Source organism: Streptococcus handemini, assembly GCF_040984445.1.
Taxonomy (GTDB): domain Bacteria; phylum Bacillota; class Bacilli; order Lactobacillales; family Streptococcaceae; genus Streptococcus; species Streptococcus handemini.
In genome coordinates, this window is sequence record NZ_JBFRYH010000005.1 from 1 (window position 1) to 57,671 (window position 57,671).

46 protein-coding genes and 2 pseudogenes are annotated in these 57,671 nt (G+C 41.7%); 10 read left to right on the forward strand and 38 right to left on the reverse strand.

Features of this window, described 5'->3' with window-relative positions; all coding sequences use genetic code 11:
• Positions 1-354: 354 nt before the first annotated feature.
• The 10 genes and pseudogenes from recA to ABPH35_RS01330 all read right to left on the reverse strand — a co-directional run.
• Positions 355-1,405: pseudogene (gene recA, locus ABPH35_RS01285) on the reverse strand (recombinase RecA); the annotation flags it as partial.
• Between the two features lie 33 nt (positions 1,406-1,438).
• Positions 1,439-2,641, reverse strand: coding sequence for a competence/damage-inducible protein A (locus ABPH35_RS01290; protein WP_349987758.1), 1,203 nt, complete (start codon positions 2,639-2,641; stop codon positions 1,439-1,441).
• An 80-nt stretch (positions 2,642-2,721) separates the two neighbouring features.
• Positions 2,722-3,393 (reverse strand): CPBP family intramembrane glutamic endopeptidase, encoded by a 672-nt coding sequence (locus ABPH35_RS01295; RefSeq protein WP_349987759.1) that lies wholly within the window; start codon positions 3,391-3,393, stop codon positions 2,722-2,724.
• Positions 3,366-3,767, reverse strand: a complete 402-nt coding sequence (locus tag ABPH35_RS01300) for a helix-turn-helix domain-containing protein (RefSeq protein WP_349987760.1) — start codon at positions 3,765-3,767, stop codon at positions 3,366-3,368. Before ABPH35_RS01300 ends, ABPH35_RS01295 begins: the two co-directional genes overlap by 28 nt.
• A gap of 87 nt (positions 3,768-3,854) precedes the next feature.
• Positions 3,855-4,406 (reverse strand): DNA-3-methyladenine glycosylase I, encoded by a 552-nt coding sequence (locus tag ABPH35_RS01305; RefSeq protein WP_349987761.1) that lies wholly within the window; start codon positions 4,404-4,406, stop codon positions 3,855-3,857.
• Between the two features lie 9 nt (positions 4,407-4,415).
• Entirely contained in the window at positions 4,416-5,006 is a 591-nt protein-coding gene (ruvA, locus tag ABPH35_RS01310) for a Holliday junction branch migration protein RuvA (protein WP_349987762.1), read from the reverse strand.
• 13 nt (positions 5,007-5,019) lie between these two features.
• On the reverse strand, positions 5,020-6,948 hold the full coding sequence (mutL, locus tag ABPH35_RS01315) for a DNA mismatch repair endonuclease MutL (protein WP_349987763.1): 1,929 nt from the start codon (positions 6,946-6,948) through the stop codon (positions 5,020-5,022).
• Between the two features lie 211 nt (positions 6,949-7,159).
• A complete protein-coding gene (locus ABPH35_RS01320) occupies positions 7,160-7,381 on the reverse strand; it encodes a hypothetical protein (RefSeq protein WP_349987764.1) in 222 nt (73 codons plus the stop codon).
• Between the two features lie 61 nt (positions 7,382-7,442).
• On the reverse strand, positions 7,443-7,889 hold the full coding sequence (locus tag ABPH35_RS01325) for a DUF3021 domain-containing protein (protein WP_349987765.1): 447 nt from the start codon (positions 7,887-7,889) through the stop codon (positions 7,443-7,445).
• Positions 7,886-8,329: a LytTR family DNA-binding domain-containing protein gene (locus ABPH35_RS01330; protein ID WP_349987766.1), complete on the reverse strand. Its 444-nt coding sequence runs from the start codon at positions 8,327-8,329 to the stop codon at positions 7,886-7,888. The genes ABPH35_RS01325 and ABPH35_RS01330 overlap by 4 nt, the downstream gene beginning before the upstream one ends.
• A 223-nt stretch (positions 8,330-8,552) precedes the next feature.
• Here ABPH35_RS01330 and ABPH35_RS01335 point away from each other — a divergent pair, with 223 nt between their 5' ends.
• Positions 8,553-9,125: a hypothetical protein gene (locus tag ABPH35_RS01335; protein WP_349987767.1), complete on the forward strand. Its 573-nt coding sequence runs from the start codon at positions 8,553-8,555 to the stop codon at positions 9,123-9,125.
• Positions 9,126-9,169: 44 nt separating this feature from the next.
• Here the strand turns inward: ABPH35_RS01335 and mutS are convergent, their stop codons facing one another.
• Both mutS and argR read right to left on the reverse strand, forming a co-directional pair.
• Complete coding sequence (mutS, locus tag ABPH35_RS01340) at positions 9,170-11,701, reverse strand: DNA mismatch repair protein MutS (RefSeq protein ID WP_349987768.1); 2,532 nt, start codon at positions 11,699-11,701, stop codon at positions 9,170-9,172.
• 10 nt (positions 11,702-11,711) lie between these two features.
• Positions 11,712-12,152 carry an arginine repressor gene (argR, locus tag ABPH35_RS01345; protein ID WP_349987769.1) on the reverse strand — a complete coding sequence of 147 codons (441 nt, stop codon included), beginning with the start codon at positions 12,150-12,152 and terminating at the stop codon, positions 11,712-11,714.
• Between the two features lie 112 nt (positions 12,153-12,264).
• On the opposite strand from argR, the gene argS reads away from it, so the two are divergent.
• Entirely contained in the window at positions 12,265-13,953 is a 1,689-nt protein-coding gene (gene argS / locus ABPH35_RS01350; protein ID WP_349987770.1) for an arginine--tRNA ligase, read from the forward strand.
• 41 nt (positions 13,954-13,994) lie between these two features.
• Here the strand turns inward: argS and ABPH35_RS01355 are convergent, their stop codons facing one another.
• Together ABPH35_RS01355 and malQ are read right to left on the reverse strand one after the other, a co-directional pair.
• Positions 13,995-14,441, reverse strand: a complete 447-nt coding sequence (locus tag ABPH35_RS01355) for a hypothetical protein (protein ID WP_349987771.1) — start codon at positions 14,439-14,441, stop codon at positions 13,995-13,997.
• Between the two features lie 119 nt (positions 14,442-14,560).
• Entirely contained in the window at positions 14,561-16,060 is a 1,500-nt protein-coding gene (malQ, locus tag ABPH35_RS01360; RefSeq protein ID WP_349987772.1) for a 4-alpha-glucanotransferase, read from the reverse strand.
• A gap of 298 nt (positions 16,061-16,358) precedes the next feature.
• Here malQ and ABPH35_RS01365 point away from each other — a divergent pair, with 298 nt between their 5' ends.
• The 6 genes from ABPH35_RS01365 (at position 16,359) to pulA (ending at position 23,884) form a co-directional block, all read left to right on the forward strand.
• Positions 16,359-17,612 carry an extracellular solute-binding protein gene (locus ABPH35_RS01365; RefSeq protein ID WP_349987773.1) on the forward strand — a complete coding sequence of 418 codons (1,254 nt, stop codon included), beginning with the start codon at positions 16,359-16,361 and terminating at the stop codon, positions 17,610-17,612.
• A 94-nt stretch (positions 17,613-17,706) separates the two neighbouring features.
• Positions 17,707-18,999 carry a carbohydrate ABC transporter permease gene (locus ABPH35_RS01370; RefSeq protein ID WP_349987774.1) on the forward strand — a complete coding sequence of 431 codons (1,293 nt, stop codon included), beginning with the start codon at positions 17,707-17,709 and terminating at the stop codon, positions 18,997-18,999.
• A 1-nt stretch (position 19,000) separates the two neighbouring features.
• On the forward strand, positions 19,001-19,843 hold the full coding sequence (locus tag ABPH35_RS01375; protein ID WP_349987775.1) for a sugar ABC transporter permease: 843 nt from the start codon (positions 19,001-19,003) through the stop codon (positions 19,841-19,843).
• Between the two features lie 199 nt (positions 19,844-20,042).
• On the forward strand, positions 20,043-20,825 hold the full coding sequence (locus ABPH35_RS01380; protein WP_349987776.1) for a hypothetical protein: 783 nt from the start codon (positions 20,043-20,045) through the stop codon (positions 20,823-20,825).
• Between the two features lie 9 nt (positions 20,826-20,834).
• Complete coding sequence (locus ABPH35_RS01385) at positions 20,835-21,818, forward strand: LacI family DNA-binding transcriptional regulator (RefSeq protein ID WP_349987777.1); 984 nt, start codon at positions 20,835-20,837, stop codon at positions 21,816-21,818.
• 17 nt (positions 21,819-21,835) lie between these two features.
• Complete coding sequence (pulA, locus tag ABPH35_RS01390; protein ID WP_349987778.1) at positions 21,836-23,884, forward strand: type I pullulanase; 2,049 nt, start codon at positions 21,836-21,838, stop codon at positions 23,882-23,884.
• A gap of 129 nt (positions 23,885-24,013) precedes the next feature.
• On the opposite strand, the gene ABPH35_RS01395 is transcribed toward pulA, so the two are convergent.
• From ABPH35_RS01395 to ABPH35_RS01440, 10 genes are all read right to left on the reverse strand, one after another.
• On the reverse strand, positions 24,014-24,949 hold the full coding sequence (locus tag ABPH35_RS01395) for a DUF6287 domain-containing protein (RefSeq protein WP_349987779.1): 936 nt from the start codon (positions 24,947-24,949) through the stop codon (positions 24,014-24,016).
• Between the two features lie 17 nt (positions 24,950-24,966).
• Positions 24,967-28,212, reverse strand: a complete 3,246-nt coding sequence (locus ABPH35_RS01400) for an InlB B-repeat-containing protein (RefSeq protein ID WP_349987780.1) — start codon at positions 28,210-28,212, stop codon at positions 24,967-24,969.
• A 279-nt stretch (positions 28,213-28,491) separates the two neighbouring features.
• Positions 28,492-28,941: a class Ib ribonucleoside-diphosphate reductase assembly flavoprotein NrdI gene (gene nrdI / locus ABPH35_RS01405; protein ID WP_349987781.1), complete on the reverse strand. Its 450-nt coding sequence runs from the start codon at positions 28,939-28,941 to the stop codon at positions 28,492-28,494.
• A gap of 94 nt (positions 28,942-29,035) precedes the next feature.
• On the reverse strand, positions 29,036-29,971 hold the full coding sequence (locus ABPH35_RS01410) for a YitT family protein (protein WP_349987782.1): 936 nt from the start codon (positions 29,969-29,971) through the stop codon (positions 29,036-29,038).
• Positions 29,964-31,715: an aspartate--tRNA ligase gene (gene aspS, locus ABPH35_RS01415; protein WP_349987783.1), complete on the reverse strand. Its 1,752-nt coding sequence runs from the start codon at positions 31,713-31,715 to the stop codon at positions 29,964-29,966. The genes ABPH35_RS01410 and aspS overlap by 8 nt, the downstream gene beginning before the upstream one ends.
• A 366-nt stretch (positions 31,716-32,081) precedes the next feature.
• Positions 32,082-32,993, reverse strand: coding sequence for an aldo/keto reductase (locus tag ABPH35_RS01420; RefSeq protein ID WP_349987784.1), 912 nt, complete (start codon positions 32,991-32,993; stop codon positions 32,082-32,084).
• A gap of 12 nt (positions 32,994-33,005) precedes the next feature.
• The gene (locus ABPH35_RS01425; RefSeq protein ID WP_349987785.1) at positions 33,006-34,019 is read right to left on the reverse strand and encodes a glycosyltransferase family 2 protein; all 1,014 of its coding nucleotides are present in this window, start codon (positions 34,017-34,019) and stop codon (positions 33,006-33,008) included.
• Positions 34,020-34,089: 70 nt separating this feature from the next.
• The gene (locus ABPH35_RS01430; protein ID WP_349987786.1) at positions 34,090-36,489 is read right to left on the reverse strand and encodes a glycoside hydrolase family 3 C-terminal domain-containing protein; all 2,400 of its coding nucleotides are present in this window, start codon (positions 36,487-36,489) and stop codon (positions 34,090-34,092) included.
• Between the two features lie 170 nt (positions 36,490-36,659).
• Positions 36,660-37,142, reverse strand: a complete 483-nt coding sequence (locus tag ABPH35_RS01435; RefSeq protein WP_349987787.1) for a GtrA family protein — start codon at positions 37,140-37,142, stop codon at positions 36,660-36,662.
• A gap of 53 nt (positions 37,143-37,195) precedes the next feature.
• The gene (locus tag ABPH35_RS01440; protein ID WP_349987788.1) at positions 37,196-40,093 is read right to left on the reverse strand and encodes a glycoside hydrolase family 3 C-terminal domain-containing protein; all 2,898 of its coding nucleotides are present in this window, start codon (positions 40,091-40,093) and stop codon (positions 37,196-37,198) included.
• A gap of 191 nt (positions 40,094-40,284) precedes the next feature.
• Between ABPH35_RS01440 and ABPH35_RS01445 the strand changes: the two genes are divergently transcribed.
• Positions 40,285-40,998: a LytR/AlgR family response regulator transcription factor gene (locus ABPH35_RS01445; RefSeq protein ID WP_349987789.1), complete on the forward strand. Its 714-nt coding sequence runs from the start codon at positions 40,285-40,287 to the stop codon at positions 40,996-40,998.
• Positions 40,995-42,311: a sensor histidine kinase gene (locus ABPH35_RS01450; RefSeq protein ID WP_349987790.1), complete on the forward strand. Its 1,317-nt coding sequence runs from the start codon at positions 40,995-40,997 to the stop codon at positions 42,309-42,311. Before ABPH35_RS01445 ends, ABPH35_RS01450 begins: the two co-directional genes overlap by 4 nt.
• 21 nt (positions 42,312-42,332) lie before the next feature.
• Here the strand turns inward: ABPH35_RS01450 and ABPH35_RS01455 are convergent, their stop codons facing one another.
• The 14 genes and pseudogenes from ABPH35_RS01455 to ABPH35_RS01520 all read right to left on the reverse strand — a co-directional run bounded on the left by ABPH35_RS01455 (position 42,333) and on the right by ABPH35_RS01520 (position 57,536).
• Entirely contained in the window at positions 42,333-43,676 is a 1,344-nt protein-coding gene (locus ABPH35_RS01455; protein WP_349987791.1) for a metallophosphoesterase, read from the reverse strand.
• A gap of 80 nt (positions 43,677-43,756) precedes the next feature.
• On the reverse strand, positions 43,757-45,271 hold the full coding sequence (locus tag ABPH35_RS01460) for a flavocytochrome c (protein ID WP_349987792.1): 1,515 nt from the start codon (positions 45,269-45,271) through the stop codon (positions 43,757-43,759).
• Between the two features lie 210 nt (positions 45,272-45,481).
• Positions 45,482-46,093 carry a 30S ribosomal protein S4 gene (gene rpsD, locus ABPH35_RS01465; RefSeq protein WP_067087439.1) on the reverse strand — a complete coding sequence of 204 codons (612 nt, stop codon included), beginning with the start codon at positions 46,091-46,093 and terminating at the stop codon, positions 45,482-45,484.
• 210 nt (positions 46,094-46,303) lie between these two features.
• Positions 46,304-46,555 carry a Veg family protein gene (locus tag ABPH35_RS01470; RefSeq protein ID WP_067087450.1) on the reverse strand — a complete coding sequence of 84 codons (252 nt, stop codon included), beginning with the start codon at positions 46,553-46,555 and terminating at the stop codon, positions 46,304-46,306.
• A gap of 2 nt (positions 46,556-46,557) precedes the next feature.
• Positions 46,558-47,913: a replicative DNA helicase gene (gene dnaB, locus ABPH35_RS01475; RefSeq protein ID WP_349987793.1), complete on the reverse strand. Its 1,356-nt coding sequence runs from the start codon at positions 47,911-47,913 to the stop codon at positions 46,558-46,560.
• A gap of 32 nt (positions 47,914-47,945) precedes the next feature.
• The gene (rplI, locus tag ABPH35_RS01480; protein ID WP_349987794.1) at positions 47,946-48,398 is read right to left on the reverse strand and encodes a 50S ribosomal protein L9; all 453 of its coding nucleotides are present in this window, start codon (positions 48,396-48,398) and stop codon (positions 47,946-47,948) included.
• An 11-nt stretch (positions 48,399-48,409) separates the two neighbouring features.
• The gene (locus ABPH35_RS01485; protein ID WP_349987795.1) at positions 48,410-50,368 is read right to left on the reverse strand and encodes a DHH family phosphoesterase; all 1,959 of its coding nucleotides are present in this window, start codon (positions 50,366-50,368) and stop codon (positions 48,410-48,412) included.
• A 98-nt stretch (positions 50,369-50,466) separates the two neighbouring features.
• A complete protein-coding gene (mnmG, locus tag ABPH35_RS01490; RefSeq protein ID WP_349987796.1) occupies positions 50,467-52,383 on the reverse strand; it encodes a tRNA uridine-5-carboxymethylaminomethyl(34) synthesis enzyme MnmG in 1,917 nt (638 codons plus the stop codon).
• A complete protein-coding gene (locus ABPH35_RS01495; protein ID WP_405054550.1) occupies positions 52,380-52,853 on the reverse strand; it encodes an NUDIX hydrolase in 474 nt (157 codons plus the stop codon). Before ABPH35_RS01495 ends, mnmG begins: the two co-directional genes overlap by 4 nt.
• A 129-nt stretch (positions 52,854-52,982) precedes the next feature.
• Positions 52,983-53,615, reverse strand: a complete 633-nt coding sequence (locus ABPH35_RS01500) for an RpiB/LacA/LacB family sugar-phosphate isomerase (protein WP_349987797.1) — start codon at positions 53,613-53,615, stop codon at positions 52,983-52,985.
• 35 nt (positions 53,616-53,650) lie between these two features.
• Positions 53,651-54,772, reverse strand: a complete 1,122-nt coding sequence (gene mnmA, locus ABPH35_RS01505; protein WP_349987798.1) for a tRNA 2-thiouridine(34) synthase MnmA — start codon at positions 54,770-54,772, stop codon at positions 53,651-53,653.
• Positions 54,773-55,238: 466 nt separating this feature from the next.
• A pseudogene (locus ABPH35_RS01510) lies at positions 55,239-56,671 on the reverse strand (IS1182 family transposase).
• Positions 56,672-56,863: 192 nt separating this feature from the next.
• Positions 56,864-57,319: a type II toxin-antitoxin system HicB family antitoxin gene (locus ABPH35_RS01515; protein WP_368849498.1), complete on the reverse strand. Its 456-nt coding sequence runs from the start codon at positions 57,317-57,319 to the stop codon at positions 56,864-56,866.
• 37 nt (positions 57,320-57,356) lie between these two features.
• Positions 57,357-57,536: a type II toxin-antitoxin system HicA family toxin gene (locus ABPH35_RS01520; RefSeq protein ID WP_368849499.1), complete on the reverse strand. Its 180-nt coding sequence runs from the start codon at positions 57,534-57,536 to the stop codon at positions 57,357-57,359.
• Positions 57,537-57,671 lie beyond the last annotated feature (135 nt).

Sequence of the window (57,671 nt, forward strand, 5' to 3'; positions counted from 1 at the left end):
TTCTTTTTGGTGTATAATAGTGTTGCATCTCAGAGTCTTTCTAATTGTTGTTGTGGTGATTACAATTATATCTCTCTGAGATGTTTTTTAATACCCTTGACTGGCTAACTTCATTTTAGAACTTTCGTATTTTTCAGTAAAAAGCAATAAATCATCAGGCATTTGGAGAATAAGACCATTTGATCCTAGCAAAAAAATGAACAACTAGGAATGTTCCTAGCTGTTCACCTTAATCTTCTAACTCAATGCCGCCATCTAAATCAAGAACAACATCTTGGATTTCTGCGATTTCGTCCTTATTCTCTTCGGCTTTCTCTTCTTTATCTGCCATTTCGACTACCTCTATTTTCTCTGAGTCTTCAATCAAACCATAGTGAACACGAATTTTTCGGTCGATTTCTGCAAAAATTTCTGGATGTTCTCCTAAGTATTTTTTTGCATTTTCTGAACCTTGTCCGATTTTCTCATCATTGTAAGAATACCAAGCGCCAGCCTTTTTGATAATACCAAGATTGCTACCAATTTCAACTAACTCACCGGTCTGTGAAATACCGTGACCATACATGATTTCAACAACTGCTTCCTTAAATGGCGGAGCCACCTTATTTTTGACAATTTTAACCTTGGTTTCTTTTCCGACGTTGGTATCCTTTTGGTCTCCGCTCCCCTTAATTTGAGTATTTCCACGAACATCCATCCGAACAGAGGCATAGAATTTTAGAGCGCGTCCACCAGGAGTTGTCTCAGGGCTGCCAAACATCACACCGACTTTTTCACGCAATTGGTTGATGAAAATAGCAATGGTCTTGGTTTTATTGATTGAAGCAGATAGTTTGCGCATCGCCTGACTCATCATCCGAGCTTGCAAACCAACATGGCTATCTCCCATTTCACCGTCAATCTCAGCACGAGGAACAAGAGCTGCAACCGAATCAACTACCACTAGGTCAACAGCACCAGAATCAATCAACTTCCCTGCAATTTCAAGTCCCTGCTCACCAGAGTCTGGTTGTGATAAGAGCAATTCATCAATGTTAACACCTAGCGCTTGAGCATAGGTTGGATCAAGGGCATGCTCAGCATCAATAAAGGCTGCAATCCCACCTTCTTTTTGCGCTTGAGCAACTGCATGAAGAGCTACCGTCGTCTTACCAGAGCTCTCAGGACCATAAATTTCAATAATCCGCCCTTTCGGATAACCACCAGCACCCAAAGCAATATCAATAGATAGACTTCCTGAACTCATCACCTGTACTTTTTGTTCAGCGCGCTCTCCCAACCGCATGATAGCACCCTTACCAAAGTCTTTTTCAATGGTCTTAAGGGCATCATCTAAGGCTTTTTTGCGTTCATCACCAAACTTTTTAGTAATATCTTCTAATTTTTTACTTGGTTTTTTCGCCAATTTCTTTCTCCTCTATTTCTAATTCTCAGCTCATTATAGCAAATTTTTATGCTTTAACAAAATCTTACGCACAACACTCAACGCATGCAAACACGCAATTTTTCGCATATGTTGTTCAGTATATCCACCCAATTCAACCTCCGTCACTATCGTTCGATTGTCGAAACAGATGGCTATGTAAAAACGCGCCATGATATTATCAATTTGCGACTCGGGATCTATCTTGCCAAGTAGCGCCAAACCTAAATCGGCCCCCAAGTTTTTACAGACGCTATTTGCCATCTCTTCTGCTTTTGCACCATTACAAGTTGAATCTGATACTACAACACCACCTTTAAATCGTTGACGATCCTGTAAAGAAATTGTCAAGTCAGCTTGAAGCAAACCTGCGGTTAGATTTTCTACAATAGCGAAGGTGATGTCTTGTTTTTCCAATTCATCAGCTAGAATCCTAGCTAGACTGTTGTCTTCTCCATACCCATAAAGGCATGAAGCAAGATTTTCTCGCGCAAGAATCTCTTTTTCCATTTGATCTAGTTTTTCATTGGCTAAAATAATGTTATCTGCTTTCGTAGACAGGCGTAGGGTAACCTCTCCTGTCTTGGCGTATGGAGCTAGGGTCGGATCACATTGAGAGTCAATTAAATCCTCTAAAATAGTCACTAGATGGCTTTCACCGATGCCAAAAAAGCGCAAAACACGAGAGTATAGCTTTTCATTGGAATGCACCAATAGAGGTTGTAAACTTTCTGTAAACATAGCCTTTAACTCACTTGGGGGACCAGGCAATACAACATAGGTCACGCCGTTCTGTTCGATTAAGCCGCCAACCGCTAAACCTGCTGGATTTTGAAGTGCCGTACTACCGTCTACCAACTGAGCTTGCCGTTCGTTATTCGCTGTCCGAACACGACCTTTTCTACTTGCAAAAAAACGGTCTAACTTTACCAAGGCTGTTTGATCAAAGACTAGGTCTCGACCTAAAAACTTTGCTAGTGTCTGCTTGGTCAAGTCATCTTCTGTTGGCCCTAGTCCACCACAAAGAACGACTAATTCGCTTCTCCTACTCGCCACATCTAGGACAGACAAGAGCCGTTTTTCATTATCGCCAACTGCTGTATGAAAAAAGACGTCAATACCTAATTCTGCACATTTTTCCGATAAAAATTGAGTATTTGTATTCACGATTTGTCCGGTCAGAATTTCGGTACCTACCGCAATCAACTCTGCTTTCATCTGAACCTCCTTATCTTATTATTCGTAAAAGATTTTCTTAATGATACCATCATAACACAAAAAAGAACCAAGCGGTTCTTTTAAATGTTTTGCACTATCGTTAACAAGCCCATAAGATTATTTAGGACGTGCAGCGAGATTGGAAAATAGATATTTTTATTGGTTTTTAAATAAGCAAGAGCAAAGACTAGTCCATCACCAAAATGACCGATAACACCAATAAATTCTGTCAGCTGAAGATGATGAACATGTAAAACCGCAAATAAGACCGAAGAGATAAGAACAGCTATACTTTGAGACATATAATTTGGCAGAAAATCAAGCAAAAATTGACGGTAAATCAATTCTTCGACAATTGGACCTAGGACGCCCATTACACCAAGAATCAGAAATACTGGATACTGTTTGACCGCAGTATATATTGCCGTATCATTGCTCAATTCTGCTCTTTCATGAACGAACTGTCTCAACACATCTTCAATAATTGAAAAGAGAATAGCAGCTACAAAAAAGAAAAGTAAGCTTAACAATACGATTCCGAGTGCCTTCAAAGGGTGTTTTTTCAACCACTTTGCCTTTTCAACAAATCTATCCCGATAAACATAGACACCTATAATACATAAAGCGGTATAAACTGCAAATGTAATAGGACCTTTGAGTGTTGCTGACAAGAGCCAATCTCCCAAACGTCCCCAAAACATCACACTATACAAGATTACAAAAACTACAACTGACTTTCTTTGTCTTTCCATAAAGCCACCTTTTTCCTGATGAATTTTGAAATATCCGCTAGAAAAAGGATAAAAATAGCGCCGACTGTCAAATAGGCATAGAAGACCAGACTCTTCTCGCTTGTTATGAGCAACAAAGTAGAAATTAGAATTAGTAAGCCATATTTAAAAAATAACTTCTTCTTATTGTAAATCGGCATTTCAAGCCCAATCAAGGCATCAAAGGAGAAGCCGTAGAGTTGACTCAGTTCTTTTAGGTAATCAGCTGCTGGAATGGTTCGCTCGTTTTCCCAATTGGAAATCGTTTGGCGACTGACACCTAATTTTGTAGCGAGATACTCCTGTGAATGACCCGCTTTTAGTCGCTCGTTTTTTATCACTTGTCCTATTGTCATATTTCCTCCTCAGTTTACAGTAGCGAATGAAACCTGTCGAGACCAAATCCTTTGACGAGATATGCCAAAATGCTTTTCCATAGGATTTTAATGAAAATCGCAATCCACTTCATGATCATTAACAAGACCCGCCGCCTGAAGATAGGAATAGACACAGACTGGACCAACAAAGGTAAAACCTCGTTTTTTCAAGTTCTTAGATAATTTCTCTGATAAACTTGTCTTACTCGGTACTTCTCGGAAGTCCTTTACACGATTGTCAATCGGTGTAAAGTTAACCCAAGACCAGAGATAAGCTGCAAAGGTGCCATATTCTTTCTGAACTCTGAGAAGAGCCTGCGCATTCTGGCGTGTTGCAAAAATCTTTGCCCTATGCCGTATAATATTTGGATTGTCTAGCAAACTTTCCAATTCACTATCGGACATCTGCGCAACTACTTGCACATCATACCCATGGAAGGCTTGGCGAAAAGCTTCCCGTTTATTGAGAATAGTTTCCCATGATAGACCAGCTTGATAGCTTTCAAGGCATAGCAGTTCAAAAAGGACTTGATCTTCTTTGACAGATCGTCCCCATTCCTCATCATGGTAGGCTACATACAGAGGATTGTTTTCTTTTACCCAACCACATCGTTTCATCCGCAGTTCCTACTTCATGAGCATTTTAAGAGCTGACTTGATATAATTTTCAGCAGTATCAGTCGTTCCTTCAAAGAATTTCTTGATTTTCTTCAACTCAGCTGGACGATAGCCTAAGGCTTCCATCGCTTCCATCGCTTCATTAAGGGCGGTATTATTAGATTCCTCAACAGACAGGCTTGGAACTTCAGCTTGTTCTGATAAGACAAATTTGCCCTCTAAATCAAGAACCATTTGCTGAGCCGTTTTCTTCCCAATCTTAGGAAATTTGGTCAAATAGGTGATGTTCTTTTGTTCAATGGCACGCACTAAACCGTCATTGTCATCTACTGCTATAATCGCAAGGGCTGTTGTAGGGCCAATTCCTGATACAGAAATTAGGTTCAGAAAGACAGATTTTTCTGCCTCTGTCCGAAAGCCATACAAGAGGTGGGCATCTTCGCGAATAACCTGATGAGTGTAAATTGTCACCTGTTGATCCATGTTACCTGAGTAGGCATAGGGATTCGCAACCTGTAAGATGAAGCCAACTCCTGCAACTTCAACTACAATATATTTAGCTGTTATTTTTGTTAAAATTCCTTTGAGATAATCGTACATCGTCTCTTTCTTTCTAATATTTTCCTAGTTCCCGCAAGCTAGTATGATTTTCCTGAATGCGTCGGAACATTTTTTCCATATCGGATGTTGTAAAATGAACCAATACCGGTCGCCCATGTGGACAATTATAGGGATTTTTACAGGTCGCTAATTGGCGCAATAAGTGCCGAGCTGAGTAGTCATCTAAGGCATGATTAGCCTTAATTGAGCGTTTACAAGACATCATAATCGCCAATTCTGCTCGATATCGCTTGATAGATACCTCATCTGTGAGTAAGAGCATATCACACATCTCATAGACAGCAGATTCAATCTCATCCTCTTTCATCCAAATGGGGTGTTCGCGTAAAATGAATTGGTTGACACCATATTCCTCTAAGTTGACACTAACTTGACGTAAGGAATCTAGTTTTTGTTTAAGCGATAAAGCATCATTTGCTGGAAAATCAAAGATATAGGGCACTAATAGCTGCTGAGAAGAAGCATCTACATCAGCAATGCTCTCACGATATTCTTCATACTTAACACGCTCTTGAGCTGCGTGCTGGTCAATAATATACAGTCCTGATTTTCCTTGTGCAAAAAGATAGGTACCGTGCATTTGACCAAAATATTCCAACTCTGGAAAAGTCGATGTTTCTTCGTTTTCTAAGCGATCTGCTAACTTGGCTAATTCTTTTCTTTCAAGACTTGGATGCTCTGGATTAGCTGAGAAAACTTCCTTTCTATGAGCAAATTTAATATTGACAGACTTGTCAAGTTTGTTGTCAACTTTTTTGACAGGTTCCAATTCTTTGATTTCTTCTGAAACCGTTTCTGATTTGAGAAAGAAATCTTGCCGAACAGTATCGTAGTAAAGGTTGCTCTCTTTTAGCGGAAGTGTGACTTGTTCTGTTTTTACCGCTTTCCTAGTGCTAGACTTGGCGAGATTCTCCAATGCATCTGGAATCAAATCTTGCTCCTTGAGCGCAGCTGCAATCGCCTCATGAATAAGGCTCATCAGTTCCTTTTCCTTCGAAATCCGCACTTCCTGCTTGGTCGGATGCACATTGACATCTGCCAAATAAGGATCAATCTGAATAGCAATCACAGCGAGCGGAAAACGACCGACCATGAGCTTGCTACCATAACCATCTAAAATCGCACGATTGAGCAAGAAATTCTTAATGTAGCGCCCATTGATAAAGATGCTGATGTAATTGCGATTTGCCCTTGTCAGCTCTGGTAACGAGACATAGCCAGACACCTGAAAATCCAAGTTCTCTGCTGTAATCTCAACCATTTTTTTAGCCGATGCGATGCCGTAGACACCTGAAATGGCTTGGCGCAAATTGCCCGTTCCTGCCGTTTGAATCAACTCTCGCCCTTCATTGACCAAGCTAAAGGCAATTTCCGGATGAGCAAGGCTCAATCGATTGACCACGTCCACAATATGGGATAATTCCGCCTGCTGGCTTTTGACATACTTGAGCCGTGCAGGAGTATTATAGAACAAGTCTTCCACAGAGATGCGTGTGCCAACAGGGCGGCTCATGACTTCTTCTCTCGTCACTTGCCCAGCTTCTGCTTCAAGGACAAGTCCGTGAGCGGTAGATTCTGTTGCGGTCTCAATTTGAATCCGACTGACGGACGCGATAGACGGCAGGGCCTCTCCACGAAATCCCAAGGTCCGAATGCGGAACAAGTCTGACTGACTTTTGATTTTACTGGTTGCGTGACGGCGAAGGGCTAGAGATACCTGATCAGGAGCAATTCCTTCTCCGTTGTCACTGATTTCAATTTTTTTTAATCCTGATTCTTCGATACTGATGCTGATTTGGCTAGCACCTGCATCAATCGAATTTTCCACCAATTCTTTGACCACACTGGCAGGGCGTTCAATCACTTCTCCTGCTGCAATCTGATTGGCAAGGACTTCTGGTAGTTCAATAATTGTTGCCATAATATCTTCTCGTCTTTCTAATGTCCCTATTATACCATAAAGGCGGGGCGTTTGAGAGAATGGAAAGGCGTGATACAAAACTCGAGTCATGCAAAAGAAAACCTCGCTTTTCTAATTTATGGGCTTAGGTATCAACCACAACATTAAGTTACTTTTGCTAATTTCCATAAAAAAGGATGGACTTGCATCCAACTTTCCCTTATTTATACATTCATTTTTGATCGAAAGGCAGTATTCCCTTGATTTTTTGATAGATAGGATGCCAAAACACAAAGGAAATCCCTACTAATACTAACCCTCCAATGGGGAGCAGCAAACGATAGCCAACTCCTGTTCTCATCAGTTCTATCACCAAGGCAAGAGCGCTAACCAAGCCCGCAGCAATCAAAACATAAAATAACTTTTTAAAAGAGCGCATGATGTTCTGATCCATATTCGTCTCCTTTTGTGAAAGTATGTTTATGATAGCATCTATTTAATAGAATTGCAAACTGCTATTTCCTCAAAGATTGGTTAATAGCTGTCACCTGCTTTTTCATATTATGGTAATTGATGAAAAAAATGATAACATAAATGATAACATAAATCATTTCAAAAAACAGCAACCAAGTGAGATTGAGGGGAAACCAGCCTGCTAATAATCCAAGCGAGGTAAAACCAACCCCTGTCAACAGAAAATGAGTCACGGTCATCTTGACCAAGCTCCAATCTTGCTTGAAAATTCGATCAGCAATTTGAAATAATAGACCAATAGCTGCCCAGATAAGGACTGAAATCAACATGACTTCTACCAAATTAAAATGCTTTAAATAATACTGCCCCAAGGTAGATACAGGATTGAGTGGCAGATAGATGCCCTGTCCAAAAATAGCAGACATCAGCAACGAGATAGTTAGACCAATGGTAATGCCAAGACTTGCAGAATAGAGATAGGATTTCATAAGTTCAATGCCTCCTTGATACGTTTTAGATAGCGGCGTGAGGAATAGGTAACAGCTTTACTTTTTAAAACAATTTTCACCAACCCATTTGGGGTCAATTGTAGGTGTTCTATTTGCCTCAGATTGATGATTTCCGATTGTGAGATTTGCATAAAATATTCAGGTACAATCTCCTTGACCTGATACAATCGGAGAGAAGATTGGTAGCAAGTTTCCCTTACTTTGACTTGAAGCACACGATTTTCTACATAAAGTGTATCAATCTCACTCCATTCAAGGAGATAAATTGCTTCTCCTTTTTTCACCGTTAGGTTCGTCTGCCGTTTATCTAGGTCTTTAGCATAGGCAATCAAATCAGATATTTCCGATGTCATAGAACGTACTTCAATCTTGACCTGATCCTCTGTAAAGGCTGGATCAATTGTTACTCTGACTTTCATATAAACTCCTTTCTTGTCTTTATTAAACCGTATTAGCAAGCAGATTTCAATAGCCTTTGCTCATATGGTTATTTTAGATACCTATTCGGTTATTTTCTATATAATAACAGTACAAATATAGTTGATTTTGTATAGAAATATATGTTATATTAAAGAAAAATCTCCTAGGAGGAAAGCCTCATGAAAAAATTATCTTCCCTAATTCTAATAATTGCTTGCTTGCTTGTTTGCTACAACAACATCTATAAAAGCAGATGACTCTACCTTTCCTAACTCAACCATTACTCCTTCAAACCATACTTATCTTCACCGATTAACCAGAGATGATCACTTTGGACCCATCACTGTCCGCTTAATCGTCTATGTAGAACTCTATACGAATGGCTCTTTCCGTCAAATCAACGCCATTCATAGCCACTATTTAGAAGTTTTTTCTACCTCTTCTCCTCAATTAAGGGTAAGAATTCCTGATGATGCCTGTGTGAGCGTATGGTCCTCAACTGACTTTCCGTCTACTACTCTCCTATATGCCTACAATGCCACACTCCTTTCAAGACTGCCTTACTCAAATAAAAAACTCCAAAAGGAATTAGACGATGCTCACTTTCATAAGGTAGAGAGACAACTTTACCGCCGATCAATCAAAATGGACGATTTAAGCTCTATTAAGAAAGGAGAGCCTTATGAAGATAGTCCCATCATTACAACTGCCATTAGCATTGGTTCAATTATCATCAGTCTAACCATACAAGCTGGACTAAACTACCTTGCAGAGACAGTTTTTTCCACTAACTGAAAATCATTCTATCAAGAAAAGAAGAGACTGGGGTTCCCAGTCTCTTATACTAATTTCTTCAATTCAGCTAATGCATTCATGGCATCAAGCGGAGTCATGGTGTAGACATCTAATTTCTCGAGCTGCTCGAGTGCGGGATGCTTCTCGCTAAAGAGATCCAATTGCCCAATCGTTTCTGCGGGAGCTGGTTTTTCAGCAATCTGCGGTACTTGGACTTGATTTTCCAAGGATTGCAAAATGGTATCTGCTCGCTCCAAAAGCTCATTAGGCATGCCAGCAATTTTTGCTACGTGAATCCCGTAGGACTTGTCCGCAGGGCCTGGAGCAATCTTGTGCAAGAAGGTCACTTGACCATTATGCTCTAAGGTTGATACATGGACATTTTCTAAGTGCGTCAAGGTTTCACTCAAATCTGTCAATTCATGGTAATGGGTAGCAAACAAGGTCTTTGCTCCGATGCGATCATGAATGTATTCGATAATTGACTGAGCCAAGGCCATTCCATCATAAGTTGCCGTTCCACGGCCTAATTCATCAAAGAGAATCAAGGACTGTTCGCTCGCTAAACGAATGGCTTTATTGGCTTCCATCATTTCGACCATAAAGGTTGACTGGCCACTTACCAAGTCATCTGCCGCACCAATCCGTGTAAAAATCGCATCAAAAATTGGTAAGGTGGCAAGCTCTGCTGGCACATAGGATCCCATTTGTGCCATGATGACAATCATCCCTAGTTGGCGCATATAAGTTGATTTCCCACTCATATTTGGCCCTGTAATTAGCTGCATATTTGTCCTTTCATCAAGGACAATCGAGTTAGGGATATAGGTCTGCTTGCCCATAACTTTCTCAACAACTGCATGGCGGCCCTGCTCAATCAGCACTTGCCGACTATCGGTAAACTGTGGACATACATAGCGCTGGTTTTCTGCCACAACCGCAAAGGATTGAAGTACATCAATCGTTGCAATGATTCGTGCCAAGCGTTGCAGGCGACTGATGTATTTTTCAACTTCTTGACGGATACGCATGAAGATTTCATACTCCAGATGAGCCGATTTATCACGCGCCTCGAGCATCTGTCCTTCAATTTTTGCCAACTCCTCCGTGCCATAGCGCTCTGAATTTTTCAGGGTTGCCTTACGGAAGAAATGATCTGGAACATGATTTAAATTTGAATTGGTTACGTGGAAATAGTAGCCATCTTTTTTGTTGTAATCAATTTTTAGATTATTAATTCCTGAATTGGCTCGTTCTTTCGCTTCTATTTCAGCAATCCAGCCAGTTCCTTCCCGCATGACTAGGCGGTATTGGTCGAGAGTCGCATCGAATCCTGTCTTGATAATATTCCCATCTGTGATAGTTCCCTGTGCATCGGGATCAATCGCTTCACTAATCAAAGCATGAAGCTCAGGAATGGCATCCAATCCTGAAATCAAGGGAGCAAGAGTAGGCTCATCTATCTGCTCTAAAATCGTCCGAATGGCAGGCACATTCGACAAAGTCTGAGCGAGCTGTAACAAGTCCTTCGGTAGCGTTTTACCAAAAGAAACCCGACTAGCCAAGCGCTCAATGTCATAAACACCTTTTAAACTCTCCACCAAATCGCTTCGTTCAAAGAAATAATCTAGAAAAACCTGCACTACACGTTGACGTGATTCGATTTTGGTACGGTCAATCAGGGGGCGGTCAATCCATGAGCGCAACAAGCGCAAGCCCATAGCCGTTTTGGTTTCATCCAGAAGCCAGTAAAGACTGCCATGCTTCTTACCTGTCCGGGCGTTTTCCAGTAAATCAAGGCTAGACTTGGTCGCATAATCCATCTGCAAATAGTCTTTAATCTCATAATGTTGTACCTTTTGCAAATGGACCAAGTCACGCAACTGCGTCCTCAACACATAGCTCAGGAGTTTCCCAGCGGCATTTTTTTCAATCGCAATTAAAGACGAATCGAGTAATTGCGTGTCATCTGCCACCGTATCCTCATGAGATAAGAGAAGATTCATCTGACTGCTCAGAATTTGCTCTTCTTCTTCCGATAAGAAATAGCCAATGACCAATTCACGTGCACGAAGATTGCGAATCTCGCCGCACAAGGTCATAAAATCATCTAGGCTAGTCACAAAGAACTGCCCTGTTGCGACATCCATATAAGACAAGGCATAGGTCACACCTTGACGGTCCATTGCTACCAAAAAGTTACTTTCAGAGCCAATTTTTGAGGAGTCTACAACCGTTCCAGGTGTAATAATCTGAACGACTTCACGTTTTACAACGCCAACAGCTGTTTTAGGATCTTCCACCTGTTCTGCAATTGCGACCTTATGTCCCAAATCAACCAGGGTATCAATGTACTGCTGGGCCGCATGGTAAGGAACACCTGCCATCGGAATCGGATTTTCCGCATTGCGATTGCGACTGGTAAGAGCCAATTCCAAAATCTGCGCTGCCTCTACGGCATCATCATAAAATAATTCATAGAAATCACCCATACGAAATAGCAAAAAAGCATCTGGATAATTTGCTTTAATATCCAGATACTGTTGCATGCCGGGTGAAATTTTTTCTTTTGTCATCTCAACCCTCTCAATCTAAGTATGATTTTATCTCGGTTTCTACCTGCCTAGCTGCTTCCTCATCACGACAAATCACCAGCAAAGTATCTGCACCTGCCAACGTCCCTAAAATTGTCGCCGGTTTTTCAATATCAATGATGTTGGCCATCAATGCCGCTTCACCTAATTCGGAGTGCAAAACCAAAATAAAACTCGCACGCTCTACCTTATAGGCATATTTCGCCAATAATTGCGTAAAGGTCATTTCCTCTTGCGTAATTGGCAAAGTATAGTAGGAAATACCGTCCTCATACATTTTAACGAGACCCAACTCACGCAAATCACGCGATAAGGTGGTCTGGGTCACAGAAACACCACGTCGAGCAAGCCCTTGCTGAATCTCTGCCTGAGTCCGAATCTTTTCCTCACGAATCATGTCTTGAATGACTTCTTGTCTTTGTGTTTTATTCACTCGTCTACCTCAAACTGTATATTGTATGAATAGTATAACAAATTTTAGCCGTTTTCTCATGCGTAAAAGCAGAAATATGTTAAAATAGAATGAATAACTCTGGAGGTTTATTATGAATCAAAAAATGCTTGTTGCTGAAAAAATCGCAACTGCCATTCCTAGTCTTGATCTAAAAGCTATTTACGCACTATTAGAGAAACCAAAATCATCTGAAATGGGAGACATCGCTTTCCCAGCTTTTTCATTAGCAAAAGTCGAGCGCAAGGCGCCTCAAGCTATTGCAGCAGACATCGTGGAAAAATTGGACACTAACGGGTTTGAAAAAATCGTAGCAACTGGTCCTTATGTCAACTTTTTCCTAGACAAGGCGGCTATTTCACATGCAACCTTGACCCAAGTCATCGAAGAAAAAGAGCAATATGGACAACAAAAACGTGGTGAAGGACAAAACATCACAATTGACATGTCTAGTCCAAACATTGCAAAACCCTTCTCTGTTGGTCACTTACGTTCAACCGTTATCGGAGATGCCCTTGCCAATATCTATGAAAAAATGGGCTACAAGGCTCTTCGGATTAACCATTTGGGCGACTGGGGTAAACAATTTGGTCTCTTAATCGTGGCCTATAAGCTATGGGGCGATAAGGCTGCTGTCGAAGCTAATCCGATTTCAGAATTGCTCAAACTCTATGTCCGTATCAATGCTGAAGCCGATGAAAATCCTGAACTAGATGAAGAAGGACGCAAATGGTTCAAAAAATTAGAAGACGGAGATGCTGAAGCCCTTGAACTCTGGCAATGGTTCCGTGATGAAAGTCTAGTTGAGTTTAATCGTATCTATGACAAGCTCAATATTACCTTTGATTATATTCAAGGTGAGGCATTCTACAACGATAAGATGGACAAGGGAATTGACATTCTCAAAGAGAAAAACCTCCTGCAAGAATCAAAAGGTGCCATGATTGTTGATTTGGAAAACTATAATCTCCCACCAGCTCTCATCATGAAATCAGATGGCGCAACCCTCTACATTACCCGTGATATCGCAACAGCCCTTTACCGCAAAGAACAGTACAACTTCGTTAAAAATATCTACGTCGTGGGGCAAGAACAAGCCAACCACTTCAAGCAATTAAAAGCCGTTCTCAAGGAAATGGGACTGGATTGGAGTGATGATATGCTTCACATTGCCTTTGGTTTGGTGACAAAAGACAAGAAAAAATTGTCTACTCGCAAGGGAAATATCATCCTCTTAGAACCAACTCTGGATGAAGCCGTTTCTCGTGCCCTTTCTCAAATCGAAGCAAAAAATCCTACTTTAGAAGACAAGGAAGCTGTCGCAGAAGCTGTTGGTGTAGGAGCTGTCAAATTCTTCGACCTCAAAACAGACCGCGAAAATGGCTATGACTTTGACTTGGAAGCAATGGTATCCTTCGAAGGTGAGACGGGGCCTTACGTCCAATATGCTTACGCACGGATCCAATCCATTCTTCGCAAAGGCAACTTCACGCCAGCAGTGGACAACCAGTACCAATTGACTGATGCAGAAAGCTGGGAGATTATCAAACATCTCCAAAACTTCGCCAACGTCATCGAAAAAGCTGCTGACAAGTACGATCCGTCCTTGATTGCCAAGTACGCGATTAACCTTGCCCAAGCCTTTAACAAATACTATGCCCATACCCGCATTCTTGATGAAAGTCCAGAACGCGACAGCCGCCTAGCTTTGGCTTACGCAACAGGTGTTGTCCTTAAAGAAGCCCTCCGCCTCCTCGGCGTTGAAGCTCCTGAGAAAATGTAAAAACCAAGCTCCTTGGACATTCCCAAGGAGCTTTACTTTCTTTAAATATCCGTTGCTGTCTGTTCCATTGACGGTTTTTCTTTTGGTTTGCGGACCAAGAAGAAAACCGTCAAGCCGAAGAAAATCGCAAAGAGGACAACGGCCATAATATAGTTGCTTAAGATACGTTCCCCGATGTAAAAATAGGTTGAACGTAAGAGGGTGCCAAAGAGATAGGTAATATAACTATAGGAAGCCAACTCGTTTTTCTTTTGGAATAGAAAGACAATAGTTGCAACCAGGAGCACAAACAAGATGATAACGATAGCTTTGTTCGCTAGATTTGTCTCAAATGCGAAAGCTGTTTTTAGAGCACTCACTGTTGCAGGATCAAAGACTGCACCCATTTTTTCTTCTTCAAATTTGAGAAAGAAAGTTGTCCATACTTTAATCAAAGTAGAAATCATTGACAACACTACCAAAATATATAAATGAATTGGTTTTTTCATAACACATCCCTCCTGTATGATTGTTTTATTACAATCGATTATACTCCTTTATTTTTGGCTTGTCAATCGATTTTTACAAAAAGTATAGAGCGTTTTCTCTGTTTGCTTTCGTCTGTCTACTATTTCACATTCTGACGGCGGTAGGTGGTCGTCAAGTCAAGCAGGTTGGCTTCCACTTCTGCTGTTAACTGCTCTTTTGTCATGCGCCATGTCCAGTTTCCGCCAAGGGTATTTGGCAGATTCATCCGTGCAGAACCGTCTAGTTCGAGCAAATCTTGCATGGTAGCAACTGCCATAAAAGCGACAGAGCCAAAGAGCATGCGGAGCATGGCATGGTTAATCGATTCATCTGGGAGACGGTTGCTGTATGCATCTAAATAGGCTTTCGCTTGATCACTTACTTCGTTCTCATACCAACCACGAATCGTACTATTATCATGCGTACCAGTGTAGGCCACAACATTTCGACGATGGTTATGTGGAGCTTCAATACTATCTCCGTATGGATCAAAGGCAAATTGCAAGACTTTCATACCAGGGAAGCCTGTCGTTTCGCGCAGTTCAATCACCTTATCAGTGACAGAGCCCAAGTCTTCTGCGATGATGTTTAAATCTCCCAAAGCTTCCTTGATGGCTGCAAACAGTTCAAAACCTGGTGCTTCTACACGATAGCCATTCACAGCAGTTGTCTCCCCTGCTGGAATTTCCCAGAAAGAGGCAAATCCGATAAAGTGGTCAATTCGCACCATATCATACAATTTGAAACTCTCACGCAAGCGAGCAATCCACCAAGAAAAACCGTCTGCCTTCATTGCCTCCCAATCGTAAATCGGATTGCCCCACAACTGACCGATTTCTGAAAAAGCATCTGGTGGGCAACCTGCAACCACACTTGGACGACCTTCTTCATCTGTCTTGAAGAACTGTGGATTCGCCCACATATCGGAAGAATCGGCTGCGATATAAATCGGCATATCTCCGACGATGTCAATCCCACGCTCATTTGCATAGGCTTTCAACATCCGCCATTGACGGAAGAACAGATATTGCGTCACACGGTGATAGTCTATCTTATCTGCTAATTGATTACGATAAGAGGCAAGAGCTTCTGGTTCTCGTCTACGGATGGCATCATCTTCCCAATCTGTCCACGCCTTGAGATCAAAATGTTCCTTAATGGCCATATACTCTGCAAAATTATCCAACCAAGAAGCCTGCTCTTCTAAGAATCCCTGGTAATCTGCCGGAAAGCCTTGTTCCTTCATACGCGCTACAACTTTTTCCAAGACCGGACGACGACCATGGAAGATTTTTGCATAATCTACTTCAGTTGGATTGTCTCCAAAATCGATTCCTTCTACTTCATGTGCTTCTAACCAGCCCTCTTTCATCAGTAACTCAAAATCAATGAAATGCGTATTCCCTGCAAAGGCTGAAAATGACTGATAAGGAGAGTCCCCATAACTCGTTGTCCCTAAGGGTAAAATTTGCCAATAGCGTTGCTTGGTCCGTTCCAAAAAATCCACGAAATCATAAGCAGACTGCCCGAAAGTACCAATTCCGTAGCCCCCTGGTAGAGAGGAAATGTGAAGTAGAACCCCACTGTGCCGTTCTTTCATGTCGTAACTCCTTTTATAATATACTATTTGTTTGCCTTCACAATCAAGCAAACGTTTGCTCGCTAACATTATATACTGTTAGCGCTAACAAATCAAGTCCTATTTAATAAGAATCTATGTTTTTTCTATGTTTTTTCTAAAATGAAACAGATAACCTACTCCTAACAAATTTTTTTAAATTTTTTCAAAAAAAGACTTGCAAACGCATTCATTTTGAGATATAATAAATTTAACAAGCAAACGTTTGCGCCAACCGTAAGCGTTTTACTACACTACAATTATTCTTGGAGGGGATAATATGAAACATAAATTGATTAAGAGCGTTGCTCTTCTTGCTGCTACGACAAGCGTACTTGCGGCTTGTTCGTCCAATAAACCAGCTTCTAATGATGCAGCTGCTGATGGTAAAAACTTATCCGTCTATGTAGACCAAGGTTATAAGGAATACATCGAGAAAGTTGCAGAAAACTTTGAAAAAGAAACTGGTGTAAAAGTTTCTGTTAAAACAGGGGATGCCCTTGGAGGACTTGATAATCTTTCTCTTGACAACCAATCTGGTTCAGCGCCTGATGTGATGATGGCACCGTACGACCGCGTAGGTAGCCTTGGATCAGAAGGTCAATTGTCAGAAGTAAAACTTGCTGAAACAAGTATGACAGATGACACGACAAAAGCACTTGTCACAAATGGTGGAAAAGTCTACGGTTCACCTGCTGTTATCGAAACGCTCGTTCTCTACTATAATAAAGACTTGATTACCGAGGCTCCAAAAACATTTGCTGACCTAGAAGCACTTGCAAAAGATAGCAAATACGCCTTCCCAGGTGAAAATGGTAAAACAACAGCCTTCCTTGCTGACTGGACAAACTTCTACTATACTTACGGACTCCTTGCTGGACATGGCGGTTATGTATTCGGTGACAATGGTACTAATCCAAAAGAAATTGGTTTAAACAACGAAGGTGCTGTTAAAGCGATTGAATATGCTAAAACATGGTATGGTCAATGGCCTCAAGGTCTTCAAGATACTTCAGCAGCAGCTAACCTTATCAAGACACAATTTACAGAAGGTAAAACTGCAGCTATTATCGATGGTCCATGGCAAGCAGCTGCTTACAAGGACGCAAAAGTAAACTATGGAGTAGCAACTATTCCAACCCTTCCAAATGGTAAAGAATACCAAGCATTTGGTGGTGGTAAAGCGTGGGTTATCCCAGTTGGCGCACAAAATCCTGATGCAGCTCAAAAATTTGTCGATTACTTGACATCAACTGACCAACAAAAAGCACTTTACGACATGACAAACGAAGTGCCAGCCAATACTGAAGCTCGTGAATACGCAGTAGGTAAAAAAGATGAATTGACAAGCGCGGTTGTTGCGCAGTTCGCTGCTGCTCAACCACTTCCGAACATCTCTGAAATGAGCACTGTTTGGGAGCCAGCTGCAAATATGCTCTTTGAAGCTGCAAGCGGTAAAAAAGACGCTAAAACAGCTGCAAATGATGCTGTGAAATTGATCGAAGATACCATTGCACAAAAATACGGCCAATAAGCAGAATGACTGAATAAAAGGCTGGGTTGAGTCCCAGTCTTTTATTCAAATATACTAGTCAACAACTATCGCTTACTAGAAAGGAGATTTTAGGATGACTCAGCAAAACCCTAGTAAAGCCCTCCTATTGTCCTTGATTCCAGGTCTTGGACAACTCTATAACAAACAAAAAGCAAAAGGCTTCATCTTTCTTGGAGTAACGATTGCTTTCTTGCTCTATCTAATGACAATTGCTTCTGGAGAGATTGCAAACCTCATCACACTCGGAAGCCAACGGGGACGTGACAATTCCCTCTTCATGCTGATTCGTGGCTCTTTCCACCTTATCATCATCGCAGTTTACCTATTCTTTTATGCCTTGAATTTAAAAGACGCAAAAGATACAGCCAAACGCTGGAATAGTGGCATTCCTGTGACAACGACCCTCAAGGGCATGTTCCAGAATATCTATGAGAATGGTTTTCCTTATCTCTTGATTATTCCGTCTTACGTAGCCATGACCTTTGCGATTATCTTCCCTGTCGTGGTAACACTGTTGATTGCCTTTACCAACTACGATTTCCAACATTTACCACCGGGTGCCTTGTTGGACTGGGTTGGTCTTGCCAACTTCTCCAATATCTGGTCATTGAGTACCTTCCGCAGTGCCTTTGGATCTGTCTTATCTTGGACCATTATTTGGGCTTTATGCGCTTCAACTGCTCAGATTGTCATCGGTATTTTAACAGCCATTGTAGCCAACCAACCTTTTATCAAAGGAAAACGTATCTTTGGGGTTATCTTTTTGCTTCCGTGGGCAGTCCCTGCTTTCGTCACCATTTTGACCTTCAGCAATATGTTTAACGACAGCGTGGGGGCAATCAATACACAGGTTCTTCCATTCTTGAGCAAATTCTTGCCATTTATTGACAATTTCCTCATTCCATGGAAAACAGACCCATTCTGGACAAAAGTCGCTTTGATTATGATGCAAGCTTGGCTTGGTTTCCCATATATCTACGTATTGACCTTAGGGATTTTACAATCTATTCCAAACGATTTGTACGAAGCAGCTTACATTGACGGGGCTAGTCCTTGGCAAAAATTCCGCAGTATTACCTTCCCAATGATTCTTGCGGTGGCTGCACCAACCTTGATTAGTCAGTATACCTTCAACTTCAACAACTTCTCTATCATCTACCTCTTCAACAATGGAGGACCTGGTAGTGTCGGTGGGGGAGCTGGTTCCACCGATATCCTGATTTCATGGATTTATAAATTAACTACAGGAACATCTCCACAATATTCTATGGCGGCAGCCGTGACCTTGATTATTTCGATGATTGTCATCAGTATCTCCATGATTGCTTTCAAGAAATTAAACGCCTTTGAAATGGAGGACGTATAAGATGAAACTTTCCGTAAAATTTAAACGTCGTCTTAGTCAGACTTTGACCTATCTCTACTTGATTGTCTTGTCTGTTGTCATCATCTATCCGCTGTTGATTACCATTATGTCTGCCTTCAAATCAGGAAACGTGGTGGCCTTCAAGTTGGATGGAAATATCAACTTTACTCTGGAAAATTTCAGCAAACTGTTTAGCGAAACCCTATATGGCACTTGGTACTTCAACACCTTAATTATAGCCCTCTTGACAATGGCTGCCCAAACCAGTATAGTGGTACTAGCAGGATACGCTTATAGCCGTTATAACTTCCTCGCTCGTAAACAAAGTTTAATTTTCTTCTTGATTATCCAAATGGTGCCGACAATGGCTGCCCTCACGGCCTTCTTCGTTATGGCTTTGATGCTAAATGCCCTCAACCAAAGCTGGTTCCTCATCTTCCTATATGTCGGTGGTGGAATTCCAATGAATGCTTGGTTGATGAAAGGTTACTTTGATACGGTGCCAATCTCTCTTGATGAGTCTGCAAAACTGGACGGAGCTGGACACTTCAGACGTTTCTGGCAAATCGTTCTCCCTCTTGTTCGTCCAATGATTGCTGTACAAGCACTTTGGGCATTTATGGGGCCGTTTGGCGATTACATCTTATCTAAGTTCTTACTTCGTGAGAAAGAATACTATACCGTTGCCGTTGGTCTTCAGACCTTTGTCAACGATGCGAAGAATTTGAAAATCGCATATTTTGCAGCTGGAGCGATTCTTATTGCTCTGCCAATCTGTACCTTATTCTTCTTCCTTCAAAAGAACTTTGTATCTGGTTTAACGAGTGGTGGTGACAAGGGATAATCTTTTGTCCCACCTTTTCTTTTGCCTGAAGGCAGGTATACGTGCAAGAAGCACCAAACGAGCGTATCCAATAACAATCAAGAGCACTGCTTGTATTTGACCAAAGTGAGCTAAGAACTAATCAAATCATCTAGTCTTTTCGTTTTGACAAGACAGTGTAATAAATCAAAACTGATAGACAGTAGAAATGAGGACTCCTATGCTACCCTACCCCTTTTCTTATTTTTCCAGTCTTGTAAAACCGCAAAAGATGTTTGCAAATCGACATGCTATGACACTCTGGCAACGTCTCTTTACAACGCTTTTTCTGATTGCGCTTCTGGTCATTCCCTCATCTTTACAAACCGTTCAACTGAGCAGCTATCCGCTTGATCAGTTTATCGATGGTATTTATGACCCCTTAACAGAGCAAGTCGTGACAGACTTGGCTAACCATAGCAAATTGGATAACGGGCGATTGACCTATACTGGAACAACTACCTATTCAGATGTTACATTCGGTCAGAAAGTACCGCAAAGTGCTGATTTTACTTACCAATTCAATACTGAGCAGCTGACCATTCGTAAAGGGGAAACCACCTTGGTCGAAATACCTTATCAGGGATTTGAAACAAGTAGCTTCCAAAACAAAGAAGCCTTAACTGCTGCTATTTCACAGGCCTGGTATCAGCAAAATCGGTTACCTATCAGCCTCACCATTACTCTCATTTCTGCTCTTCTTTTAGGCGCAAACGTGCTCTTTATCGTCCTTGGAGCAACCTTCTTCCTCTATCTAACGAAAAATTCTAAACTCTTTCACTTGCAGTCCGTCAAGGAATGCTATAATCTGGCCCTGAACTGTCTCGGCTTACCTACGATGATTGCTTGCTTTGTCGGTTTATTTGGACAAACGGTGACAACTGTCATGACGGTACAAAATATCTTATTTGTCCTTGTTTTACTCTGGGTATTTTTCACAACGAAATTTCGGGATTGGGCTTAGGAGGTTTGTATGCGTGCTACCATTAAAGATGTTGCAAAACTAGCAGGGGTTTCCCCCTCAACCGTTACCCGTGTCATTCAAAACAGCTCTGCTATTAGTCAAAAAACCAAAGACAGTGTCAGAAAGGCCATGGCAGAACTCAACTACCATCCCAATCTCAATGCCCGAAGTCTGGTCAGTAGCTATACTCAAGTAATCGGGCTCGTTCTACCAGATGACTCAGATATTTTCTATCAAAACCCCTTCTTTCCAACAGCTTTACGTGGCATTTCTCAGATCGCAGCCGACCATAATTATGCTATTCAAATTAGTACCGGAAAAGATGAAAAACAACGGCTTGAAGCCATTTCCCAAATGGTATACGGCCGGCGGGTAGATGGGTTAATTTTCCTTTATTCAAAGCCTGATGATCCTCTCGTACAGTTAGCAATTCAGCATAATTTCCCATTTTTGATCTTGGGAAAAGCTGCGTCGCCATTTATTTCCCTAGTCGACAATGACAATATTCAAGCTGCCTTTGAAGCGACAAGCTACTTTATCCAAAAAGGGTATAAGAATCTCGCTTTTGTTGCTGGAAATAAGGAACTCGTGGTATCACAAGACCGCTATAAAGGCTATAAAAAAGCACTCAAAGCCTACAATATTCCCCTTGATGATAGCAAGGTCAAATTCAGCTCTGGTTTCCTCTTGGAAGACAGCAGTTATAAAATCATGAAAAAACTCATGAAGCAAAAACCAGATGCTATTGTTACAACCGATACCATGGTCGCGGAAGGCATTCTACATTATCTGAATGAAATCAATATACAGCTCCCCATTATTTCTTTTGACTCTGTTAAACCAAAGCTAGCAATCGATGCCTACGTGGACGTTCATGCAATTCAATTGGGACGTGTCGCCTGTGATACCCTACTGCAAATTATCAATGATAGCAAGGAGGAAAAACAGATTTGCTATCGTCGTGTAATTCCACATACCATTACTGAACTTTAGAAAGGAGCCATTGGCTCATGGCCTTACGACAATTTAAAGCCTACCTTGATGACCAAGCAAGCATCCGTATTCTGCTTGAGAAACGCTTTGATCATCCTGATATGACCTTCCATATTGCCTCTCATCAGGCAGAAGAGGAATTAGTTATCCACAGCCGCATGGAGCAAGGTGAGACCGTAACCTATTTTCTAGCAAGTCTTCACCCCCTTCACTTGACGGGTGATTATACTATTTACGATCAGGACCGAAACAAAACTGAACTTGCCTATGGACACATTGTCCGCTCTCCTCTCTTTGAGCAGACCTTCACTTATGACGGCGATGACCTTGGATCCCACTATAGCCTAACTCACACTCAGTTTAAACTATGGGCTCCTATCTCAAAAACTGTCTTTCTAGTCCTTGAGGGCACACCTTATGCCATGAAACGACAAGAAAAGGGAGTCTGGCAAGTAACTGTGACAGGTGATTTAGACGGCGCCAGCTATCATTATCTCCACAAGGTCAATGGAGTGTGGCTTTCTGTCCACGATCCCTATGCTCTATCTTCTAAAGCAAACTCTGGTGATAGCTACGTTATCAATCTAGCCAGACTCGCTAAACCACGCCGGGCTCGTACTCAAATACCAGCTGCACAAGCCATTGTCTATGAAATGAGCGTCCGTGATTTCTCACAACAGGCAAGTGCCGGATTTGCACATCCCAGCCAATTCCTCGGTCTGACTGAATCCCCTCAACTAGAAGACATGACCCTTGGCATGGACTACATCAAAAAACTTGGAGTGACCCATATCCAGCTCATGCCCCTCTATGATTTCGGTAGTGTTGATGAGAATTATCCACAGGCTGTGTATAACTGGGGATATGACCCCGTACAGTACAATGTCCCAGAAGGCTCGTTTTCTAGCGATCCAGATGACCCTTACGCACGGATTTGTGAATTGCAAACAGCCATTCAAGCCTACCATGATGCCGACATTAGCGTCATCATGGACGTTGTCTACAATCACGTCTACCACGCTGAAGAATATGCTTTTGAGCGTATCGTTCCTGGCTATTTCTATCGGTATCAGGAAAATGGTCTCCGTACAGACGGTACCTTCTGTGGAAATGATGTGGCGAGCGAACGCAGTATGGTTCGTAACTACATCAAACAATCCCTCCGCCAATGGACGACCCTTTATGGATTTGATGGATTCCGATTTGATCTCATGGGTATTCTTGATGTCGAGACCATGAATCAAATTGAGACGGAGCTTCGGACACTCCACCAAAATATCTATCTATATGGTGAAGGATGGAAAATGACAACAGGGCTTGATTTTGATCAGCTAGCGCATCAATACAATGCTGAAAAACTACCAACACTTGGCTTCTTTAATGACGACTACCGTGATACATTCAAGAAAGTCCTACTCAAGCCAGAACAGTTGGTGACAAGACAACTGCACGAAAAAATTCAGCACCTCTTATCAGGAAGCTGTTTCAGTCATTTTCGCAGCCCTGAACAATCGGTCAATTATATCGAATGCCATGACAATGCAACGGTCTTTGATTATTTCCATATCGAAAATCCTGACTGGACTCCGCACCAGCAAAAACGCGCAGCTAGCTTCGGTCTACAACTGATTCTCATCTCGCAAGGTATGGCCTTTCTTCATAGCGGACAAGAATTTTTCCGCACCAAAGATGAAATCGACAATACCTACAATATTCCAGACCAAGTTAACCGTCTTGACTGGACAAGAGCTGCTTGCTACCATGAGCATATCCAGTTTATCCGTGAATTGATTGCCTTCCGCAAAGAGCACCCTATTCTTGCGCAAGCTGACTACCAAGCTATTCAAGCTAGCTGTGATTTCTACTGGCTAAGCGAATCTGTCCTACGCTACACCGTCACCTCAGATACGGAGCGGATTCAGTTTATTATTAACTTTTCAAACGCTGACTTTAACTATGAAAAAGAAGTGAACCAAACTGTCCACTTCACCTTCCCACCAATGAGCGAGGATAGCAACCACATCCTTCTTGCTGGCCAAAGTATCTGTATCTTAGAAGATAAGTAACGCTTACCGATAGAACACAAAAACACTAACCAGTTTATAGCTGATTAGTGTTTTTTGATTTTGGTACATCAGAATAGGAGCTAAAAAGTAAGGATCTTTTTTGAAGGACTAGCGTTCTTGTACAGTTTGTTACTGTTGAAATTCCATTTTTTCCAAAAAGGCTTGAATTTTTTCAGGCACGCCCAATGAGATCTTTAAGAGCACAGCATCATCTAAAATCTTCTGGGTATAGCGATCCATGTACTCTTTATCCTGCAATTCCTCTGAGCTTTGGTGCCACTTAGCGGGTGCAGGGTAAACGGTAATCGTGCCATCGCCGTTGCTAGTATAGGTGATGGCCGTTGAAGCAGGTGAAGCGACAATCATACGAGTCGGCTTCGTATAACTTTTTCCGAAATCACTATACAGACACACTTTTGTCCCTGCAGGCATTTCTGAAGTCACTACTAGATTAGGAGCGCTCCAGTCGCCCAACATACTATAAATGCGAGCCGCTTCTACTTGCTTTTCTGTATAGCCTGGAAACTCTTTGCTTTCCGCATCCGTCACGGAGGTCATGGTCGGCATCGACTCTTCGTCTGCTCGGTAATAAAATGAATCAGCTACTAAATCTGGACTTTGCCCAGCTCTGATGCGATCCTTCTTCTGATCTGATTCATCTTGGAAAAATTGATTGGTCAAATCAATCCCCGCTGGGATGAAACTGATGGCGGCATAAGGGAGCTGTCCTCCTGCTGCGCCATCTTCACGTAGCTGCATCGTCTCCTGTCGGATAGGCATGTTTACCAAGCCTCGGGTCGCATCAAAATACAAGGTTTCTCCCTTGGAGGTTTGCCACAAACCTTGGACAGAGCTGTAGTCTCCTGCCACTACGGCAGCTACATCCATAGGAGGCACCACCTTCTTTTCCGCAGAAGCTGCTGTGCTGCTGCTTGAGCTAGTTTCTGTCGTAGTCGTCTGCTGGCTAGAAGATTCTGTCGATTGCGCCGTTTCTTTTGGCGCGGGTGTCTGCTGACAAGCTGTCAGACAGAGAAGAACGACGATTCCTAGTACACTCTTTTTCATTATATCTCCAATCATTTTTAGTACAAGAAGAAATTTTGAACCCAATGCAGCATTCCATCTGCTTCAACTACTGAAACAGTTGTATACTCATAATCAGGCTTTTCAATGTTGCGCTTATGCCCCGGAGAATCTAACCACTGTTTTAAAACGTAATCAGCGGCATTCTCTTTCTCGTGATTCATGGCAATATTTTCTCCAGCTGGGTGATTTGGGAATAGTGTGCTTTGGCTTTGATTTGTCCCCGGAATTTTATGTGAGTACTCGTAAAGCATTTGCTTCGCCCGCAAATCGCTTCCGGCTTTGGTTTCATCCAACCAAATGAGTTTGTTCAACCCAAGAGAAGCACGATAATCATTCATCTTATTGAAGAAATCTTTTGCGAAATCATCACGATAGCGATAAATTTTTTGTTTTGCTTCATCTTTAGTTTTATAGATATTGAATCCAGTAGGATATTCATCTGCTTTCGCAAATTTCCATCCTGCTTCGTAATCAACACTCATTTTAGCTTTCATAAGAATAGAGCCATCAGCTTGTTCTTCTTTTTGCCATCCATTAAATACCCAACCACTAAGTTCACCTTCGTTTAAAGATTGCTCCAAGAAGAATTCTCCATTATGAAGAGTTTTTGGCGCTTCTTCGAATTCTTTTCCTTCCTCTAACTTTACAGTCTTAACTGGGAAATAATTAAGACCTGTAGACCAATGTTTCACCCCTTTAGGATTTTCGACGATATACTGTACAGTGACATATTTAATATCTTCGTATTTAGAGTAGATATCCAAGTCACTCGTTACAACATCAGACGATGCAGACCAGGCGATGAAGCGTTTACCTTCTACTTCTTTTAGGGTTGGTGGAGTAGCTGACTGGCCGTGTTCGACAACTTCTGTCTTGACCACCTCTTTTTCCACATCAAAGAATTGAACACGATAGGTTTTTATCCGATAGACAGGAGTCAGCACGGTATCTTTCGTGATTGCAATGTCGCTCAAACCAACATTTTGACCATTCTCGTCCACAAAGTTCGTGAGAGTGTAGCCTTCTTTTTCATACTGGGCAAGATTTGGGCTGACTGCCTCTTGATAGGTCTTCGTAAAGGTCTCCATAGCCTGACCTTGTTCATCATTTACAGTAACATGATAGTGATCTTGGCTATAGTGCGCTTTTACTATCGTATCTTCAGTAGCCGTAACGGATTGTGGTTCCCACTTGACAAAGGTATAGCCAGGAATTTCAAATAGACTAGGATAGTCTGTTTCCTTGATATCTGTCTCTTCTTTAAAGATTTTTGTAGCGAGATCTTTTAGTTCTTGACCATCTTGATCTACGGCAACAAAACGGACAGGCAGATTTGCATATACACGTTCGAAGATAGCATTTACTTCCATATCTCCAGTTACATTTGTTAGGTCTTTATCCCAACCAACAAAACGATGTTTTGCTTTAACAGGATTTTTTGTAGCAAAGGCTGTTCCATCCATGCCATGAGGAATTTTTGCAAGAGTAAGTGACATACCATCTACTTTAAAGAGAACACGATATTCTTTCTTCGCATAAATAGCTTTTATAGTGGTATCCTTATCGAACTTCATTTGAGTTGTTGACCAACGAACAAAGTCATGTCCTTCTTTTTCTTTCGGAGTCGGGAAAGTGACTTGCTCACCACGTAAAGCCCGAACGGTCGTCCTTTCTCCATCTTGATCAAACGTAATCGTCAACGGAATTTCCTTTACAGAAAGGATGATAGTCATATCTTTTGTGATTGGAGAACCATCATAGTCAGAACCAGTAATTTCATACCCTTCAATGAGAACAAGAGGCTTATCAGCTAAAACATCTCCATGAGCGATAGTTTCTGTATGAACTTTTTGACCAGTTGAAGTTATATACTGAACCGTGTATTCTTTTTCCTTATACTGCGCAACTACTTGAAGGTCACTTGTGACCGAATCAAAGGCTGTTGACCAGCCAACAAATACTTTTCCTTCTAACACAGGAGCATCTGGCGCCGTAGCGGCTTTCCCTGCTTCAACCTCCTCTGCCTTCACTACTTGACCAGCTACCATAAAGGTTACCTTATATGTTTGCGATTCTATTGGCTGACTTGGAGTAATGGCATCTGTCCCATCATCTGACATACCTGGCTGAGTTGTCGGTAGAACTGCATCTACTGACATACTTGGCTGAGGCTGAGTCGCTGGTGGGACAGTACCCACTGGCACACTTGGGTGAGATTGTGTGGTTGAGGGGACTGTGTCTACTGACATGCCTAGCTGAGTCGTCGGTGGAACTGCATCTACTGACATACTTGGCTGAGGCTGAGTCGTTGGTGGGACAGTACCCACTGGCACACTTGGGTGAGATTGTGTGGTTGAGGGGACTGTGTCTACTGACATGCCTGGCTGAGTTGTCGGTGGAACTGCATCTACTGACGTACTTGGCTGAGGCTGACCGGTCGATGGGACAGTACCTACTGGAGAACTTGGATTGGTTGAAACAGTAGGATTTGTCGGCTCAACGGGCTTACTCGAAGTAGTCGTTTGAACAGCAGATGATGGTAGAGAAGATAAAAAACGGCCTTCTGAGGAAGTTGACTGGTTTGCTAACGAACTACTGAGGGTAGCTGAAGTTTCATCAATCGTGGCAGTATCGACCGTGTTCGACCTTAAAGCAGTCGCAGGCAGATAACCTACATACCTATAACCTGGAATCTCCACTACATCTGGCAGTTCTTGCCCTTTTTGCAAGCTGAATTGCTGATTATAGCCTGATAGTATCTGGCTTTCTAAAGCCAAGACAGTCGTTGAAGCTCCGATACTGGTCAACAAGAACAAACTTGTGATGACATGGCGCTTCTTCTTCCCCCGCCCTACTATAGCCATTCCTACCACAAACAAGCTTGTCCCAACCATACCTGGTACGAGCAAGGAGCGACCATCACTTGTCTTTGGTAATACAGATGACTGGTTCGCACGAAACACCAGATAAAAGGTCTGGTTTTGGTCTGTTGTATTTTCTGGTAGATTTTCGATGATTTGCTTCTTCTCATCTACAGTTAGCTCTGCCTCAGCTATATATTGGTAATCCACTGTAAAATATTGCTGCTCACTCGCCATTTCCTCAGCAGCTACTGGGACAGGTAAGCCACCAAACGAGCCAAAAAGGGCTGAACCTACCGCCAAAGAGACTGCTCCAATGGCGACTTTACGGATGGAATAGCGTGTCACGGATTTCCAACTCGACGGGGTGTTCTTTTTCATTTAACATACTCCTTTTTAATTACAATCATATCTATATTATAATATGCTACAAAAAAAAGGCAATATCTGACCCTCATTTTAATTTTAGATTTTTCCTAGAGATTAGGGGCCCCAATGCTAGACGTTAAAAAGTACCCTAAATAAAACAGAGAAGCACACACCCCGTAACTTCCTTAAAAGTGATTCGCCAGCTTCGATTTTCGTACATTCGAAACTGATCGTGTCGTTTGGATGAACGCTCTCTTTCATTTATCAATCTAGTTTGTCCACCAGTCTCTATCACACCAACTCCATAATCTTTTTGCCTACCCGTTCGATGTCATTTTGGAGACCACGGAGTTCAAAGTTAGCAAGAACAGGGAAACCAAACCGTTCGGAATATTGCTTAGCCGTTAGACAGTATTGATTATTGAAATTCCGATTACCGGAACCAACAATGCCGAGGCACTTATCCACATTTCCTCCATAGGCGATGAAATCGCCTAGCGGATTTGTTAAAATCTCAACATCACCATTGTCCACGCCATTTCCACCCTCTAAATAGGTCGGTAGAAAGGCCACAAAAGGCGCATCCAGTTCGTAAAAGGGAATATCCTGTTTGACCAAATCCTTGACATGCACCTGCTCAACCTGCAAATCAGACTGAAATTGTAAAAAAGTGGTCAAGCGCTTCACAAAACTTTCCGTATTTCCACTTAGGCTGATATAAACAAGATAGATTTTCTTCATCTTTTCTCCATTCAAAAAACACAACATATAGAATATACTTATGATTATATAACTATATGTTGTGCTTGTCAATTCTTAGACAAGACCCTGAACCTTATTCCTCAGCCTCGACAAAGCGGCCAATAATATTGACATTATCTGCTACCGATACAAAGGCTGTCTTATCGGTCTTCTTCATAATAGCCTTGAAGTCATTAAATTCTGCTCGGGTAATAATGGTAATCAAGACGGTCTTTTCTTCATGGTTGTAAGCACCTTCTGCACCATTGATAATGGTCACACCACGATGCAATTTTTTTTGAATCATCTTGATGACACGATTAGGATGACTGGTGATAATCATGGCTTGCATGCGCTTTTGCTTGACATAGATAACATCGGTCATCTGACTACAAACAAAGAGGGCAATCATCGAATAGAGGGCATACTTCCAACCAAAGGTTACACCAGCTGCCAGCATAATCAAGATATTGACAATCAGAGAAATGCTCCCAACTTGCTTTCCAGTCTTTTTCCGAATTAAGATACTCACAATATCCGTTCCGCCGCTTGATACGTTATTGCGGAGAGCAAAGCCAATCCCTGTCCCCAACATGAGACCTCCAAAAATAGCATTAACGAGAGGATCTGTCGTCAAGGTAATATGGGGCATAAATTGGATAAAGAAGGAACTACAAGTAACCGTGATAAAAGTGAAAATAGTAAATTTATTGCCAATCTTATACCAAGCGATGAGGAGCAAGGGGATATTTAGACCATAATAGACCAGAGCCAGCGGAATTTCGAAACCCCAGTAGGTCATAGAGATAGCAGACACAATCTGTGCAATCCCTGTCACTCCTGAGGAGTAGACATTCCCCGGTTGGAAAAAGAAATTGACAGCTATACTGGACAAGAGTCCATAAATGATTGATCCGGATATACGCTCTGCATAGCGCTCTTTTGAAACACTCGAGATGACAGACCAAAAACGATTGCGCCTAGCTTTTCTCAAGAATCGAATACGAAGTTTTCTAAAATATCTATTCATTAGTTGTTTGAATCTGAAGTGCTAATTCTTCTAATTGACTGTTGGCTACCGTACTTGGAGCCTGGGTCATTGGATCACTGGCCTTATTATTCTTAGGAAAGGCGATTACTTCACGAATATTGTCCTTACCTGCTAAGAGCATGACCAAACGGTCCAATCCGATTGCAAGTCCACCATGTGGTGGAAAACCGTAGTCCATCGCTTCCAAAAGGAAACCAAATTGGTCATGAGCCTGTTCAGCACTAAAACCAAGCGCTTTGAACATCTTCTCCTGCATCTCTTTTTGATTGATACGTAGGCTTCCGCCTCCTAATTCATAACCATTTAATACGATATCATAGGCAACCGCACGAACACTTGCCAAATCACCTTCTAGGTGATGAGCGGATTCTTCTGTTGGAAGTGTGAATGGATGGTGAGCGCTCATGAAGCGTCCTTCTTCTTCTGACCATTCAAACATTGGCCAATCCACAATCCACAAGAAATTAAACTTGGTTTCATCAATCAAGCCTTGTTCCTTAGCAATACGAGTACGAAGCGCTCCCAATGTATTATTCGCAATTTCTAAGTCGTCTGCGACAAATAGAACCAAATCCTTGTCTACTAACTGTAAATCTTCTGTCAACTTATCTGCAATAGTTGTCAAGAACTTGGCAATCGGACCTGTCAATTCACCATTTGCAACCTTTACCCAAGCTAGGCCTTTTGCCCCAAATTGCTTAGCATAATCGGTTAATGTATCAATGTCTTTACGCGAATAGTTATCTGCTGCACCCTTGACTACAATTGCTTTGACAGTAGGAGCTTCGGAAAAGACTTTAAAGTCAACTTCCTTTACAAGGTCTGTCAAGTCTTGCAACAACATCTCAAAGCGAGTATCTGGTTTGTCACTGCCATAAGCATTCATGGCGTGGCTATAACTCATACGAGGAAATGGTAGCGTCACATCGATTCCTTTGGTCTCTTTCATGACACGCGCCAGCAAACCTTCTACTATATCTTGAATTTCTAGCTCAGATAAGAAGGAGGTTTCTAAGTCAACCTGTGTAAACTCTGGCTGGCGGTCTCCACGTAAATCCTCATCACGGAAGCATTTCACAATTTGATAGTAGCGGTCAAAACCAGCATTCATCAACAATTGCTTGGTAATCTGCGGGCTTTGTGGAAGAGCATAAAAATGGCCCTTACTCACACGACTGGGCACCAAGTAATCACGCGCACCTTCTGGTGTTGACTTGGTCAACATCGGTGTCTCCACATCGATAAACTCAAGTTCGTCCAAATAATTGCGGATACTATGCGTTACTGCAGCCCGCAATTTAAAGTTGGCTAGCATCTCAGGACGACGCAAGTCCAAATAACGGTAGCGAAGACGCGTATCGTCACTTGCTTCAATACCATCTTTGATTTCAAACGGTGTGGTTTTAGCTGTATTTAAAATGGTCAAGCTAGACACTTGTAACTCAACTTCACCTGTCGGTAGAGCAGGGTTTGCCTGTTCGCGTGCTACAACTTGTCCAGTCACTTCAAGGACAAACTCACTCCGCACCTTCTCAGCTTGCGCCATCACATCACTAGAAACCATCTCAGGATTGATGACCAACTGCATGATTCCTTCGCGATCACGCAAATCAATGAAAATCAAGCCACCCAAATCACGACGGCGACCAACCCAACCTTTCAAAGTAATTTCTTGACCGATGTGTTCTTTCCGAACACGTCCCGCATACATCGAACGTTTCATATTTTCCTCTCTCCGATTATGGAAACGAGTAGCATAAACCTGCATACCTCTTCCATCTATTCTTGGTTTTATACCTAACTATTCTATCACAAAAGCAGGGAAATCGGGAACAATTCGAGTGAATTTTCTCGAAAATCCTTGTCGAATAGAAAAAGGATGAGCAACCCTACCCAACCTTGTTCCTATTTCCGTTCTAGACAGCTTAGAATCTGTATCCATAAGCTGAGTAATTCTAATCAGGAGCTTATTTTACGATAATCAAGGCATTTTTTAAAAGGAATACTGACTGTATTTCGAAAAATAAGCCCTGAATAGAGTTGTTGAGCTGTGAATACAGGTTCTTAATACACTAACTAGCTCTTTCTACTATGGCAGCGTATTGCCTGCGCTAGTGTAAATCTCGTACCATTCTGGTCGCGTAAGGCACACTTTTTCAGCTTCTACAATCTTTGCAATCCGTTCTGGATTCATCGACCCTACAATAGTCTGAATCTTCGCTGGATGACGCATGATCCACGCAACAATGATTGCTTCACGTGAAACATGGTATTGAATCGCTAAGCGCTCAATCGTTTGATTTAAGTTGGCATAATCTGAATGATCAACAAAAATTCCTCTTTGTAAATCAATCAAAAATGGCGACCAGGCTTGAATGGTTATGCTGTTCAATCTGCAATAATCTAAGACGCTCCCGTCTCGGACTGTTGCTCCATCTTCTTTCATATTGACATGGAGCCCCGCATCAATCAGCGGTGTGTGGGCAGGTGACAACTGCAACTGATTGACTACCAACGGCTCTGCCAAATAGGACTGAAGTAACTCAATCTGATAGACATTTTGATTGCTGACACCAAAATAACGAACCTTTCCCGTTTTTTTCAATGCTGAAAAGGCCTCCGCTACTTCCTCTGGTTCCATTAAGGCATCTGGCCGATGCAGGGCTAGAACATCCAAATAATCAGTTCCCAACCGTTTTAACATCTCATCGACAGAAGTTAGGATATGCTCTTTTGAAAAATCAAAATATCCTTTACGAATACCACATTTCGATTGCAGAATATACTTCTCGCGATGGACCCCCAATTCTTTCACAGCTGCTGCAAATCGGCGTTCAGATTCCCCGCCTCCATAAATATCGGCATGGTCAAAAAAGGTGATTCCTTGTTCCAAAGCGGTCTGTACAACTGCCTGTGCTACCTTGTCATCTAAACTTGCCATTCGCATACAGCCCAGTGCTATTCGAGATACTTCTAGCTCTGTTTTTCCCAATTTTTGCATTGATTTCTCCTATCAATTAAAGCCATAAATGCTCTTTGCAATCTTATAAACCGCATTGGAAATCTTCCGTCCTGGGTAGCCATATAAGTTGGTCAGCTGCCCCAACAAGCCACTACGAACGATTTTAAAAAGAGCTGGATTATTGTCTTGAATATATTTCCACAATTCCTGCTTTTTCATCATATGCTCTGCTGTTCCACCTCGATTGAGAAGGGCACAAGAGATAATGGTCGTAATCTCCACATGGTTGAGCAAATAGCTTCGCAAATCTGGTTGATCAATGGCGTCCAAATCCAAACTGTCCACCAAGATACGATTTACCTTCAGTTGCTGGTCAATCCGCTTGATCATCACCGATTCATTGACAGACTGATCATGGCGTCCAATAAAGTAGCGGTAAAAATCAACCGGCAGATAATACATGGTCTTGACGGCTTGTAGCGGTGTAAAAACAAAAATATTATCCACATAGAAGGTATGTTCTGGTAAGATCAACCCCACTTCTCTTAGCAGGTCTGTCCGATAAATCAGTGAATGCATCATCATGTACTGCCCTTTTGAAAAAGCACCGACATCATCCCAAGTGAATATGCGATCAGTCGGTAAGACATTCTGGTAATTCATGCTCTTCTTACGAGATTGTCCCTCTTTTTCATAGACGAAATTTGAAATAAAGGCATCCACAGACTGACCCTGACTTTCTAGGCTAGTCAAGGTTTCAAGGATTTTGAGGTAGGCTCTCGTATCGACCCAATCATCGCTGTCTACTACCTTAAAATACCGTCCTGTAGCCTCTCTCATGCCAGTATTTACTGCTCCACCATGCCCCTTATTTTCTTGATAAATGGCACGAACATTGCTATACTTAGCTGCCAGTTGTTCCGCAATTTCTTGCGTACGATCGCTTGACCCGTCATTGACAATTAAAATTTCGACTAAATCACCCCCAATAACGAGTGATTCAACACAGTAATGTAGATATTCTTGCGCATTGTAACTCGGAATGGTAATACTTAATAAGGTCATCTCCTACTCCCTACCAACGAATTATCTGCCAGCTTAAGCTGGCAGATTTTTTATTTATTTTACCATAATTTTAGGAAAGTTGCTTTTGATAGCCTTGTTTGGCACGAAAAGCTTTCCACAATTGACCAACACCTTTGATAAACTGCCCATTAACAATTACCAAAATCGCAGTTACCATTTGCTGGTCAATCATATCACCTGTCATTTTACCTAATGCTCTGAATGGCATATTGTAGAGGAAGAGCAAGTTGAGGTCTGGCTTGCCTTTTTGCTCTGCTTTTTTCAATAAATGATATAGCAATTTATAAACGAGGCGCGCTAGCCCGCTCTTTGCATACTGCATCTTAGACAAGGGGTCATTTAGACGAAGTTCTTGACCAATGTGCCATGACTCTAGAGGAACAGGTCGGCCAAGAAGGCGGGCAAATTGCTCATCTGAAACGTTTTGAACCTGTCCAGACTGATAGCTTTCGAGCCCTGTCAAGTCAGGCAATTGATCAGTCGTAGCTACTTGCGTTGCTTCTGCCACCAAGCGAATATCTGACACACTTGCACCTATGTAAAGCTGATAGGTTCCGCCTTCAACTTCAAAGGAATTGGTCAAGATATTGAAGTAGCGGAAGGTCTTATCATCAAAGGCAATGGTTACTTGTTTTGATTCTCCAGCTTCCAAGTATACTTTTGTAAAGCCTTTTAATTCTTTTTTGGGACGGAAAATAGTTCCGTCTTCTTTCCCAACATACAATTGCACAATTTCTGCACCAGCACGCGCCCCAGTATTCGTTACCGTCACAGAAATTCCTGCCTTATCAACGAGTAGGTCACTATAGGCAAAGGTCGTATAGGACAAGCCATACCCAAATGGATATTGAACAGGTGTTTTTGTCGTATCAAAATATCGGTAGCCGACGTATAGGCCCTCGCGGTAGAGAGCATAATCTCCCTTAGCAGGAAAATCGATAGAAGAAGGAACATCTGCCAGATTCACCGGATAGGTTTCACTTAATTTTCCGCTTGGATTGACGACCCCTGTCAACGCATCCAGCATAGCTCTTGCACCTGCTTCTCCTGCCAAATAGCCATGAATTACTGCTTTCACATGCTGCGTCCAACTCATATCAACGACCGAACCTGCTGATAGAACCACAACAATATTCTCATGAACTGCTGCTAATTTTCCAAGTAGGTGAAGCTGATTTTGTGGTAAATTCAAATGACTACGGTCCAGCCCTTCGCTCTCACTAATTTCATCCAATCCCATGTAATATAAGACAGTATCTGCTTGTTTTGCTAAGGCAAGAGCCTCTGTCACCAAGGCTTCATCTTGTTGGTCAATTCGCTGATAACCCTGTGCATAGCCAACAACTGTTAAGGGATAATCCGCAATGCTATCGACCGTATTTTCTACCTGTCTAGCATTGATAAGGGAAGAACCTGCCCCCTGGTAACGTGGATTTTGGGCAAATTCACCAATCACAGCAACTGTTTTTTCTGCTTGGAGTGGCAGCAAGTGTTCGTCATTTTTTAGTAAGACAATACTTTCTGCTGCTGCTCGCTGTGCTAGGCGGTGCTGTTCCTCAGGATGAATATTGCGCTTTTCTTGTGCTGCTAATTCTAACACAACCTGCAACAGCTCATCCACACGCTCATCCAATACATGTTCAGACAAACGCCCCGATTGGACTGCATCGATTAATTCCTTTTGGCCGACCGTTGTTGTACCTGGCATTTCCAGATGACTGCCATTTTCAACTCCTAGAACGTGGTCATTTGAGCCACCCCAGTCTGAAACTACAAAGCCTGTAAAGCCCCATTCATCTCGCAAAATATCTCGCAACAACCGTTTATCTTCATTGGCATAAATCCCATTGATTTTATTATAAGCGGACATAATGGCCTTCGGATTGCCTTCACGAACAGTAATTTCAAACCCTGTCAGATAAATTTCACGCAGTGTGCGCTCATCTACAACCGAATCAGAAGCCATACGACGAAGCTCTTGACTATTGACCGCAAAATGTTTTGGCGTAGCTGCTACCCCTTGGGATTGCAGGCCACGAATCATAGCTGCTGCCATTTTCCCTGCCTGATACGGATCTTCTGAATAATATTCAAAATTACGGCCACACAAGGGATTACGCTTGATATTGAGTCCAGGCCCCAACACCACATGAACCCCCAAGCTACTTGCTTCTGCCCCTAATGCTGACCCAACTTCTTCAACCAAAGCTACGTCCCAGCTATTGGCAAGAGTCGCTGCTGTTGGAAAGCAAGTCGCTGGAACAGAAGCATTCAAGCCCAGGTGATCCCCACTTCCTTCTTGCTTACGAATACCGTGTGGCCCATCTGATAGAAAAACGGACGGAATTCCTTTTTCTGGAAAATCCTTGGTTTCCCAAACTGATTTACCAGACATCAGAGCTGCTTTTTCTGCTAAGGTTAATTGCTCAATAATCTCACGATGTTTCATACATTGCCCCCACTTATTTCTATTCTACTAAGCCTATCATAGCAAAGAACTGTCAGAATTAAAACGCTTTCTTCATAAATTGACAAGTTTATGGCATAATCTGTTGGCGACATTTGAAAGGATATAAAAATTCCCCCAACGACGCATCATTAGGGGAATAGCATTTTCCATTATTTCATAATGACAAATTTCATCATCGGATAGTTAACGGCAACTTGAACAAAAATATTGACCCAGTTGGCAGCCGTTTGGGCCCAACCTAAACTCAAACCCCATGAGGTGAATAGTTGAGTGGAATAGGGTGGTAAGACAATGGATAAAATTCCTGCAACTACCACGGTCAAGATATACCAATGGAGGGTTTTTGATATATCATTTTCTGCTCCGAAAACTAATTTCCGCTGAACAATATAATTCACAATCTGTGCAACGACATAAGCCAATAAGAAAGATAGAAATCCATTTAAGCCACCATGGTCTGCTGCAGTGTAATGGAAAATTAGCCAATGAAAATCTTGCCCTGAAAAAGCAGTAAATAGAAAGTTTGTTGACAACCACAGAACTGCGAAATTCGTAATCGTTGCAATATTTGACAAAACATTAAACTTAATAAATTCCCACAAATCAGGATGTTTGGCAATCCACTCTTTCATACTTCTCCTTCTAAAAGAGAGGAGGACTAGCTGTCCTCACACTTCTTCGTTTATTATGCTACTTCTTTTTTCGTTGCAGTTAGTTTGACAAGACCAAGCCCTACTAGCACCACCAAGACAATATTTGCTGCTACAAGGACAACCAACCACCATTTTGTTTTTGGTTTATAGATGTCAAAGGCTGCTGAGTGTGCAATGGTATATAAGATATTTTTACTTGCTTGACGAAGGGCTGTAACTCCTTCTTTACTACCAGTAGAGAGAGTTGTTGGATCATCTCCTATAGGAGTTAACATCAAGTCACCACCGTTACGAATTGCTTGGTCAGGACTCATGTAATTTTGACCATCAAAGTCAGTAATGACCATTCCACGGAAGCCCCACTCGTCACGTAAAACTGTATTGAGCAAGTCACCATTTCCACCAGCCCACAGAGTACCAATGCGGTTGAACGAGGACATGATGGCTGTTGCGCCACCTTCTTTAACTGGAATTTCAAAGGCTTTGAGGTAGACTTCCCGAATCGCTTGCTCATTTGACCAAGTTGCAACACCTTCACGGTTGTCTTCTTGATCATTAAGAGCAAAGTGTTTTGTAAAGGTATAAACACCATTGTCGAGTGCTTTTTTCACCAAGGCAGAAGCCATTTTACCTGATACAACAGGATCTTCTGAATAGTATTCAAAGTTTCGACCTGAGAATGGAGAACGGTGAATATTAACCGCAGGAGCATAAAGGCCTACAATTCCATGAGCCAAGGCTTCTTTCGCAAAGGCATCTCCCATTTCTTCAGCAAGATCCGTATTCCAAGTAGAAGCTACGACAACCTCTGAGTTGTATTGGATTCCCTTGATACCTTGGAAGATACCATTGATTCCTGCAGGTCCGTCAAGATCCACTACCGCTGGTTTATCAACTGATTTAACCGCAATCGTTGCATAACCACCATGACCAATCAAGGAAGTCATTTCAGCTACAGTCATCTGAGCCACTAATTTTTCCCAACGCTCATCATCATAATCTGCACCTACAAGATCTGCCAAACGAAGACCATTCTTTTCAACTTCTACCTTGTCAACTGGTGTTTCAGCATCTGCATCAATTCGGAAGTTTGTACGTTCTACTTCTTTTGCAACCGCATCAGTGGCCTCTCTGTCCTTGGTACGCTCAGTTGGAAGTGTTCCTGTCCAATCATTACGAGTGACATATTTAACATCACCTACTGCATATTCAAAGGCATTGGTTACTTCAGCTTTATCAGATGTCCGTTGTTTGCGGACTTCTTTTTGAGCAACTGTATAGGTCTTAGAATCCAGTACGTCATGAGCATTGTTCATCAATTTGATGTCATAATTTCCAGCCTCTAAGACATAGGCTTTTTCCTTCTTCTCATCATAGGAAGCAAGATCATCTCGATCAAAGCGAATGGCTAATTCTTCACTCTTACCTGGCTCAAGCACTTCTGTTTTACCAAAACCAGCAAGAACAACGTGTGATTTCTCAATTCCACCAGTAGTGTACGGTGCAGTATAGTAAACTTGCGCTACATCCTTACCAGCAACGTCACCTGTGTTTGTAACTTTCACTTTCACTTCAATTTCATCACCATCTTCGTTCATGCTGGTGATTTCTTGTTTGAAGTTGGTATAAGATAGACCATATCCGAATGGGTATTGAACTGCTTTTTGATAAGCTGCTTCATCCACTTGACCGGTCGCATTATCTACAAAACGTGTTTCGTAGTAACGGTAGCCGACATAAATTCCTTCTTGGTAATTGACAAATTTATAGTTAAAAGTCTGTGGCTCTTTTGCACCCCACGGAGTATTCTCATAGGTAATATTTGTATAAGAGAAGTCCCCTGTATTCCAGTAGGTTGGAGCAGAAGCCATATCATAAGCATAGGTATCTACCAAGCGGCCTGACGGATTGACCTCACCTGCTAAGATACGTGCTACACCATCAAGACCTGTTGAACCTGGTCCACCAATCCAAAGCGCTGCATCCACACCCTCATCTTCTAGGAAACCAAGCTCCATTGCATTAGATGAGTTCACTAGGACAACCACTTTATCAAAGTTTTTCTTAACGGTTTCAAGCATATCTTTTTCAACATCTTGAAGCTCAAGATAATGCTTATCTTCTTGACCATTTTCATAGCCTTTCATCGACTGAGGAAGGTCTGCTCCCTCACCACCATTACGAGAAATCACAACAAGCGCTGTATCAGAGAACTCTTTTGCATTCTTCATCAACTCTGCAGAATACTTGTCTTGGCTTGGTTCATAGATATTGTAATCTCCACCGTTTAATGAGAAGATATTGGTTCCCTCTTTTTTCGGTAAATTTTCTTTATAGAAATCTGTCAATTCCGCATTGACTTCAAAACCTGCATTTTCAAGCCCCTGTTGCAAATTGATGTTTTTAGACTCATCCGCAGCACCTGAACCTGAACCACCGTAGGTCACCGCAACTGAAGAAATCCCAAATACATTGACTTTTGATGATTTTTCAAGTGGTAAGGTTTTATTTTTGTTCTCTAACAAAACCGTACCTTCTTCTTGAATCTTTGTCACCAATTGCTTCGAAACGGCTTCTGCATCCTTTATTTTACCTTCATCTGCATAAGATGGTGCAAAATAGGTATCAATCACATTTACAAACATGTTCACCGCATAGTTTGCTCCTACAATCGCAATACTAAGTAGCGATAATAAGCCCATTGCAAGCTTGCTCTTGACTGTTTTTAAGGGCTTATTCTGTACAATGCGGTAAATCGCATATGCCAGTAAAGCAACTACTGCAACTGAAGCGACAATCAAGGTTGTCTTTACGATACTTGCTGCATCCCATGACTGATAGGATTTAGCATAATCTTCAGCTGCTACTGGAACGCTAAAGAGTGCACCAGCAGAAACTAAAGCTAGTCCTGTATTTTTCCAAGTCTTCATAAGACCCTCCTAACTAATTCAATGGCTTGAAAGCCTTTTCTTTTTATATCTCTACTTTACCAAACGAAACAACAGGTGAAAACCCTTTCTTCATAATCTGTCATTTTGGTTGCATAATTTGTCTGTTTTCAAATAGTATTTTCTTTTTCCAATTTTTGGTATACTAAAGAAAACAGATAGAAAGGGCTAGTATGAACATCGCGATTGTAGAAGATCAAAAAATTGAACAAGAACGACTCAGTAAATATATTCAGAACTACTGCCAAAAAATCAAACAACCTGTAGATATCACCTGTTTTAACGATGGTATTGACATCACCAGTGACTACCAGCATCGATTTGATATTATTTATTTGGATGTGGAAATGGAAATCATGGACGGTATGACGACTGCTCAAAAAATTCGTGCAGTAGACAAGGAAGTCTTGATTGTCTTTGTAACCAACCATTCTCAGGTAGCCATTCAGGGATATTCTGTTGAAGCTATCGACTTCCTCCTCAAACCACTTAGCAACTTCGTTTTTGAAGAACATTTCAAAAAAATGCTCCGAAAGCTACCAAGCCCTGAAGAGGACCAGCACTATCTCTATGTCAGAAACAAGGCTTCCACTTTTAAAATCCCTCAAAAAGACATCTATTATCTGGAAAGTGACGGCCACCAACTCCATATTCATAGCAAACAAGAGACCATCACGATTAGCAACACCTTAAAAAATATGGAACAATTACTCGATAAAAAGAGCTTCTTTCGTTCTAATTCAGGCTACATTGTTAATCTCGCTTATGTGGAAAAAATCGAAGGCAATCTGGCCTATATCAAGGGTGAACCCTTGCAAATCAGCCGACCTCGTAAGAAAGATTTCATGACTGCTCTGACCAATTACATCGGAGACACCTTGCTATGATGACACACTTTCCTGATATTCCACGACTCTACACAGCACTGGCTGAATCGATTGCTTGTTGCTTGGTTTGCCTCCCTCTGATTATGAACATGGACTGGCTACGAAAAATGAGAATTTTGCTCCTCATCTTTACTGTCCAAATTCTGCTACAACTCCTAGCTGGTCAATTCCCTATCCTCTTGTGGACAATTGGCATGGGCATTAACATCTCTTGGATGTTTGTCTCGATTTACCTACTTGGAGTAAAACAACAAAAGACTGCACTCTATTTAACTGCCAAGGCTTTTATCGCAGCAGAATTAGTCGCCTCTCTTTCCTGGCACCTTTACTGTCTCACGATTTATTCACAACCTGTGGATAACTTGTGGACACAAGCCCTATTCATGGTGATTATTTCTGGCATCTCTTTTCTTCTCTTCTATCAGCAAAATCGAAAAATCAACCTCGAAGAACTGCAAAATAGTATTGAAAAACGAGAGGTTTGGGTCGCTGTTTTTACTTCATTAACCATTTTTATTTTAAGTAATATCGGTTTTATCCTCTCTGGAACACCCCAATTTCAAGATTCAACAAGTATCTTTATCCTCAGAACGACAGTTAATTTCTCCGGCATCCTACTCCTTCTCACGCAAGAATCCCAGCAATATGACCGCTATCTCCGTGAAGAATTGGTAGCAATCCACAACATGTTTCAATTGCAATACAAACAGTATCAAGCCTACCGAGAAAATAATGACCTCATCAGCCGTAAAGCCCATGATCTCAAGCATCAGCTCTATATTATCCAACAAGAAGCAGATAAGCAAAAGCAACAACAATACCTCCAAGAAATGACGGTAGCCATTCAGCATTTTGAAGCCAAGATTGAAACAGGTAATCCTGTCCTTGACACCATTTTGACACAAAAAAATCAATACTGTTTGCAAAACGGTATCAATTTTACCTGTATCGTGCAAGGACAACTTCTCCATTTCATGGACATTATGGACATCTCTGCTCTTTTTGGAAATGCGATTGACAATGCGATTGAAGCCGTGGAAAAAATCAGCCAGCCTGAACAACGTCTTATGACCTTAAAAGTCTCTCAACATAGCCAATTTATCGTCATTCGACTCGATAATTATGACACTTCTGACCTCGACTTATCCACAGGACAATTCCCAAGAACTTCTAAAAAAGATAAAAATCTCCATGGTATCGGCCTAAAAAGCATGGACTTTATCGTTCAAAAATACGGTGGTAACCTAACCCTCAGCAAGGAAGAGAATTGGGTACAGCTCAAAATCTTACTACCTGTCACAGACATGAAATAAAACAGCTCCAATCGGGCTTTTTTACTTCTTCCACTCAAGCTCTAAATGGTTAACAGGGTCTTCGTGCATTTCATCTATCATCATGCCCATATACTCCACCAACATACTCTCAGGTTCTTGTTTTAAAAGAGTGGCATAGGCTGGGCTACGATACACATTTGTTTCGAGCCATTCGTCACTCAAGCGCTCACCTGAAAAGAAGGCCAGATTGATTGGTGCCATGATTTCAGATAATTGGTCAGCCAATTTCCTGTCATAAGCTGCCTCATCATGCAGAGTAGTATGAACCATAATCTCACTAGCTCGGTTAAATACGTCGAGCAGATACTTCTCGTGAGCTACCAAATCAGGATTGGCATTATTGTGCCATAAGGTGACGTCAAGTCGAGTCTGATCATAGATCAAGCGTTTCTCTTTCAGAGATAGACGTCCAATCGTCATTGGATACATGGAAAAAGCACCATTGACGACCTCTGTAAGGGAGGATTGCTTGCCCTCTGATCGGCTAATGTGCTGGGTGTGGATATGACCAGAAAAGGTGAGCGAAATACCATATTGATTATACAATTCCCGCACATCAACCGCATTGTCAAGCGTAAATCCACGTGTCGGCGTAGCATGCTGATCCAAAACATTGTGGTGCATAACAGGAATTACCTGAACACCCGCTGCCTCAGCCTCCTCCAATTGTTCTTTTATCCAGTTCAAGGTTTCTTTTTTGAGGCGCCCGTTGGTTGCAGGCGCTCCCTTTCCAAATCCGTCTGCGTAAATATTACTATCAATCATCAAGAGCCAAAGATTTGAAAAAGGTTTTGCCATATAACTGAGCGAGGCCTTATCTCTCTGAGCAGCTTGGGCATAACCGTAATCTGAAAAAATGTTCTCAAAATCTTGCTTGCTTACCTGGTCAGTCTGAACCTGCTCTTCTCCCTTAAATCCACGCGCCCAACCACTCGCAATGTCGTGGTTCCCGGGTATGACGAGCACCTCTGTTCCAGTAGCTTCTATAGCCTTAAAATGCCCTGCCAAATCTTCCATGCTTTTCTTCTCGCCATTTAAGCTCAAATCCCCGCTAACAATCAGGAGCTTGGGCTTTTCTTTTTCGACTTGGACCACTAAAGCATCCATTCTCTCCTTGCTATAGCGGATATCTTTTCCCGCTGCGGTATTTTGAATATAGGAAAATGCCTTACCATTATCATGCAGACTAGGAGAAAGATAATGGATGTCTGTCACTAGCCAAATCTGCTGGGAATCTGTCCAACTTTCTGTCACATACGAATCTCTTACAGACAATTGAGGAAATAAGAAAAACAGCGAGCTAACCCCTAGACAGACTAGCAATAGCCAGTAGCGCTTCTTCATACAAGCCCTCCTTTTCTTTTCCTATTATATCACACAAAAACAAGAAGCTGAGAATCCCTATTCCTCAACTTCTTTCTGAATTATTTTTTCACAAATTTTGCAGATTGTTCACCGGCTTGGCGACCAAATACGATAATATCTGCAACGGCGTTACCACCGATACGGTTTTTACCATGAACACCACCTGTTACTTCACCTGCTGCGTAAAGTCCTGGGATTGCTTGGCCTTCTTTGTTCAACACTTCTGTATTGGTATTGATTTTAAGACCACCCATAGTATGGTGTACCCCTGGTGCGATTTTAATCGCATAGTAAGGAGCAGCGTCTAAAGCATGATCCATACCACTTGAGCGACCGAAGGCTGCATCGTTTTTGTCTGCAACAGCTTTGTTCCATGTTTCTAAAGTCGTTTGCAAAGTGTCTGCTGGTACATCGATTGCTTTTGCAAGATCTGCTACTGTTTCACCTGATTTCACAAGACCTTTTTTCTCATATTGAGCGATTGCTTTTACGCGATCTTTCAAGGCTGAATCAAAGACTACGTAAGCGTAGTTTGGATTTAAACCATTGATGGCTGCAGAAACTTTATCACGAGTTTCCAATTCATTGAAGAAACGCTCACCTTTTGAGTTGACCAAAATAGCACCTTCTCCACGAATCGCTTCTGTAATCAAGTATGATTTTTCTTGCTCAACAGTTGGGTGAATTTGGATTTGTTCCATGTCAACTGTTGCAGCACCTTTTGCTTCTGCAAGGGCAATACCGTCACCAGTTGAACCTGCTTGGTTGGTTGTGACATAGCCTTTTAATTTTGGATTCAATTGTGCCACTTTGTCTAGGTCAGCACCGAAACCACCAGTTGCAATTACAACTGCTTTTGCTGCAACTTTCTTGGTTTTACCGTCAATTTTCACTTCAACGCCTGAAATCTTGCCATCTTTTTCTTCAAGATTTGTTACATCCGCATTGACAAACATTGGAATCTTGCGCTCTGTCAAGTTGTGATAAAGACCTGTTACAAGGTAGCCACCAACTGCTGAACCGTCTGCTGGACGGTGAGTACGTTTCTCACTCATACCACCAGTCGTTGTGATGTTACTAAGAGTAATTCCCATGCCATCCAACCAGTCGATTGCAGACGCTGAGTTGTCTACCAAGTAGCGAAGCAATTCTGGATCGTTTGTTCCGCCACCACCTTTAAGGGTTTCTTCGTAGAATTTGTCGTTCGAATCTTTGATTCCCTCTTTATCTTGGAATTTTGTTTGAGAGGCATTCATACCTGCAGATGACTTAGCAGTATTTCCACCTACTTCTCCCATTTTCTCAAGAACCGCTACGCTCGCTCCTGCATCGTGAGCAGAAACTGCTGCAGCCATACCAGCACCACCTGAACCGATTACAACAACATCATAGCTTTCTTTTAATTCTGCTGGATCTGTGTAGACCTTCTCTGATGCTCCTGAAACAGCCTCTTCTTTAGAAGATGAAGCAGGAGTTGACGATTCTGCTGTATTGGCTGATTTGCTTCCACAAGCAATCAAGAAAACAGCAGCAAGCAAACTAAGTAAGGCACCTAGCCAAACTTTCTTCTTCATATTAAACCTTCTCCTTTTTTTAAGTTACCGTATTATTTTACCCTATTTACCCATCGGTTGCAATAGTTTTTGTAATTTTTTTCACAAAATTCAGAAAAGATAATCCCCCCTTACTAAAAATAGTTTGCAAATAAGGCTTCTCAAAATCTTATATTTCTGAACACACAAAAAGCCCACCAAAGTAGGCTTTTTGCAAGATAATCTTTGAAATTAAAGCATTTTGTTGTAGAATTCAACGACAAGTGCTTCGTTAATTTCTGGATTGATTTCGTCGCGTTCTGGAAGGCGAGTCAATGATCCTTCCAATTTATCAGCATCGAATGATACGAATGCTGGACGTCCAAGAGTTGCTTCAACAGCTTCAAGGATTGCAGGTACTTTCAATGATTTTTCACGAACTGAAATCACTTGACCAACTTCAACACGGTAGCTAGGGATGTCAACGCGTTTGCCATCAACAAGGATATGACCGTGGTTTACAAATTGACGTGCTTGGCGACGAGTTGTTGCAAGACCAAGACGGTATACAACGTTGTCCAAACGACGCTCAAGAAGAAGCATGAAGTTGAAACCAAGGATTCCACCTTTGATTTTTGTAGCTTGTACGAACAAGTTACGGAATTGTTTCTCACCTACACCGTAAGAGAAACGAAGTTTTTGTTTCTCAGCTAATTGCAAACCGTATTCTGACAATTTGCTGCGGTTGTTTGGTCCGTGTTGACCTGGTACATAGTTACGGCGTGCAAGCTCTTTACCTGTACCTGTAAGTGACAAACCAAGACGGCGTGCTTGTTTCCAAGATGGTCCTGTATAACGTGACATAAGAATGTCCTCCATAAATTTTATTTTATGGAAATAGTCTTTGAGAAATCCTGATTCGTGCAGGTACCCTTCGCCTAAACAGCTAAGGTTACTTCTATTGCAAAGTACCTGTTGACGAGCTTCATATTCCTCTGCTGCTATTTCACACAAAAAATAGTATATCATAGAAAAAAGGCTTTGTAAAGCCTTTTGCATGTTTGTTTTATTCTACTAATCCAAATAATGAATCAAAATCTTTTCTGTTAACACATCGGAATAGGTATAGGATTCTACATAGGTATTATTCGGATCTTCGTATTCTACGATAAAGAGGGATTGATACACCTCTGTAATCCGACCTTGCTTGTTTTTCTCCCGTTTGCGACCATTTTCAAGTGTTAATTCAACAACTTGTCCCTCATGGTTTTTAATATCTTCTTTGATTTGCTTCATCTTAGCGACATCTGTAAATGCATCACTCATTCTTATCCATCCTCTCTCTTGGAAATACTTGAAAATTTATTAAATTCTTTCTTAAACATCAACTCAACCGTCCCACGTGCTCCTGAACGGTTTTTTTCAATGATGACTTCAACAGTATCATTTGGGATACCCCCTTCTTCTTGCCCCCCTCGTTCATAATAATCATCACGGTAAAGGAAAGCTACAATATCTGCATCCTGCTCAATCGAACCAGACTCCCGAATATCAGACAAGACTGGACGCTTATCTTGGCGCTGTTCCACTCCACGAGATAGCTGACTAAGGGCAATAACAGGCACTTTCAACTCTTTAGCCAAAATCTTCAATTGGCGAGAAATTTCAGAAACTTCCTGCTGGCGATTTTCCCGACCAGTGCCTGTAATCAGCTGCAAATAATCAATCAAAATCAAGCCGAGATTTCCTGTTTCTTGCGCTAATTTCCGAGAGCGAGAGCGAATTTCAGTAATCTTAATCCCTGGCGTATCATCAATATAGATACTTGCGTTGGCTAAATTTGCCTGTGCCATGGTCAATTTTTGCCATTCTTCATCCGTCAAATGACCTGTACGAATCGAACGGGAGTTAATCATGCCTTCTGCTGCCAACATCCGGTCAACAAGACTTTCTGCCCCCATCTCTAGGGAAAAGATAGCAACTGTCAATCCTAGTTTTGTACCAATATTTTGTGCAATATTCAAGGCAAAGGCTGTCTTTCCGACAGCGGGACGAGCCGCCAAAATAATCAACTCTTCTTCATGCAAGCCTGTTGTCATCGCATCTAAGGCTGGATAGCCAGTCGCAATCCCCGTAATGTCAGATGTTTGTTGCGAGCGTTTTTCCAAATTTTCAAAGTTGATATGTAAAATATCCTCAATCTGCTTAAAACCGCTACGGCTAGCACCTTCGCTGACATCAATTAAGGCTTTTTCAGCACGCGCAATAATCTCATCTGACTCATCTGCCCCATCATAGGCTTGGTTAATCGAATCCGTCAGACTCGAAATCAATTTCCGTAAATTTGATTTTTCGGCAACAATCTTGGCATAATATTCCGCATTCGCAGAGGTCGGTACCGAATTGATGACTTCTGCCAAATAACTGAGACCACCAATATTTTCCAAGTCCCCGTGATTGTCTAGATAATTCCGCATGGTAGTCGCATCAATCGCTTCATGACGATCAGACAAGGCAATCATTGCTTTGAAAATCAGTTGGTGCGCATATTTGAAAAAATCGTCTGCTTCAATATATTCGCGAACGAAAACTAATTTTCCCTCATCGATAAAAATTGCACCAAGAACAGACTGTTCTGCTAAAATATCCTGAGGTTGTACACGCAATTCATCCAATTCTGCCAAGATTCTCACCTCCCATCTCTAATACAATTTACTTAGGCTTCCTTGATACTTAAGTTAATAACTCCTGTCACATCTTGATAAATTTTCACAGGAACATCAATCAATCCAATCGCACGAATTGGATGATCCAACTGGATATTTCTTTTATCTATCTTAATACCGAATTGTTTGTCCAACTCCTCGGCAATTTTCTTGCTCGTAATAGAACCAAAAGTACGGCCGTCTGGACCAACTTTTTCAACAAAGGAAACAAGTGTCTTCTCTTCAGCTAATCTCGCCTTAATTGTTTCCGCTTCTGCTAACATCTCAGCATGAGCTTTTTCTTGCGATTTTTGTTTACCACGTAATTCACTAATGGCTTGATTGGTTGCTTCCTTGGCAAGATTTTTCTTAATCAAAAAATTTTGGGCATATCCTGTCGGAACTTCCCTAATTTCTCCTTTTTTACCTTTTCCTTTTACATCTGCTAAAAAAATAACTTTCATGTGGATTCCTCCTATGTTTCTTTTAATTCCTCTTCAATCACTTGCCGTAATTTCAGTTGAACTTGATCAAGTGATTCATAATGGACTTGGGCTGCTGCAAGATTAAAGTGACCGCCTCCACCCATTTCTTCCATGATTCGCTGCACATTCACCTTACTACGACTACGAGCTGAAATAGCGATATAATCATTAACATTTTTTGTCACAACAAAGACTGCTTCAATCCCTGCCATTCCTAAAATCGTATCCGCTGCCTTACTTGGTACAATCGTATCATAAGCGATTTGCTCATCTCCACAGACCAAGACAATGTGGTCTGAAATCTTTTGGCCTCTTAAAATCAATTCGTTAATTTGACGGTATTCGTTAAAATCCGTTGCCGCAATCTGCTGAATTTCTGAACTATCACTACCACGATTTCTGAGGTAACTTGCTACATCAAACGTACGACTCGTTACTCGAGCTGTAAAATTCTTTGTATCGAGCATAATTCCTGCCATCAAGAGACTGGATTGAAGACGATTGATTTTATGGTGCTTATCATTTTGGAATTGAATTAATTCTGTCACCAATTCACTCGCTGAACTTGCACCACTCTCAATATAGGTCAAGACTGCATTGTCTGGGAAATCGGCATCACGACGATGATGATCCACCACGACAACCTGGCTAAACAATTCATAAAATTCTTTGGACAAGGTCAAACCGATCTTCGAATGATCGACCATAATGAGAAGCGATTGAGAAGTCACCTGCTTCTTGGCTTCCTCTACGGCCAATAAATTCGAGCAATTTTCATGAGTCAATCGCTGGATTGCTCGCTCAATATCAGCTGACATTTCCTGGGGATCATAGACAGTGTAGGCATTGTTCATGATATTTTGTGCAAAATACTGCATTCCAACAGCAGAACCCAAGGCATCCATATCCAGGTTTCGATGTCCCACCACAAATACTGCATCCACCACTTTCAATTTGTCCGAAACAGCCGTCATCATCGCACGTGTCCGCGTTCGTGTCCGTTTAACAGCAGCAGCAGAACCACCACCGAAAAAGAGTGGCTGTTTGCTCTCATCATTTTCTTTGACGACAACTTGATCCCCGCCCCGAACTTCCGCCATATTCAGATTTTGTAAGGCAACCTGACCGATTTGCTGATGATTACTAGCTCCATAAGCAATTCCTATACTTAAGGTCAAAGCCAACTCCATCTGTTTTGCTTCTTCACGAAACCGGTTGATAACCGAAAATTTATCTTCAATTAATCCTTCCAAAACCGCATAATCTGTAAAGAAATAGAAACGATCCATAGTTCCACGACGATAATAAATCCCATTTTCATTTGCAAAATCAGATACAAATTGAGCTAAAAAACTATTGATTTGGCTAATCTGAGAATCGGAATAAATATCTTCTAACTCGTCATAATTATCGACAGAAATAATCCCAATAGCAGGCCGACTACCAATCAAATTTGAGGTAGCATAATATTCTGTTGACGCATCAAAAAAGTAGAAGAGGCCCTGTTCGAAATCTACGTAGACTGCATAACGTTTATCAGCAATTGTTACATAGGTCCTATCCTCATCTAAACCAACATCAATCATTTCTCGCAGTTTTCGCTGATCAAATTCACCATCTTCCTTGACAAATAAGAGCTCTGCATAGGGATTGAACCATTCTACTTGATTGTCTTCTGAGATTTTAATCACACCGACCGGCATATGCGCAAGTAGACGCATGAGACCCGTATCAGCTTGGGCATTTAAGTATTCAATTTGTTCTACTTCACTCACTTCATAGGAATGCTTTTGAAAAATAAAAAGCAAGACCAGCAAAAAGAGGGCTACAAAAATAGATAAATAGGTAATTGTTGACTCAGGGTATAAACCATGAATAACGGCCAATAATCCAAATAGGATTACCCCAATCATCACAAAATGAATCGTTGAAAATCGAAATTTTTTCATCACTAACCTCTGCTTGCCATTTTACCATAAAACCGCTGAAAATGCTAGCTTCTATTTCCACGGAAGATTTACAAAAAGACCAGACAAATGCCCAGTCTTTAGTCATTATGTTTTGCCTTATTCTTTGAAATAGAGCGGCTACGCCCTTCTAGATAAACCATGAGAATTGAAATATCTGCTGGATTGACCCCTGAGATGCGACTTGCCTGTCCAATCGTTTCAGGAGAAATCAGCTTAAATTTCTGACGAGCTTCCGTTGCAATCGAATCAATATCATCCCAATCAATATCTGCTGGAATCCGTTTTTCTTCCATCCGTTTCATCTTCTCAACTTGATCCAAGGCCTTGCTGATATAGCCCTCATACTTCACCTCGGTTTCAATCAATTCAATGGTCTTATCAGACAATTCCTTAGCAGCTGGACCAACAAATTCAATAACATCCGCATAGGTGATTTCAGGTCTTCTCATAAATTCTTTTGCAGTCAGCGCATCTGTCAGCGGTTTAAAGCCCATCGCAACAACTTTTTCATTGGTTTCCTTGACTGGCTTCAATTTAATCGAATCCAAACGAGCCATTTCATTGTCAAATTGCTGCTTATGAATTTGGAAGACCTGATAGCGCTCATCATCCACTAAACCAACCTGACGCCCAATTTCTGTCAACCGCATATCTGCATTATCATGACGCAAAATCAAACGATATTCTGCTCGACTAGTCAAGAGACGATAAGGCTCGACCGTTCCTTTGGTCACCAAGTCATCAATCATCACCCCGATATAGCCATCACTACGCTTCAAAATCAATTCTGGCTTGCCTTCCACTTTAAGAGCAGCATTGATTCCTGCTATAATTCCCTGACCAGCAGCCTCTTCATAGCCAGATGTCCCATTGGTCTGACCAGCAGTAAAGAGCCCTGAAATTTTCTTGGTTTCAAGGGTCGCCCGCAACTGATGTGGCATGACCATATCATACTCAATCGCATAACCTGTCCGCATCATTTCTGCATTTTCAAGCCCCTGAATCGAGTGAACCAAGTCCTTTTGCACATCTTCAGGAAGACTGGTTGAAAGCCCCTGAATATAAATCTCATCCGTATCACGCCCCTCAGGCTCTAAGAACAACTGATGACGCTCTTTATCCGCAAAACGCACGATTTTATCCTCAATAGATGGACAATAGCGTGGGCCTACCCCCTTAACCACACCTGAAAACATAGGCGCTCTGTGAAGGTTACTATTGATAATTTCATGGCTGCGCGCATTGGTATAGGTCAACCAGCATGGAATCTGGTCTTGCAGATAATCCTCATCCTTTGATAGGAATGAAAAATGATTGGGCTTCTGATCTCCAGGTTGAATTTCTGTTGCAGCATAATCAACCGTACGTGCGTTGACACGAGGTGGCGTTCCTGTCTTAAACCGCCCAATTTCAAGACCTAAATCTTTCAAGTTATCAGCCAAAGCGACAGAAGCTAAGCTATTATTTGGTCCTGAGGAATATTTTAAGTCACCGATGATAATCTCCCCACGCAAAGCCGTTCCTGTTGTCACAATAACTGCCTTTGCCGCAAAATACTGATTGGTCGCTGTCCGAACACCGAGGACTCGATTTTCTTCAACCAAAATTTCATCAATCATGGTCTGACGAAGAGTTAGATTCTCCTGTTGTTCCACAGTACGCTTCATTTCAAGCGAATATTTTGCCTTATCTGCCTGGGCTCGCAAAGCGCGTACAGCAGGACCTTTACCCGTATTCAGCATTTTCATCTGAATGTAGGTCTTGTCAATATTGCGCCCCATTTCTCCACCAAGGGCATCAATTTCCCGAACAACAATTCCCTTAGCTGACCCACCGATAGAGGGATTACACGGCATAAAGGCCACCATGTCCAAGTTAATCGTTGCAAGCAACGTTTTACAGCCCATCCGACTGGTTGCAAGGCCTGCTTCTACCCCAGCATGTCCAGCTCCAATTACAATTACATCATATTCTTCGGTAAATGTATATGTCATTTTCTAGTCTCCTTTAATCGAATCTGTTCAATCGTCCCTGACCAATTTGGTAAGTGTGTTTTCAAAAACGCAGGAACTACATCAATGTTTACAAGGTTGTCAACATCTATCCAGTAGCATGGTGAAGTATCTCCTTCTTCTACCATATTGCCTGGAACTTCTTCCACTGGCTCTACTATATAGTGAAATTCAATGTTATGATAATGAATGGTTTCTTTCTTATCAATTACTGTAAACTTATTTTCAACAATAAAAGCTAATTGCTTCACTACGACATCTATTCCTAATTCTTCCTTTACCTCACGAATAACCGCATCTTCTGTTGACTCGCCAACTTTGATAGCACCACCAATCGTATAGTATTTCTGAGTATTCTCACGATAGGAAAGAAAGAGTTTCTGCTCCCTCATAATTAGTGCCGTTGCACGAACACCAAAAATCTGCTCGTCTTTTTTTGTTCGAAAATCCACACGATACTCCATTTCCACACAAAAAGAGCCAAAACCCTCAGAAACTGCACGCAAAAAACGTCCAATTCCTATGAGCTTTGACCATCATAGCATTGTCATGCTTCTATTCTATCAGATTGGCACAGAATGTCAATCAAGGAATCGCTGCAATTTATCCACCAATGCTCGATTCTTTGCATTTCTATCAACATACTGATAGAAAATCTTTCGATTGGCTATTTTCCGGAGCAAACCTTCGTCCATTTCATCTATGATTTCTAGCAATGCTCTCTTGGTTAGCTGATTGATGCTATTCAATAATGCTGTTTCTTGCTGCTTTCTAGTAGCATCTTCCTTCGGATAACCAACCCCAAATTCACCGTCAAATAATTTTTCAAGTGTATATTCCAAGTTTAATTCCCCACACCATCCGATATTCAATCCAAGCGGTAAGGAAACAACATTACCACTATTGATTCTACCAAATAAGAAAGCATCCTGGGGTGTCTGAATGAATCCACACTGGAGACCAGGCAAACTATTACAGGCAAGCATCATTCCTTGACCAGATGAGCATCCTGTCACTACAAAGTCCAGAGATTGAGACTCGATAAGAAAGCTAATCATAACCGCGACTTCTACATAAGAATAGCTAACTGTCTCATTCGGAAAAACACCCAAGTTGACCACTTTATGCTGACCTGCAACTGATTTTTGAACAGCCCGAACTAATACATCGTTCATATCCGTTCTAGTGCTAGCCTGTATAACTCCGATTTTCACATCCTACTCCATTTTACATTTACAAATTTGTCAACCTAAATATACTGACACACTTTTCCATCTTTAAAGGCAAGGTCAATCATACCTCCACCTAGACATTCGTCACCATTGTAAAAGACAACTGCTTGACCAGGTGTAATGGCCCGTTGTGGCTCATCAAAGATAACTTCAGCCTTGTCTCCTGTTACGTGGACGGTCACTTTTGAATCCGGTTGACGATAGCGGAATTTAGCCGTACATTCCAGCGTAAAATTCTCAGGCATCTCTTGTGTAAAGTGAACTTGACTAGCTGTCAAGTTAGTTGACATCAATGAATCATGGTAGAATCCCTGACCTACATATAAAATATTTTGTGACAAATCTTTTCCTACAACGAACCACGGGGCGTTATCTCCGCCAATCTGCCCACCGATACCAAGGCCTCCACGTTGACCGATGGTGTAATACATGAGACCTGCATGTTCCCCCATATCTCGACCGTCAATAGTCAGCATACGCCCTTTTTGAGCAGGCAGATACTGGCTAAGAAATTCTTTAAAATTCTTTTCACCGATAAAACAAATCCCTGTCGAATCTTTTTTCTTAGCCGTTGCAAGCCCAGCACGTTCTGCAATTTCACGCACTTCTGACTTCTGCAGATGACCTAGAGGAAACATGGTTTTCTGCAATTGCTCTTGTGACAATTGGCTAAGGAAGTAGGTCTGGTCCTTGCCATTATCAGCGCCCCGAAGCATGTGAACCACTCCGTTCTCATCTCGCTTGACCTGTGCATAGTGACCTGTCGCCACATAATCAGCACCTAAGTTCATAGCATAGTCCAAAAAGGCTTTAAATTTAATTTCTTTATTACACATCACATCAGGATTTGGTGTCCGTCCTGCACGATATTCGGCAAGGAAATATTCAAACACCCGGTCCCAATACTCTTTTTCAAAGTTGACAGAGTAGTACGGAATCCCAATTTGATCGGCAACAGCTGCGACATCTTTGTAATCTTCTGTTGCTGTACAAAAACCATTTTCGTCTGTATCGTCCCAGTTTTTCATGAAGATGCCAATCACATCATAGCCCTGCTCCTTGAGCAACAGGGCCGTGACAGAGGAATCAACACCTCCGCTCATACCAACGACAACACGTATCTTTGAGTTATCACCCATTGTCTATTCTCCCATCAATTTAATCTAGTGTAAACTTTCTTTACACCATCTATTTTCAAAAAACGATTGAAGGTCGATTTTGAAGTACCTCACGGCACAGACAGTATTATACCATATCCCTAGCTATTTTCTAACAAATAAAATCAAGAGGCAGATTTTCCGAACGTTATTTGATATAATAACACTAAGAGAAAATTGAGGAAAACCTATGACTAATTTAAAATTTAAAAATATAGGTTTCTTTACATCACTTTACAGCCCATAAACCCTTGATATGACTGACTTTTTAAAAAAAACGCATTTCCATAGATTGCCATAGATTTCCCCAGAAAGTCCACAAAAAGGTGAACAAATTTTTGATAAAAAAAGCCTATCAAATCAAGGTTGATAAGCTCAAAATTTTAAAAAAGGTGAACAAATTTTCACGAGTTCAGCAGGCAAGAACTAGCGTAGTGTAAACTACGCTTTAGACTGAAGACAAACTAGTCGAGAGCCTGGTTTGTCTTTTTGTTTTCTGTGTTATTTTTGAAAAAAATAGTCTAGAAGAGTGGTTTAGGGCAAAATAAAAAGGCCTTCCCGCCATCATTTTGACCAGTTTTTTGAGATTTAAGCATGCCAAAGTCAGCCCAACCTTATCCTCCATTTTGGACTTCCCTTTTTCTCTTGTATAACGTAAATTGTGATATTCCTTAGCTGTACCAAAAAGTCGCTCTATCGTTTCTTTGCGTCTCTGATACAGCTCTTTCATTCCTCTCTGATGTCTGATCTCTTCGCAAATTTCTAGATAATCTTTCCAAATGTGCCGTGTGATAACCTTTTGATGGTTTCTACTTTCGGTGCAGACTGATAATAGTGGACAAGCTGCGCAAATCTTAGGATCACTCTTATACTCCCGGTACCCTTCTCGCGTGGTAGTACGGTAGGCCAAGACCTGATTTTCAGGGCAAAGGTAACAGTCAAAGTGTTCATCGTAAACAAAATCTTTTGGATGAAGTTTTCCCTGAATCCCTCTTGGTCTGGTATAAGGAAAAACAGGCGTGATATTCTTGTCTAAAAGAAATTTAGCTAGACTGGGTGTTTTATAGCCTGAGTCAGCGATTAGAAATTGTGGGGTAAACGGTTCAAGTTTGGCAAAGAGTACAGGAAAGGCCTGGTTGTCATGGACATTGCCAGCCTCAATACTGCCCAACCATGCTTGTCACAAGCCACCTGAGCAGAATAGGCAAACACTTCCTTATGTTCTCCCTTGTGAAACCAGCCACTTTCAGGGTCAGTGGTAGATACTTTCTTTTCCTTACCCTCGCTTTTTGTGGCGGGCTTTAACGACTTTTTTGCGTGTTTCTTCCTGTCCTCATCAATCTCAAGTTCAAGTTGGTCACTCATAAACTTAGCCTGTTGCTCAACTATTTCCTTACGGTACTTGTGATTGTTCGCAGCTGCTTTAATATGAGTGCCATCCACGAAAATCTCACTTGGGTCAACTAAACCAGACATTAGAGCTTGGCTCAACACCCGATTAAAAATCGCAGAAATGACCTGTTTGTCTTGGAAACGCCGACTGTAATTCTTGCCATAGGTTGTGAAATGAGGCACCTTATCCTCCAAAGTCAACCCAAGAAACCAACGATAAGCGGTATTCACCTCAATCTCTTTCATCGTTTGACGCATAGAGCGAATGCCATAGAAACATTGGATAAGAGGAATCTTGATGAGCATAATCGGATCTAAACTTGGACGCCCATTATCAGAAGAGTAAGTATCTTCAACCAAGTCATAAATGAAATCAAAGTCAATCAACTCATCCACTTGGCGTAGGAAATGATCTTCTGGGACGAGCTGGTCAAGCGTATAGAAGCCATACTGCTTACGGTTATATTCTGGTTGTTCTTTATGAAGCATAGCTCTTATCCTCCTCATATGAGATACTTTCATTATACTCCTATTTATAAAGAAAAGCCCTTAGAAAATGAATTCTATGGACTTTGTCTTCAATCTGAGCGTAGTGTAAACTACGCTTTTTTTTGATTGCTGATAAGTCTATTATAGCAAATTCTACTGTATTCTACTGTATCCGGAAAAGCCTAGCGATGGCTAGGCTTGTAATTTCTTATCTGCGATGGCTTCGGTAAGTGTTTGGGAGAAGTTCAAACCCAACTCACGCCCCAACTTGTCCGCCCAACGTGGTATAGTTAACGTTTTTTTTATCGGCTCTTGACTTCCCAAGTATTCCGCAACGTTGACCATGACAAGGGAGATGAAAGACTTTTCTGCATCATACTGTAGTTCGAAATCTTTATCATCTTTGAATGGATTATTTTCAGTCAATGAAAGACTGTTGATGTCAGACGGTTTTGGCAGTTCTCTATCGTTTTCGATACAGTCCGCCATCATAATGCCAAGGTATTCGGAAGCCATGGCCATAGCGTCCGCAAGGTTGTCCCCTTGAGTGCCCGACCCGTCAACGTCTGGAAAATATACAAAGAACGGGGCTACGTTCTCCCCTTGCGTATCGTCATAGTAAAATAAGGCGGGATAAGTAACTAACATTTTTTTACCTCCGTTACTCTCAAAAAGCAGGGGCGGACTATATGCCCGCTTGCTTTCTTATTCCTCGCTCGGTGTACTTATTCAGTTCACCATGCGGGACTGTGATGGGTCTTTCTCCTTGCTTCTCCATTTTGATATGGGAGCCTTTACCGCCTTTGGTTTTTATCCAACCATTAGCAATCAGGAGTTTCACCATCTCTTTTTGTGTCATCGGCATAGCGCTCTACCTCCTGACAAGATTATTATAACACGTATTACACGTATTTAGCAAGTAAAAAGATATTTTTTTCATATGGGACTTACTCAGTGCCCTCTCTAAAATCGCTTCTAAGGGCTTTTAGTCTGTCCGTGG

Bases quoted from the DNA above. Each gene is read 5' to 3' on its own strand.
- ABPH35_RS01290 (WP_349987758.1), bottom strand. From the start codon at position 2,641: ATGAAAGCAGAGTTGATTGCGGTAGGTACCGAAATTCTGACCGGACAA.
- ABPH35_RS01295 (WP_349987759.1), bottom strand. From the start codon at position 3,393: ATGGAAAGACAAAGAAAGTCAGTTGTAGTTTTTGTAATCTTGTATAGT.
- ABPH35_RS01300 (WP_349987760.1), bottom strand. From the start codon at position 3,767: ATGACAATAGGACAAGTGATAAAAAACGAGCGACTAAAAGCGGGTCAT.
- ABPH35_RS01305 (WP_349987761.1), bottom strand. From the start codon at position 4,406: ATGAAACGATGTGGTTGGGTAAAAGAAAACAATCCTCTGTATGTAGCC.
- ruvA (WP_349987762.1), bottom strand. From the start codon at position 5,006: ATGTACGATTATCTCAAAGGAATTTTAACAAAAATAACAGCTAAATAT.
- mutL (WP_349987763.1), bottom strand. From the start codon at position 6,948: ATGGCAACAATTATTGAACTACCAGAAGTCCTTGCCAATCAGATTGCA.
- ABPH35_RS01320 (WP_349987764.1), bottom strand. From the start codon at position 7,381: ATGGATCAGAACATCATGCGCTCTTTTAAAAAGTTATTTTATGTTTTG.
- ABPH35_RS01325 (WP_349987765.1), bottom strand. From the start codon at position 7,889: ATGAAATCCTATCTCTATTCTGCAAGTCTTGGCATTACCATTGGTCTA.
- ABPH35_RS01330 (WP_349987766.1), bottom strand. From the start codon at position 8,329: ATGAAAGTCAGAGTAACAATTGATCCAGCCTTTACAGAGGATCAGGTC.
- mutS (WP_349987768.1), bottom strand. From the start codon at position 11,701: ATGACAAAAGAAAAAATTTCACCCGGCATGCAACAGTATCTGGATATT.
- argS (WP_349987770.1), top strand. From the start codon at position 12,265: ATGAATCAAAAAATGCTTGTTGCTGAAAAAATCGCAACTGCCATTCCT.
- ABPH35_RS01355 (WP_349987771.1), bottom strand. From the start codon at position 14,441: ATGAAAAAACCAATTCATTTATATATTTTGGTAGTGTTGTCAATGATT.
- malQ (WP_349987772.1), bottom strand. From the start codon at position 16,060: ATGAAAGAACGGCACAGTGGGGTTCTACTTCACATTTCCTCTCTACCA.
- ABPH35_RS01365 (WP_349987773.1), top strand. From the start codon at position 16,359: ATGAAACATAAATTGATTAAGAGCGTTGCTCTTCTTGCTGCTACGACA.
- ABPH35_RS01370 (WP_349987774.1), top strand. From the start codon at position 17,707: ATGACTCAGCAAAACCCTAGTAAAGCCCTCCTATTGTCCTTGATTCCA.
- ABPH35_RS01375 (WP_349987775.1), top strand. From the start codon at position 19,001: ATGAAACTTTCCGTAAAATTTAAACGTCGTCTTAGTCAGACTTTGACC.
- ABPH35_RS01380 (WP_349987776.1), top strand. From the start codon at position 20,043: ATGCTACCCTACCCCTTTTCTTATTTTTCCAGTCTTGTAAAACCGCAA.
- ABPH35_RS01385 (WP_349987777.1), top strand. From the start codon at position 20,835: ATGCGTGCTACCATTAAAGATGTTGCAAAACTAGCAGGGGTTTCCCCC.
- pulA (WP_349987778.1), top strand. From the start codon at position 21,836: ATGGCCTTACGACAATTTAAAGCCTACCTTGATGACCAAGCAAGCATC.
- ABPH35_RS01395 (WP_349987779.1), bottom strand. From the start codon at position 24,949: ATGAAAAAGAGTGTACTAGGAATCGTCGTTCTTCTCTGTCTGACAGCT.
- ABPH35_RS01400 (WP_349987780.1), bottom strand. From the start codon at position 28,212: ATGAAAAAGAACACCCCGTCGAGTTGGAAATCCGTGACACGCTATTCC.
- nrdI (WP_349987781.1), bottom strand. From the start codon at position 28,941: ATGAAGAAAATCTATCTTGTTTATATCAGCCTAAGTGGAAATACGGAA.
- ABPH35_RS01410 (WP_349987782.1), bottom strand. From the start codon at position 29,971: ATGAATAGATATTTTAGAAAACTTCGTATTCGATTCTTGAGAAAAGCT.
- aspS (WP_349987783.1), bottom strand. From the start codon at position 31,715: ATGAAACGTTCGATGTATGCGGGACGTGTTCGGAAAGAACACATCGGT.
- ABPH35_RS01420 (WP_349987784.1), bottom strand. From the start codon at position 32,993: ATGCAAAAATTGGGAAAAACAGAGCTAGAAGTATCTCGAATAGCACTG.
- ABPH35_RS01425 (WP_349987785.1), bottom strand. From the start codon at position 34,019: ATGACCTTATTAAGTATTACCATTCCGAGTTACAATGCGCAAGAATAT.
- ABPH35_RS01430 (WP_349987786.1), bottom strand. From the start codon at position 36,489: ATGAAACATCGTGAGATTATTGAGCAATTAACCTTAGCAGAAAAAGCA.
- ABPH35_RS01435 (WP_349987787.1), bottom strand. From the start codon at position 37,142: ATGAAAGAGTGGATTGCCAAACATCCTGATTTGTGGGAATTTATTAAG.
- ABPH35_RS01440 (WP_349987788.1), bottom strand. From the start codon at position 40,093: ATGAAGACTTGGAAAAATACAGGACTAGCTTTAGTTTCTGCTGGTGCA.
- ABPH35_RS01445 (WP_349987789.1), top strand. From the start codon at position 40,285: ATGAACATCGCGATTGTAGAAGATCAAAAAATTGAACAAGAACGACTC.
- ABPH35_RS01450 (WP_349987790.1), top strand. From the start codon at position 40,995: ATGATGACACACTTTCCTGATATTCCACGACTCTACACAGCACTGGCT.
- ABPH35_RS01455 (WP_349987791.1), bottom strand. From the start codon at position 43,676: ATGAAGAAGCGCTACTGGCTATTGCTAGTCTGTCTAGGGGTTAGCTCG.
- ABPH35_RS01460 (WP_349987792.1), bottom strand. From the start codon at position 45,271: ATGAAGAAGAAAGTTTGGCTAGGTGCCTTACTTAGTTTGCTTGCTGCT.
- rpsD (WP_067087439.1), bottom strand. From the start codon at position 46,093: ATGTCACGTTATACAGGACCATCTTGGAAACAAGCACGCCGTCTTGGT.
- ABPH35_RS01470 (WP_067087450.1), bottom strand. From the start codon at position 46,555: ATGAGTGATGCATTTACAGATGTCGCTAAGATGAAGCAAATCAAAGAA.
- rplI (WP_349987794.1), bottom strand. From the start codon at position 48,398: ATGAAAGTTATTTTTTTAGCAGATGTAAAAGGAAAAGGTAAAAAAGGA.
- ABPH35_RS01485 (WP_349987795.1), bottom strand. From the start codon at position 50,368: ATGAAAAAATTTCGATTTTCAACGATTCATTTTGTGATGATTGGGGTA.
- mnmG (WP_349987796.1), bottom strand. From the start codon at position 52,383: ATGACATATACATTTACCGAAGAATATGATGTAATTGTAATTGGAGCT.
- mnmA (WP_349987798.1), bottom strand. From the start codon at position 54,772: ATGGGTGATAACTCAAAGATACGTGTTGTCGTTGGTATGAGCGGAGGT.
- ABPH35_RS01515 (WP_368849498.1), bottom strand. From the start codon at position 57,319: ATGTTAGTTACTTATCCCGCCTTATTTTACTATGACGATACGCAAGGG.
- ABPH35_RS01520 (WP_368849499.1), bottom strand. From the start codon at position 57,536: ATGCCGATGACACAAAAAGAGATGGTGAAACTCCTGATTGCTAATGGT.